Below are 57,671 nucleotides of genomic sequence, written 5' to 3'. Positions count from 1 at the left end.
ACTATTCCGTTGAAGAAGAAATTGAAAAATGGAAGTGGGCAGATATGATTATTATGCAAACACCTGTTTACTGGTTCAGCATTCCAGGGAAGTTTAAGCACTATATTGACGAAGTGTATATGGATAATATTTTCTTCAAAGGCTCCACGCGCTATGGACAAGGTGGTCAATTCACCGATAAACAATACATGTATTCTTTAACGTGGAACGCACCGGAGGCAATTTTTGACAATCCGAATGCGTTTTATGAAGGCAAAAGCCTTGATGAAGCGATTTTCCACCTTCATAAAATGAATCAATACATTGGTATGAGCCCACTGCCAACATTTTCGATTCATGACGTGGTGAAAAATCCAAACATGGATCATTTTAAGGCTAAATTAAAACATCATCTTGAGGAAGTATTTGAAATTTAATGTTTTTTAAGGAGTAAAAGAAGTCCTGTTCGACAAGCAGGGCTTCTTTTGTCGTCTTTGACAGAATGTAAAAAACGATAAAAGACTCTGTTTTATTTCATAAATAGAGATTTTGTTCTATGAAAGATTAGGACTATTGGTTGCAATTGTCGTTTTTAGTCGAAAAATGTAAAAAGTAAAGGTATAATTCATTATGAATCATTTACAGATTGTACAAAGGAGGATTTATGATGGGGGTACTTATCGCTATCTTATTTGCTGTGGCTATTATACTGTTGCTGTTATCATTTCGTAGAACGAGACAGTCGCATTCGCAAATGGAACAAAATTTAGAACAAATGACACTATCGTTTGGACGAGAGGTCAACGATCTGCAAGATCGTATTCGGGAAGTAGAGCTAGATTCAGCTATTACCGCACATCAATCAAAAGCATGGGACTTAGAGTCAGAAGAGCGAATTGTTCTTCGTGAAATGCTTGATATGAATCAGCGTGGGTATTCATATGAAAGTATCTCACGTAAGATCAAAACGTTCTCACCGGAGCAAGTGGAAGATCTTTTATCACCGTATGATAAAAAGAAGAAAGAGGAAAGGAGCTTTTTGACACAATGACTCCTAATACGTTACGCAGCTTTGCCGGTGGTCTCCTTGTAGCAGCAACGGCAATGAGTGCTGTCTATTTCTTTGGTCCGCAGTCCGAAGCTTCCAATAGTAAAAAGGAAGAAACAAAGGTTTTATCAGAGAGCGAAATGAAAGCAGAACTAGAGGAGAACGGGTTCGTGGTGCAAACACAGGCTGAATGGGATCAAAAGCTAGCAAGCACTCAAAAAGCGCCTGTACAAACCCAAACGCCTAAAACGGAAACAGCGCAAAAAGCGACGGCTTATCGAACGATTGTGAACGTTTCCTCAGGGATGACTGCTGTTGATGTTGGTACACAGCTTCAGCGGGCGAAAATTGTTCCGAGCGGCTTCAAGTTTTATAAAGAGGTGGAGCGTCGCGGCGTAGAAAACAAACTACGTCCTGGCACGTATGTCGTTCAAAGCGATATGACAACGGAAGAAATCATCGCCGTAATTTTTAAATAATTGTATACATAAACAAAGCCGCTTGGAGAGGTTCCAAGCGGCTTTGTTTACATATATCGTTTTTTCCGAAGAATCAGGGCCGTCAAGCTGGATAAAATAATAGAAATAACGAAAGTAAGCCAAAATGCATGCGGCGAGTCTGACATCGGTAATTTAACATTCATACCAAAGAAACTAAAAACAATGGTAGGGAATGAAAGCATGATGGTAATGGTTGTAAGAAACTTCATCGCAATATTTACGTTGTTGTTAATAACGGAAGCGAGGGTATTCATCATGCTGCTTAAGATCGTGCTGTACGTTTGAGCCATTTCAATGGCCTGCGTATTTTCAATAATTACGTCTTCTAATAAGTCACGGTCTTCTTCATAGATTTTCACATAGTTAAAGCGCATAAGCTTATCAAGTACCGTTTTATTCGCTTTAAGAGACGTCGTGAAATAGACCAAACTTTTTTCAATACCTAAAAATGCATACAGCTCTTTATTTTGCATCGCTTTATGAAGCTGTTTTTCCACTTTATCTGTTTCTTTGTTAATGTGTTTGAGATAACGTAAAAAGTAAGTAGAAATAATGTATAAAAGCTGAAGCGCGAAGCGGGTCTTTTTATTTGTATAAAATTGTTTCATCTTACTGTGCTTAAACACTTCTAAAATAGGCGTTTCTTTTAGCGTAACGGTAATAAAGTAGTCATCGGTAATAATCAGACCGATTGGGATGGTTTCATAAACCGTTGAACCAGCTTCATCTTGAGTAACATAAGGATAGTCAACGATAATTAAGACGTGATTATCTTCCTTTTCAATACGTGAACGTTCTTCATCATCAAGAGGGTCACGAAGGAAGTCGATGGGAACATTAACGGTTTCAAGTACTTCGTTAATTTCCTCGTTGGTTGGATTCACGAGGCTGATCCAGGAGCCATTTACTATTTGATTCATTTGTTCAAGCTTGCCATCGGCATTTGTTTTGTAAATTTCTAACATTCTATTACCTCCTCGAATTAAACAGAGGAAGCTAACGACTCAGTAAAAGAGTGCTGGTGAATAACAACTTGATGTCTTGTACTGATTACATGAACTTCCTCGATACATATGACCGGATCAGGCTCCGAGCTACGACTATTCAACCAATATCACTCCTTTCCGTGTTATAAATCATTATTAATCATATATGTAAGTATATGATGTTACAAGCGTTTTTTGTGCATTGAGCGCAATGAACCAAATATCAAGAAAATTCATATTTTTAACTGGTATAGACAACTATATATTGAGTTGTTACAATAAGTAAAAGAGTCGATGAAAGGATTTAGAGAATGAAAACGTTATTAAAAAATATAAAAGTGTATGCCGAAACAGAAGAAATAGAAAATGGATACCTTCTTATAGAAGAAGGTAAGATTAAGGAGTATGGTTCCTACGAAGCATGCCCCAAAGATGAAGCCGTTGATCAAACGCTCTCATTTCAAGGAGAGCATAGCGTTCTACCAGGGTTTATTGATGTTCACATTCATGGCGCTAACGGCGCAGATACGATGGACGGGGCGCCGGAAGCTCTTGAGAAGATGGCAGAAGCTCTTCCAAGAGAAGGGACCACAAGTTTTTTAGCTACAACGATGACGTCCTCTAGTCAGGCGATTGAGAAAGCGCTAGAAAATGTTTCAACGTACAAAAAACGTTCTCAACGAGGAAAGGCTGAGGTGGTAGGCGTTCATCTTGAAGGGCCATTTATTTCACCAAATCAAATCGGAGCACAGCATCCTGATCATGTGCAGAAACCTAGCGTATCACTATTTAAAAGATGGCAAGCTTTAGCAGAAGGGCATATTAAGCTTGTGACGCTAGCTCCTGAAGAAGAAGGCGGAATAGAGCTTGTAGAGTACCTCCATTCCGAGGGAGTTATGGCCTCCATTGGTCATTCGCATGCCACATATGAACAGGCGGTTGGGAGCTTCAAAGCTGGTGTGAAGCATGCGACACATTTATTTAATCAGATGCGAGCTTTTCATCATAGAGAGCCAGGTGTTGTAGGAGCTGTTTTACTTCACGATGACGTTAAAGCAGAACTGATTGTTGATGGCATCCACTCCCATCCAAAAAGCGTGCAGCTTGCTTTTCAAAATAAGGGATCTCAAGGCCTACTCCTTGTTACAGATGCGATGCGTGCGAAGTGCTTGCATGACGGAGTATACGATCTAGGTGGTCAAGATGTTATTGTTCAAAATCATAAAGCGACTTTAGCAGACGGTACGCTAGCAGGAAGTATTATTCGGCTGAGAGATGCGGCGAAAAACATGATGACGTTCACGCATTGCTCCGTAAAAGACATTGTTCAAATGGCAAGTGTCAATCCTGCCAAGCAGATCGGGGTTTATAATCAAAAGGGAAGTATTCGAGAAGGAAAAGATGCGGATTTAGTGGTTGTAGACGGAGAATTTAACATTGTCATGACGATTTGTCGTGGTGAAGTTGCGTATTCGAGCAATTAACAAGATGTTACTGGAGGCGATCAGATGAAAGTCATAGCGGTTCGTGATTACAAGGAAATGAGTCAAACGGCAGCAAAAACAATCATTAGATTAGTGAAGGAAAAGCCTGATGCTGTTTTAGGGTTAGCAACAGGTGGTACAGTTATTGGGGTATATGATGAGTTGATTTCAGATTACGCGAGAAACGAAACAGACTACGGGCACGCTCATTCTGTCAATTTAGATGAATATGTTGGCTTATCCTCTGATCATCCGCAAAGCTACCATTCCTACATGAATGAGCACCTGTTTCAGCACATTAATTTGCCCCCTGAACATTGTCATGTTCCACAAGGAGACGCCGAAGACCCCGCGCAAGAAGCGAAGCAGTATGATCAGTTAATTGCTGAGTTAGACGGAGTGGACCTTCAACTGCTCGGAATTGGTCGCAACGGCCATATTGGATTTAATGAGCCAGGAACGTCATTTAGCTCTCATACACATCTTGTGGAGTTAACTGCATCAACGAGAGAAGCGAATGCACGTTATTTTACAAGTATGAATGAGGTGCCTACACACGCTATTACAATGGGAATTGCGTCGATTCTAAAAAGTAAACGAATCGTTTTACTTGTGTCAGGAGAAGCAAAGGCAGCTATTTTAGCCGAGGTTCTACAGTCTGATGTGACGACGTCTATTCCGGCAACGGTTCTAAAAATGCATCCGGACGTGACGGTTATTGCCGATCAAGATGCGCTACAAGTAGTACGACAAAAAGGATTGATGGAATATGTTCACGATTAAAAAAGATTCACCCGTACCGATTTATTTTCAAATTGAAGAGGGGATTAAAGAAAGTATTCAAAAGGGAAGTCTAAAGCCAGGTCACCTTATGCCTTCAGAACGCGAGTTTTCTGAACGGTTTGAAGTAAGCCGCATGACGGTCAGGCAGGCTATTACAAATCTCGTTAACGGCGGCTATTTAGTGAGGCAGAGGGGCAAGGGGACCTTCGTCGCTAGTCCTAAATTTGATCGTTCTTTGCAGGGGTTGACAAGCTTCTCAGAGGATATGCGATCAAGAGGCATGACGCCTAGCTCTCGGCTTATTAGCTTTTCGATGATCAATGCCTCACAGCAATTAGCGGATCGTCTGATGATCGATGTGAATGAGGAGGTATATGAGATTAAGCGCGTCCGCTTAGCAGACGGTATACCGATGGCCTATGAGGTATTATATATGGCCGAAAGTCTTGCGCCAAGTCTTGAGAAAGATAAGTTGTTAAGCTCTTTATATGACTATGCGCAGCAAGATTTGCAGCTTCATATTGCAAAAGGGAAGCAGGTCATTGAGGCCACTAATGCGACGAAAGAAGAAGCAGACTTGCTAGAAATTAATGAGGGTGATTCACTTTTATTAATTGAGCGACAGGCCATTCTGAGCAACGATCGACCCTTCGAATTTGCTCGATCTCTCTACCGAGCAGATCGCTATAAATTTAGTATTGAAATTAACAGATAGGTACAAAACCCCATTTGAGCAGGGGACCGAAAATGGTAGGATCGGTACTTAATAAAAACTGAATAATTTGATAACTTTAAAATGAGCCAGATAATGGCAAAAAGAGCGTACGGACAAGCAATTGCTCTTTGACAAGCTTTCTTAAAACTTACATAAGGGGTTGGGAGAATGAAAGCAAAAAAAATGGTAGCAGCGGGTCTTCTGGCAAGCTTGGTACTATCAAGTGTGTCAGTCGGAAATCATGCAACAGCTAAGACGTCGGCTAAAAAGAAGCCTACAGAATCAGTGGAGCAACAGGCAGAAGCAGTAGTCGACAACATGTCCCTCGAAGAAAAGGTAGGGCAAATGCTTATGCCAGATTTTCGTAATTGGCAAAAGAAAGGCGATACGAAAATGAGCGGCTTCACCGTTATGAACGATGAAGTAGGAGACATTATTAAAAAATATCATTTAGGCGGCGTCATTTTATTCGCTGAAAACGTCGTGGATACCGAACAAACGGTCAGATTGACAGACGGACTCCAAAAAGCGAGTCCTGACATTCCGCTCTTGATTACCATTGACCAAGAGGGAGGAATTGTTACGAGGCTACAATCAGGGACAAACCTTCCAGGAAACATGGCATTAGGGGCGACTAGAAGCGAAAAAAATGCGTACACAACGGGGTCTATTATTGGAAAAGAGCTCAAATCACTGGGAGTTAACGTGAACTTCTCACCTTCTGTTGATGTGAACAATAATCCAGCAAATCCTGTCATTGGCGTTCGCTCGTTCAGCTCCAATCCAGAACTTGTGGCAAAGCTAGGTATTCAGACGATTAAAGGGCTTCAAAATGAAGGAATGGTCTCTAGCGTGAAGCATTTCCCAGGACATGGAGATACGGCAACAGATAGTCATTTTGGTCTTCCTGTTGTGGATCACGATTTAGATTATCTTCGTAAGAACGAACTATATCCGTTTAAAAAGGCCATTGATTCAGGTGTTGATATGGTTATGACGGCACACGTTCAGTTTCCTGCTGTTGATGATACAAAGGTAATTAGCAAAAAAGATGGGCAACCTATTATGCTACCAGCAACGCTCTCTCGAAAAGTATTAACAGGTTTATTACGTGAGGACCTTGGTTTCAAAGGTGTTGTTGTAACCGATGCGCTGAACATGAAGGCGATTGCAGATAATTTCGGACAAGAGCAAGCGGTTATTCGAGCAATTAACGCGGGAGTAGATATTGCTCTTATGCCAGCGCAGGTCAATTCGCTAGAAATGGAAAAGAATTTAGACACGGTCTACAATGCGGTCATTGATGCGGTTCATACAGGAGAAATTCCAATGAGCGAAATTGACGATTCAGCAGAGCGAATTATTGAATTAAAGATGAAAAAGGGCATTTACCAACCGGATCAACAAGCAACAGAGAAATCCCTAGATGAAAAAGTAAAAAATGCTTTGAGCGTCGTTGGAAACAAAAAGCATTTAAAAGCTGAAAAGAAAATGGCGGAAGAAGCCGTTACGGTGCTAAAAAACGATGATAAGCAGCTTCCTTTTAAAGTGAAAAAAGATCAAAATGTTGTGATTCTTGCTCCGTTTGCAGATCAAGTAGAAGCGATGAAATTAAAAATTAACGAGCTCGTGAAAAGTCATCGAATAAAGAAAGTGGATGTAACGGGAATAACGTTTGAGAACAAGGTCTTAACGGACGAGATGAAAAAAGCAATCGACGAAGCAGATTATGTGATTACCGGATCATACGTCGTTAAAAATGATCCTGCTGTAAATGATGGTGTGATTGTTGATAACGTAGACAGCTCGAAATGGGCAACATCGACCCCTCGTGCGATTATGAAGTATGCACAAGGAAAGGATAAAAAGTTTGTGCTGATGAGCTTACGTAATCCGTACGATGCGGCTAATTTTGAAGAAGCGAAATCAATCTTAGCGGTGTACGGATTTAAGGGCTATTCAAACGGTCGTTACAGACAGCCAAATATTCCAGCAGGTATTGAAGTCATTTTCGGAACAGCGAAGCCAAAAGGAAAACTTCCAGTCAATATTCCATCTGTTACACAGCCAGGAAAAATTCTATATCCATTCGGATATGGACTGAAAATAAAGTAAAATGAAAGACGTGGATGCGGGGCATCCACGTCTTTTTATTATTTGTACAGTAAGTATTGTTTCCGTGCTTTTTCAAACTGCTTTGTCTCTGCTTCCCATTTGTTCATGATGGATTTAACAGAAGCACCATTTTCAATGTCTTGTCGAACCCAGCTGTTTCCGATGAGCTTATCAAAAAACAAGTTGGAGTTAAATTGAAAATCGTTCGGATACAGATCGTGGATTGTTTTCACCACAGTCAATCCAGTTTCAACTGCTCTAAATTCCTTGCGATCTGTCACATAGATCTGCACGCCGTGTGTAAGCACACCGCTATGCTTTGAGAACGTTGGAATGAAAGAAGTAGCTCGGAACGTGACGCCAGGCAAATAAAGCGCGTTTAATTTTGCCGCAAGCTTTGTGCTATTGATATACGGAGCACCAATCGTTTCAAATGGTCGTGTCGTTCCACGTCCTTCTGATACGTTCGTTCCTTCAATTAACCCGAGGCCAGGATACACATAGGCCGTATCTAACGTTGGCATGTTAGGTGAAGGTGGCACAAAAAAGAGCTTTGTATCATCGTAATTCATACTTCGCTTCCAGCCCTTCATCTTCATCACGGTTAAATCAGCGTTAATGTCAAATTCTTTGTTAAAAAATGAAGCAAGCTCACCCATCGTCATGCCATGACGTAGTGGAATCGGATACAGTCCAACGAAGGAAGAATAAGCAGGATCTAGGACAGGGCCTTCTACAACATCACCTCCAAGTGGATTTGGACGATCTAATACGATGACGGGAATATGCTGTGCTTTTGCTCCTTGTAGAACATAAGCTAAAGTGGAAATATACGTATAAAAACGCGTTCCAACATCTTGGATATCAAATAATAATACGTCTACGTTTTGAAGCATTTCAGCAGTTGGTATTTTAGTTGCACCATATAAGCTGTAGACAGGAAGACCTGTTTCACTGTCGATGTAGGAAGAAATGTTCGCGCCAGCCTGTGCATCGCCACGAACACCGTGCTCAGGACCGTAAAGAGCGGTCAAATTTACGTCAGGATCCTTTGCAAGAAGATCGACAATACTTGATAGCTGATGATCGACGCCAGTAGGGTTTGTTACAAGACCGACCCGCTTCCCTTTTAATAAGTCTTTATGCTGATCAAGCAAGACTTCCACACCTAGCTTGACCTTAGGTGGCTTTCCGTGATCTTTTCGTTCAGAAGCTGTTGTGAAGTGGAGCGTAGAGAAGACAAAGAGAATTGCGATGAAACCTACTAACCATTTTTTCATGAGGGTTCCTCCTTTATTTATCTAATTTGACAGGCTCATACCTGTAAAATCCGAGGGTAAGCACATAGTGATAGCTTGGCCGAAAAAATGATGAAGGAGACTGAACGTGTTGATAACGCTTTCTACTTCTATTATAGAAAGAAATAAAAGGATAATATATCCAACATAAGAAGCCTTTTCAATTAAAATGGGCTAGGTATCTCCTCCTAGAAACACGTTAACTAGGGGAAGGAAGAGAGAAAGAGTGCCCTCAACAGGCAATTTCAGTGTAGTAGATAAGGGCTGTAACAATTTGTAATGAGTTCGTCATTTGAACAATCGAGCAACTTCTACTAAGATTAAAGAAAACGAAGTTCTTCCTCTGCGGACAGGTATGGATGGTTCTGCAGCGAACAATATAGAAGAAGTGAGAGAGAAAGAGGATGAGATGGATGGCAAATGAGCAAGAACGAATTATACAAAAAGCAACGGAGGTGTTTGGAATAGCGCCGACGTTGGAATCATTTTCAGATGAAGGTGATCGCTACAACATTCAAGTTGCTTCAGTAGAAAACCAGCTTCGCGACGATACAACATCATTTGTGACAATTGGAGGCTACGAGGCACCGACGGGATACACTGTCGGAGGAGTTCCGCTTCGAATTGAGCTTGTGGGGGCCTGTCAAACAACCTATGACATTTTCCCTGATATTTTAGCCCATTGCGTGTACCACAAAATGAAATCACACGTGTCCTGCTTCCCAGGAGCCCTTTATAAAGACATGATTACACCAATTGATCCTGACCTACATATGCAGCATGTATTATTAATTCCGCCTGTCTTATGGGAGGATTTTTCAACCATTGACGCGGATGACAAAAAAATTACGTGGCTTCAAGTTATTCCAATTTCAGAAAAAGAGCGAACACACGCCCTTCAACACGGAGTAGATTCTCTGCTTCGTCATTTTGAAGAAGCGCAGGTCAATATCTTTAATTTAGAACGAAAATCAGTCATGTAAACGAAAAAGCCTTATTTTCAGCTCTGCGCGAAAATAAGGCTTTTTTTGTGGTTAAAAAGGGATGAGGATAAAATTGGATGAGAAAAATCGCTTCGTTTAGGCTTGTTATGTTGACATTGTTAAAAATACATCTTAAATTAGTAGGTATGAAAATCTTAAACTTGAGCGTCACGAAGAGGTGTAAGAAATGAACAATTATCGATCGCCAGATGGTTTACCGACCGATTTGTGCATTTTTACGTTGGCTCCAAAGCCAGTGGCCTCGAAGCGAAAATCGTTGCCACAATTGGAGCTTCAAGTACTACTCATTCAGCGAAGCGAGGAAAGTAAGCTGTATCCAAATCAGTGGTCGTTCCCAGGAGGTTTTTCTAAAGAGAACGAAACGCTGTTTGAATCAGCACTTCGGCAGCTAAAAGAAGAAACAAGCATTGGAGACGATGTTCACTTGAAGCAGCTTGGGGCCTATTATACGCCGAACGAAAAAAATGGATGGATACCAACCATTGCTTACTATGCTTTAGTACCATATGTGAACTTTCGCACAATGGAGACGTCCACACAGGCTACAAAAGCAAAGCTTGTACCTGTCGAAGAGGCGATGCACCTTTCTTTAGCCTTTGATCATAACGATATTTTAAGAGATGCCGTCAAGCGCATTCGTTTTAACATGCTCACGACGATTTTGGCAAAAGAGTTTTTGGCAGATGAGTTTACAATCGCTGAGCTGATCAACGTCGTTCAAACGGTCGTTCCGGGCCTTGATATTGACAAGGCGAACTTTTTAAAAGGGATTACGTCTACGAAAAAACGTCAGGGCGTATTAGAGCCGATTTGCGATGCAAACGGTCAGCCAAAGAAATCAAATCAGTATTCACAGGCTCCTGCACAGCTGTACCGGTTTACAGGCTACGAGCCTTTTTCATCAATTTATAATGCGACATAGAAAAACGGCCTTTTCATCTAGAAAGGGCTAGGGGGAATTTAAGATGTATTCAATCGACGATAGCAAAGCGCTGCATACAGATCTGTACCAAATTAACATGGTGGAAACATATTGGGCAGATGGCATTCACGAAAAAAAATCAGTGTTTGATTTGTATTTTAGGAAACTTCCGTTTCAAAACGGCTATGCGGTGTTTGCTGGACTTGAAAAAATTGTCCGCTATCTAGAACAATTTCAGTTTTCAAAAAATGATATTGAGTATTTGCGAAATCTTGGCTATCAAGACGACTTTTTAGCCTACTTGGAGACGATTCGTTTTACAGGTACAGTTCACGCTATGCGCGAGGGTGAGATTGCCTTTGAAAACGAACCCATTATCCGTATTGAAGCAACGTTAGCAGAAGCTCAGCTAATTGAGACGGGGCTATTAAATATTGTGAACTACCAAACGCTGATCGCAACGAAGGCATCTCGTATTCGTCATCTGTCAAACGATGATGAACTGCTAGAATTTGGGACAAGACGTGCACACGAATTTGATGCAGCTCTGTGGGGCGCACGTGCAGCGTATATTGGGGGCTTCAACGCGACAAGTAATGTGCGAGCAGGGAAGCTTTTTAATATTCCTGTTGCGGGTACGCATGCTCATGCTATGATTCAAGCCTATCAAGACGAATATACGGCGTTTAAAGCATACGCAAAGCGTCATCGAGACTGTGTATTTTTAGTAGACACGTATGATACGCTACGCTCTGGTATTCCGAATGCGATTCGTGTGGCGAAGGAACTAGGTGACGACATTCGTTTCATTGGTATTCGCCTAGACAGCGGTGACCTAGCCTACCTCTCAAAGCAAGCGCGCGCTATGCTGGATGAAGCAGGATTTCACGAGGCAAAAATTGTGGTATCAAATGACTTGGATGAAGAAACCATTTTAAATCTCAAATCTCAGGGAGCGAAAATTGACGTATGGGGAGTTGGCACGAAGTTAATTACTGCTTACGACAATCCGGCCCTTGGAGCTGTGTATAAGCTAGTGGCGATCGAAGGACAAGAAGGGACGCTTGAAGATACGATTAAAATTTCCGCCAATCCGGAGAAGGTAACAACGCCAGGATTGAAGAAAGTATATCGCATCATTAATATGGCGAACCAAAAATCTGAGGGAGACTACATTGCGTTGGATCATGAGCATCCAGAAAATGAAACGAAGCTGAAAATGTTTCATCCTACGCATACGTTTGTGAGTAAGTTCGTGACGAACTTTTACGCAAAGGATTTGCATGTAAAAGTATTCGATAACGGGGTACTTACATATGAGTTGCCTTCTACACAGGATATCCAAGAATATGCAAAAGCAAGTTTGAATGATTTATGGGATGAATATAAGCGAACGTTAAATGCAGAGAGCTACCCTGTCGATTTAAGCGAGGCGTGCTGGAATCACAAAATGAGTAAAATTAGCGAAGAACAAGAGAAGGTCGCAGCAATGCAAGTAAGCTTATAGAAAATGAAAAGGTAATGGAACACGGCTACCATTACCTTTTTTGGTATATCACAGGTGACAACATAGAACAGAACACGAGCTGAAAAGTCTTTATTTGCCGTTTACATGATACGTTTGTTGAGGAAAAAGTGATATGATAATAATAAGGAACGAATACATATAGTTTTAAAAAAAGGGGTTTTTTTCAGAAAATAGAATTTATATTGAAAAATGAAGCGATTACATATGGAAATAAGTGAAAGGAAGCATGAAAAATAAGGAATATATTCCTAGTGATTTTTAATAAATGTGTCATTTATAGCATTTTTTACTAAGCGTAGTGATAGTATAATTAAGTCTGTTATAAAATGGGAACGTGGTGGTGATACGGATTGTTTCGTACAACAGAGAAGGAAAAGTTAAGACAGCAGGCGGATGCACTTGAACGTTTTGTAGGAAAGATTAATGAGGCGATAAATTCTATACAGGGAATTGACCGACAACATCAATCTCAGGTTGAAAAACTAGGGAGCGATTGGGAAAGTCAGTCTCGTGACAAATTTGAGCAAGTCAGCCAAGAAGCAATCCATCATAAATACAAAGGCATTGGGTTAGGAAACGAGCTTATTTATGCAATTTATGAAGAGGCACGGTTACTTCGGGAAAAAGCGGGAGAAATTGAACGACGGGAGATAGGAAATGGACAAAATAAATATTAATCCAGATCTGCTTGGGGAACTGGCGCTTAAAATACAAGGGCGTGAAAGACAAGCTCAGCACGTATTAGATATTCTTGAATGGAACTATGAGCTTTTACGCGCCATGTATCCTGAAGTCGAAGGTACACGTTCAGGTGAAATATATCAATCATTTAAAAAAGAGCTCCTGCAATATTTGGCTAAATTTCAGTCTTCTTTCTCGATTGTAAAAACAACTGAACGTGAATTTAGGGAACTGGATCAATAATTGTCTGTTAAAGAAGTCCATCTAAAGGCGCTGCAACGCCAAAAGGAAGGGCTTTTTTTTGAAAAAAGATTTATTACTAAATGGAACCCGACCATAAGACGAACGCTTTCTTGAAAAGGTTACACTTTTTCAAGAAAAAAATGTAGAAACGCAAAAAAATAGGCAAATAACGTCTTTTCATTCAACTAAAAGAAGCAGCGGACGTTGTCCACTGCTTTCTTTATTACATCTTGCTTTTGATTTCCTTGTTTAAGCGTTCCTCAGCGTTCGTACTGAAAAGAACATTCATGAGGAAGTAGAAATGGTTTGCTTGTTGATTTGCCTCTTGAACGGCCTTTTTAAAGCCTACAGCGTCTTTTGTTGGATCATTCGCTAGAATGGTTCTCCAATATTCCTGGTTTGCCTCGTACCATTTAAGAATGGTTTGATCCGTCGCGTTTTGCGGAGAGGGAAGAACATTCTTCGGATCAACAGCTGCTTTTAAAAAGTTGTAGGATTGTTGGAATTTCTCCGACGTATAGTTTTCGGATGAAATCGCCTCATTAAATTTTCTAAACACCGTATCCATTACAGCAATTTGCTTCGCTCCTGCTTTTTGGGTATTAGAAGACTCTTCCCAGGTCAGGTAGGTTTGATTTGGATCAACCTTTGTTGTAACAAATTCGTAAAGAGCATCGTCATCTTCTTCTGTGTAAGCATCCATTTTCTCACCGGTTGCGATATTCACAACCGAGTCACCGAAATTCAACACTTTTTCTTCTCCATTAGGCGCCGTGACGCGGCGAATAGGCTGATCCTTAAATTCAACGATTTTATATGGATTACGATGTGCCTCTAGTTCCTCGGTTGTCGTCGGAACAGCGGCAGTTGCTTGATCAACAGTTATTGGTTTCTTTTCCGAACCGTCCTTTATTGAGATCCCACCAGTCTTCTTAACACCTAACTTCTTCGCCCACTTATCTAATTCTGAAACATTTAAATACTGAAGGAGATCTAATAAATCTTCTGGCTTCAAAATGTCATCCTTGCGTTTAGTTGGATCGAGCGAAAATTTCGGTTTTTTATTGAAGTTTTTATTTTTCGTCACCATATTTAACGATACGGTTCCTTCTTCACCATCTGAAGATGCGTAATAAGAAACCTTCGTATTCTTTTTCGCTGGGAATCCATCCTCGTTGTACGTGACTGCATAGGTAAAATGAATATTTGTTTTCGGGTCAACGTTTCGATTATCCTTTGGAGGAACAAGAACAGCGTTAAACGTATGACCGACAATATCGCCGTCTTTTTTATTTGCGGTAATCGTAAAGGTTTTTAGATCTACATCCTCTTTTAAGAGTTTGTTTAGTTTTTCTTTCACTTGCTGCTTATTAAAAGAATCGTTGCTTTTTTCTGCAACATCGTCAATTACGTTTAGAGCAAGATTCTGCAGTTCCTTTTCAGATAATGAAACGGTAATGTCCCCGTTATCTTGTTCCTTAAACGCAGGCGCCTTTTTCTTCACAATCATTTTTCCTACTTCTTTTCCAACATATTTCTTAAAGCTCTCGCTTCGTAGATAGGTAATAATTGCAGGGTCAATCCCGTCAACAGAGGGCTTTTTGATATCGACCTCAATAAGCTTGCTCGCAAACTTTCTCGGAACATCCATAATTGTGCCAAAGTTTCTGCCAATATCGTCAGTCGAAATATACAGCTTGTGTTTTTTTTGATCCATTAAAACAGGAAGAGACGTCTTAAATGAAAGGGGACCTAATTTGGAACCAAGGGTAAGGTCTGTTTGTGATTTTTTTGCCTTTTGATCAATTAACGAATGGGTGGAAACTTTTGCGTTGTTCAGTATGTCGATACCCTCTATCTCCGTTTTATTTGATTTATCTGGAACGATATTCAGTTTGATCGTTGAGTTTGATTCATATTGATCGGGTGACTCCACGTTTAAAAAGGAGGTGACAAACTGCTCCTTTGGAGATCCTCCGCATGCACTTAACGCAAGTACACTGCCGCCTAAAATTATTCCCAATGCTAGCTTCTTAAACGGTTTTTTCATATCATCACTCTTTCTCTGTTCATTTAAAAAGCCCCAATCTCTTAAAGAGCATTGAGGCTTTTTGGTTAAGTATGTTTATTGCATTTGGCCCATCATTGCTTCGATTTGTTCAGGTGTAATCGTTTCTTCTTTAGAAGGATCGATTTTGAACGTTTGTTTTTTACCGAAGTTGCTGTTTTTCGTTTTGCTCGTCAGTTCAAACTTCATATTGCCTTTAGGATCTAATAAGTCACCTTTTAACGTTACGTTTTGTGTTGTTGGGTAACCATCTTTATTGTACGCAATATCAAACTTCACGTTAATCTTTGCAAGTTCTTTCGACTTGTCTTCTGGATCTAGAATCGTTGCTTTTACGTTGATAACGTGAGATTTTAGATCATCTCCATCTACATTTGCAGTTACCGTTGATTTTTCTAGTTTGATTGATTCAAACGCTTTGTTAAGCTGCTTATCTAAATCTTCTTGAGAAAGTCCTTGTTTGCTGAGGTCTTCACCAGATTTTTTCTCAACTAGTTTCACCACGTTTTTTACGTATTGAATTAAATCTTTTTTCGTCACCGTTACCGTGATGTTTCCGTCACTGTCTTTAGTAAACTCAGATTCCTTTTTGTTCTTTAGAACGTTATCAAACTCTTTTACAGCGTCTTTTTGGAACTCTGGGCTTTGAATATATGCAGAAAGCTCTGTTGGTAATCCATCGATGGATTGAGCAGTTTGCTGATCGTCTAAGTCTACTTCTAATAGTTTGCCAGCGAGCTCAGGTGGGATCGGAATGAACTGACTTAAGTTTTTGACAAGGCTGTCTGTACCTACGTACAACTTGTTTTGTTTTTCATCTAATAACATTGGAATGTCACCTTCAAGACTTGCACCACCCATGTTTACTTTCAGATGAAGATTTGTTTCGGATTTTTTTTGTGTATCATCCACGACGCTCGTTGCAGAAATTTTTGAGTTGTTAACGACATCAGCCATTTGTTGCAGCTGCGGATCAGTCATGTCTCCGTCTACTTTCATCGCTAAACTCATATCTGTTTTATATTGATGAGGCGTTTTTACTTGGGAAAATGATTGTGTGAAAGACTCTTTCGGGGAAGTATCGCTTCCGCAAGCTGCCAAAGATAATGTTAGTGCTCCTGCCACGACGCTAGTGGCGATTTTTTTAGTTAATTTCAATAAAATCCACTCCTCTTCCTGTGTTCAACTTGTTGTTAACATACAAAGTTGTTAAAAACTGACTTTCCCAATATAGCATATTTGTAAACATTTTCAAGGTAAAGATGAGAAATTAAGGCATTAGACTAAATAAATAAATATTTCTTCCTAAAAATAAACAGCACTGTTTGTTTTCTTATGGGACTTTTTTCTCGTAAATGGAAAAACTGGGGCTTATTCAGCTAAACGTTTTTCCATATTTTTTGAGAAAACGAGGTTCGTTGCAATAATGAGACGGTTCGTCTGATCATGTGCCTTTTGATAAATCGCGGTTATTTTCTTTGAATTAGGATTTTGTTCATAAGCGTTCATAAGCTCTTTCCAATACGGTTTTGTGTCGTTGAACACTGTCAGCAACGATTCGTCTGTTGCTGTTTGTGGGACGGGAGGGATCCACTCGGTGCTAGACGCTTTTTCTAAATAAGCAAGTGCGCCCTTAAATTCATTGTTTTGAGCGGATCCTGGCTTTAAAACATCCATAACATGAACCATGTAATAGAGGTGCTTAGCCATAGCCTGCTCTAAATTTGACGATTCTGCCCAAGGCTTATAATCATCCGCAGCAATATCTTTGGTAATAAATTGCTCATAGCGCTTATCTAAATCATTTGAAGTGGGCGTCAGTGGTTTTTCAGTCTGAATATTGACGATGTTATCCCCATAATTCACTTTCTGTTCTTTCCCGTCTTTTTTAATCGTACGCACGGGGTGGGTAGAAATGCGAACAATCCCGTACTGATCAGTGAATTTTTGAAAATTTTTCGGTTGTGATACTGTCGTGTAATGCTTGGTCATTTCCTCGTTTGAAGAAGCTTTCTCGGAAGGGGATGAGCATGCAGTCATAGTTAGTAACGAGCCGACAAATAAAATGCGAGCAGTCTTGGCGAAAAAAATAGTTAATCTCCCCCTTCTATCATAAATAACGTCTTTTACGTAATCTATTATACTTGAAAAGTGAGGTGTAGAGTAGCGGTAAGACGAAAGAAAGGGGACAGTCAAACGCGTGTGTACCAATGTCATTCTCTAGTCACATGTACAAAGACAAGAAAACACGATATAATGAAACAAACCTTATAAAGAAAGTATGTGATGTTTTTGTTTGAAAGAAGGAGAGGGGTATCCCTTGTGATCCCTGGTTTGTTCTTTTTCTTAACGCTTGTCCTCTTTGGAATTATTCAGGCGAATGTACATATTGAATCAGGTGTAATAAAAAAAATCTGGGTGATTGTGATGACCCTATTGCCGATTGTTGGCTTCATTACAGCGATTAAAGGAGAAAGACGATCCTTTAAGCCATGGTTGATCATTGGAAACTTAGTACTCATTTTAATTGTTTCCGTTATGGGTGTTATGGCCATTATTTCATAACTAGTGTAGAAGGACCTTAGAGCGCTTGCTTAGGGTCTTTTTTATGTGCAGCGTTTAGCCTTACTGTGCTTTCACATTTTCCTCCGGAACTAAAATGTCAATCTCCAATTCGGACAAAGCTACTAGAAATTTCTCCCTATCTTGACGCTTCATCATATTGAGGGCGACATTAAATGTAGGAAAACCTGTACGATGGTTGATGTTTGCGATCCGCTTTGTCGTTTTTGGAGCGATACGGTAGTATTTTTCTTCGTCTACTAGAATAATGCCGAACATCGGAACATTGGAAACTTCGTATGGAAGGAGACCTTCTACATCACTCATTTTAAAAGTGAATGGTTCCGACGGAGAAGTGAATATTGTCAGTTCTTCTTCTGTCATAATTAAAAAGGGTTTAGTGGAAAGAATAATTTTTCCCCACTTTGCTAGTACCCACAGAAGTAAAAGAAACATGACAATTCCTAAGATGAGGTATCCTGTTATGCCGTCTGAATACGTTAGTTCATCGACGATCATGAATCCAAACAGCGCCTCTGCTGCTAAGACAATGATTCCTAGCAGAACCACTTTCCATTTTGATCGGTAAAAGATAAATTCCCTCATTTATACATATCCCTCCATTTCATGTAACATCACGACGCTTATGATTTTCCCCCATCTCCCGTCTTAAAACATAATAAAAGGAATTTTTAGTAATTTTTGTTATTTGTGATGTTATTCAAGAAGAACGGATATGATGCATAAAAGTGCGAAAAAGTTTCTTCGAAGGGATGGGTCATGTTAAGAATTGTTAAGATTTTTCCTCACCTTTTATTAAGAACTGCTATGTAAACTGATAGCAATTAGTAGAAGAATGAAAAGAGGAGAACATATTGATGAAAGCTCTTCAGTTTTTTGGAGAATATATAAAACATCCACGCGTTGTAGGGGCGGTTATACCGAGCTCGAGAGCGTTAGCGAAACAGATGATACGAACTATTCCTTTTCAAGATGTGCAGTGTATTATAGAATATGGACCAGGAACAGGTGTATTCACAGAAGAGATTATTCGTCGAAAGGAAAGTCGGACGATTTTTCTCGTGATTGAAACGAATCCCCAATTTTATGACCTATTAAAAGAAAAGTATCAAAATATAAAAAATGTCCATATTATTCACGGATCGGCTGAGCACGTGAATGAGTACGTGGAAAAATACGAGATAGAAGCAGTCGACTATATTGTTTCTGGTTTACCGTTTACGAGTCTTCCTGTCAGCGTATCCGAAGCGATTCTAGCAGCTACGGTTTCGGTGCTTGGAAACAGAGGAAACTTTATTACCTTTCAATATTCCAAGGTAAAGCAACAATATTTTAAGGCATATTTCCACGCTCTTTCTTGTAAAAGAGTCTGGCTAAACGTACCGCCTGCATACGTCTTTACCTGTCATAACGGTTTGAAATCAATGAGAAAGAGTGAAGAAAGATGTCAGAAAAACGTATTTTAGTGGTTGATGATGAAGAAGATATTAGACGACTTGTATCCGTCTATTTAAAAAATGAAGGCTATGAAGTTATTCAAGCCTCACATGCACTTCAAGCAATTGAAATAGTAGAAAATCGTCCGATCGATTTAATTGTATTAGACGTGATGATGCCAGGGATGGATGGGATCGAGGCATGTTTGAAAATTCGGGAAAACCATCAAATGCCGATTATTTTTTTGTCAGCTAAGTCACAGGATATGGACAAAATTCAAGGTCTTGCGAGTGGAGCAGAGGATTACGTCACAAAGCCATTTAATCCGCTAGAGCTGATTGCGCGGATCAAATCACAGCTCCGTCGCTATTATATGCAGCCAGACACTCGGGTGTCGTCTCATATTCTTGAAAAAGGAGAGCTAAAGGTTAATCCAAAAACAAATGAGGTGTTTGTGGGAAGTCGTGAAGTCCGCCTCACACCAAAAGAGTTTCAAGTGTTAACGCTCCTGTTGCGTCATCCGGGACAAGTATTCAGCATTGAGCGTATTTATGAAGCAGTATGGGAAGAGCCTTTTTACAAAGCTGATAATACGGTAATGGTTCACATAACAAAGATTCGTAATAAAATTGAAGAAAACCCTAAAAAACCAATCTACATTCAGACGGTATGGGGGACAGGGTACAAAGCATGAGCGACCTTAACGTGAAAAAGAGGGTAAGAGGACCATTCGTGAAGCTGAACATTAAGCTGATCTTAATATTTATTCTGTGTTTTGTAGTGGCGTCCGTTACCTTTTTCGTGATCATTAGCTACTTTCAAGATATTTGGTCCTTTCAGGAAGAACAAAAGAAAGGTGAGAAAGTTGAATATGTATTACATCAAACAAGACAGGTAGCGGAGAAAACGAATCTTAATTTAGGTGATCGTAACGCCATTATGGGAATGCTGTCAGACACTAAAAAACAACATCCAACGCTTAGTCTTCTAGTAGCAGACGGGAACGGAGATGTTAAATTTCACACGGAGCGTCCAAGAATTCATGAAAAAAATATTAAGAAACTCATTCAAGAAAAAATGGATTTTAATGGACAAACTCAGCGGGCGGGTGGTCATCAATATTCGTATTTCATCTCCCCGGTCTCTTTTAACGGGGAGATGGGATATCTAGTTATCGATAGCCCACCGTCAAAATGGGAAATGAATCCTATTAAATACAATCGTCAGGTGTACACGGCTCTTGGAATTAGCGTCATCCTATTTCTCGTACTCTTTTTCTTACTGATGAGGCCGATTACGAATTATATTAAGCAAATTGAGCGGGGAATTGGTCGGATTGTAAAAAAAGATTGGACGTATACGATTCCGGTGAAGGGGAAAAACGAACTTTCCTCTCTAGCAACAAACATCAACTGGATGACACAGCAGCTCAGAGAAAGGTTTGAGCATGAACGGAAAGTCGAGCAATCAAAGAATGAGCTCATTACCAACTTGTCACACGACTTACGGACCCCTCTTACATCGATTATTGGCTATCTACAGCTAGTAAAAGACGACCGGTATAAATCGAAGGTAGAGCTAGATGAATACGTAGACACAACGTACAGGCTATCTCAAAAATTAAAGCAGCTGCTCGATGAATTGTTTGAATATACGAAGCTATCACTGCCAGACGTAGAAATGCATGTGCAAGAAATCGATTTAGTCGGACTGCTTCATCAGCTTGTAGGCGAATATGAGCCTATTTTTGAAATGAAGGGGTATCAAGTTCATCTTCATCTGCCAGCAAACTCTGTTCCGCTTCATATAGATGTAGAAAAAATGGTGAGAGTATACGATAACCTTCTTTCAAACGCAGAGAAATATAGCCAAGGAAAAGACATTGAGGTAAAGGTACATGAAACAAAACAAGAAGTCATTACAAGCATTTCAAACATTACTCATCACATCAGTAAAGAGAATGTAAAACAGCTCTTTGATCGCTTTTACCGAGGAGATGAAGCAAGATCAAGTAAGGTTGCAGGTTCAGGACTAGGACTTTCCATTTCAAAGCGCATTGTTGAACTACATAAAGGTAGGATTTGGGCGGAGAGCAATGGAGATCGACTGACTGTTTATGTGGCGCTTCCACGAGATTTATCTTCTGCTGAAATAACCAATGACCAAATACACCACTAACATAAAGGTGGTGTATTTTTTTGTGCATATGTAGTAATGTAATTTTTGGGTAATATTACCATATAGAGGGGCGTATCGAGATCGTTTACAAACACTTTTGAGTTCTTAGATAAGGAGGGAAAAAATGAATACCATTATTTACTTAGTCAGGCACGGAGATTCGCCAAAGGAAGGAAACGAGCGAACGAGGGAGCTAACTGAAAAGGGATATCGAGATGCAGAACGGGTAGCGGAAGTTTTAAAGGAAGAAAACGTTGATGTCGTCGCTTCAAGTCCATATAGACGCTCTGTACTAACGGTCGAAAAAGTAGCAAAAAAGCTTCATAAAGAAGTCGTAATTATAGAAGGGCTGAAGGAACGGATCTTTTCTCCAGAAGGCACTCGCTTATCAGACAAAGAATTAGCGCCTCTCCTCGAACGATCCTTTTTAGATCCGAACTTTTCATTAAAAGGCGGTGAATCCAACAACGAATGTCAAAAGCGCGCAGTGAAGGTAGTGAAGGGCTTAATTAACATCTATGAAGGCAAGAAAATAGTCATCGGATCGCACGGAGCGGTTATGACCTTAATCATGAATCACTTTGATCCTAGATGTGACCTCCAGTTCTTAAACAACACGACAAAGCCTGATATTTATAAGCTGACGCTTCACCACGATGAGTTGATGGATGTGGAGAGGTTGTGGGAGTCAGTTTAGAGGGGTTTATCCTTTAATGCGGTGATTGATACGTTATTAGTTTGTAAGTTTTTCAGAAATGAGAGTAGAATGACCATTTTTAGTAGGAATTAATTTGGTAAAATAACAGTAATAAAAAGATTAAGGAGTGAAAATGATGCCCACTTATAATAAATTAGTTCGTGATCGCATTCCAGAAATTATTTCTAATACAGGTAAAAGCTATCGTACAACCATTTTGTCTCAAGAGGAGTATGTACAGGCACTACAAGCAAAAGCATCCGAAGAGTTGGCTGAATACCTTGCAAGTCCAAATGATGAAGAAGGGGTAGAAGAGCTGGCGGATCTACTGGAAATTATCCATTCACTAGCAGAAGCTCATGGCGCAACGGTTCAACAGTTAGAAGAAGTTCGTCAAAGAAAAGCGGAAAAGCGCGGTGGGTTCAAAGAACGTATTTTCTTAGTTGATGTTGAAGATGAGTAATGTCCAACTTATTACTTCTCAAGTTGGACGAGATGTACTACGAGAAATTGAACGCTCTAAAAGCATTTACATTCTTACTTCCTTCATTATGGATTCAGGCGTTCGCCTTTTAGAAAAATCTCTTTATGAAGCAGCTAATCGTGGTGCTGAAATTAAAATGTTGTGTGGTGACTATTTGTTTATCACACAGCCAAAAGCGCTTCAAAGGTTAGTCGCTATACATCCAAGAATTGAAGCTCGGTTATGGCAAAGTAAAGGAAAGTCGTTTCACCCAAAGGCGTACTTGTTCGAGTCACATGAAGAAGGTGTTTGTATTATCGGTTCTTCTAATTTATCTGCATCCGCTTTAATAGACGGCGTAGAGTGGAATGTAAAAGTGAAAGAGGGCGTGAATGACAGTACGTTGTCTGTGGCGACCGAACAATTTCTTCATTTGTTTTACCATGAACAAACGTTATCGGTAAATTATGAGACGACTTCACTTTATGGAGAGCAATATGAGAAATTTCATCAGCGTACACCTTCCCTACCATATAGTTGGTCAGAGCGAGAGGAACAGGAGCTCATGCTTCCGACTACTGAAGAGACCTCCAGTGAAGCAGGATTAGTGCTGGATGAGCCTTTATCTTATGGAGAAATCCAGCCCCGGTTTGCGCAGCTAGAAGCTCTGTCTGCGTTAGAGGATACGTACGAAGAAGGTTATAGCAAAGCAATGGTTGTGATGGCAACTGGTCTTGGAAAGACGTATTTAGCAGGATTTTACGCAAAAAAATTCAAGAAGGTTTTATTCATCGCTCATCTAGAAGAAATACTTGGACAGGCACAAACATCCTTTAAAATAATTATGCCCAATCGATCATCGGGTCTTTTCTATGGAAAGGAAAAAGTGCAGGATGTGGATTTTGTGTTTGCCTCCATTTATACACTTAGTCGTGATAAACATCTGCACACCTTTCATCAGGATGAGTTTGACCTTATTGTCGTCGATGAGTTTCACCATGCGGCGGCAGCTACCTATCAAAAAGTCCTTCATTATTTTAAGCCTAAGTTCTTACTTGGAATTACAGCTACGCCAGATCGAATGGATCAAAAAGATATTTATAGCATTTGTGAAGGGAACGTTGCTTATCAGATGCATTTAATGGAGGCTGTGCAACGAGAGTGGCTGTCCCCGTTTTGTTATTACGGTGTTTATGATGAGACAGATTACTCTTCTATTACATGGCTTGGTACAAAATATGATCATGAAGAATTGCTAGCTGTTCAGCTGAAAGAAGAGGTTGCAGAGAAAATATATAACGCTTGGAATCAGCGTAAACAAACAAGGACAATTGGTTTTTGTTCTTCGATTGAACAAGCAGATTTTCTGGCCACCTATTTTACAAAACGAGGAGATAGATCCATAGGTCTTCACTCAAGAACGCAAGGAATGACAAGGGGAGAGGCTATTAGACAGCTTGATGATCAGCAGATTAGCGTCATCTTCACAGTGAATTTGTTTAATGAAGGAGTGGATATACCTTCTGTTGATACTTTACTATTCGTCCGACCGACCGAATCTCTGACTGTTTTTACCCAGCAGGTGGGACGAGGCCTTCGTTTACATAGTGAGAAAAAACACTGCACGATTATTGATCTTATCGGGAACTATCGGCACGCGGATACGAAACTGCAGCTTTTTGATACGGGATCAACTGAAAAGAACGGTAAACCATCTTTTTTGCCGACGTTGCCGGAATCTTGCGAGCTGCATCTTGATACGCAAGTTATTAACTTATTTACAGAGTTTCAGAAAAAAAGACAGCCACGTAAGGAAAAACTTCATCTAGCTTTTTTGAATCTTAAGCGGGATTTAGGAAGAAGACCTAGCTATTGGGAGCTTCATTTAAATGGTGCTGAATCAGCCCAAGCTTACTATCAAGAGTTTAAGTCGTATATTGGCTTTCTCTCGTGGGCTAATGAACTAACAATGGAAGAAGAAGAAACGTTTAAAAAGCATAAATCACTTATTGAAGAAGTTGAACGCACTGGCATGACGAAGAGCTATAAAATGGTTGTGCTGCAATACATGCTAACAAAAGGAGCGAGGCAATGGTACAAATCCATTTCTTCTGCTGATGCAGCATCTTTCTTCCATCACTATTTAACAGAGAAAGACTACAGAAAAAACATTGATTTCTCCGACCGCTCATCAAAAAAACTTTGGGAATTTGATGAAAAAAAGGTAGCTAAATTAATCGCTACGATGCCCATGACAAAGTGGAGTGGAAGTTCAAAGGGAATGATTACGTTTGAAGATGATCTATTCACTTTTCATATTAAAGTAGACGAGCAAGAAGAGGTGCTTTTATATGAATGGATAAAACAAATCGTGGAGTACCGATTGAATAGCTACTTTGAACGTAAGGGGAATAGGTAACAGAGCGATTAAAAAATGCTACCCCCTCCGCCAAAAGAACGAGAAAACCCTCCACCTTAAGCCGTTTTTCAGCCGTGGTGTTTTGGCGTATAGTGAACCTATAGAAGAGATAGGAGGCGGTTTGGCGTGAATTATGTGCAGTTTCGTGTGGCAAGGCCTACAGATCAGCTTGAGCGGGTGATTGAGTTTTATGAGCGGGGCTTGGGATTGAAGCGTGTGGGTGAATTTTGGGATCACGATGGTTATGATGGGGTAATGTACGGGCTTCCGAACGTTGATTATCACCTAGAGTTTACGCAGCATCAATCAGGCAGCCCGTGTCCAGCGCCATCAAGAGATAATCTTTTGGTGTTTTACATGCCTAACAGAGAAGAAATGGAGTTCGTAACGGACCGATTACATAGGCTTGGCTATTACGAGGTGGAGCCGGAGAATCCATACTGGGCAGCAAAGGGTCGTACATTTGAGGACCCAGATAAATGGCGGATTGTGCTTATGAATACGTCTGGACTCGGTTAAATGGAAATAAGAAAAGAGCGGATGGAACATTCCGCTCTTTTTGGCGTTGTAGAGGGTGTTACTCAGCTACACCGTCTTTAAAGTTTTTATCCCAATATTTGTCTCCCTGATGCTCGAAGTCTTGGGTTGTTTTTTTCAATACATCAATAATGGTTCGTTTCATTTCATTTGATAGGTCACGGTATAATTTTTCAAGTTCTCCGTCTGGGCTGATGCCTGCGATCGCATTGGCTGCCACAAGTAGACGATGCTCTTCAGACTTCTTATCAAGCTCATCGAAAACGTGCTGTGCAAATTTTGCCACGTCTTTGTGTTCTGCTTTTACGCGTTTTTGTAGTTCTTCCAATGTTTTATTCATCATGTTCAATCTCCCCATTACTCTTAAAGTTCTCCCTCTTAAGACGTCACTATATCGTCCTATTCTTAAAAATAGATTAAAAATTTCCCCTTTTTTTAAAAAACTTATTTGTAATCGTTACCATGTTTGATCCGTTATTTTTCCAACTGAAATGAAACGTATAAAAGTAGAATTTGGATCACTTATTTATGTTTTTGTAACAAAAATGTAATATTTGTCTTAATAATTATCGGTAGCCTACATTTTGCTGAAATTTTAACAAGTTCGTGTCGCATTTCTTGTAACAATCGTTGTAATTATTAACAAATAAATGTTTACACTTTATCAGGCAAGTTTATTGACATGTACGTCGGGGAATCGCCTACTAGACTTACTCTTATTGCTTCTTCAAAGGTGGATACGTAAGACTAAGAATCAACTCAATTCTAAAATATGTATTTAGAAGCTGAGAACTTTATCCAGACAGGGAGAAGCAATGAGCTACTGAATTACACATAGGACAACAAAAACTAAAAGGGAAAAGGTGATGGACATGTCAGAGAATACGAAAACACAGTCATCAGAGGAAACGGAATTACAAACCAATGATCAAACAGTCGCAAAAGAAAAAGGCAGTAGTAATTATGTGGTGAACTTAACACTTCTTGGAGGCGTTGTAGGAGCGGGAATCGGTTTAATGTCTAATCCAGGAATGGGTAAAAAGCTTTCACAGAGTGTCGGAAAATCGGAAGTAATGAAGTTAGCTGGTAAGGAATTAAAGAAAACGATGCAGGAGCTGATCGCAGGTCAGGCCGCAGACTCCTTCAAAAAAACGGCGGTTGATTATATAACGAAAAAAGTAGAAGGCGTACAGCAAGGAAAAGAGGAAGCACCAAAGCAAACGGCGTCAGCTTCTTCAGATGAGTCTTATGAAAAGCTCCAAGAAGAAAACAAACAGCTGAATGATCAGCTAAAACGACTAGAAGAAAAGTTAAACAAGGTGCTTGATAGTAAATAAGAAGCTTGAGACACAGGAGGTAGTCAATGAGTACTGATCCTGCGAAAGAAATGATCGGAAAAGCTGGCAAGAAGATTTGGGAAAAAACGCCTGAAACAGTGAAGGAAAAAGTAAAAGAGGAAGTAAAAGAGCACGCCATTGATACGGTAGAAAGTAACATTCAAAAAAAAGCAAAAAAGCCTATTAAAAAACTAGAAGAAAAAGCGGAAGAAAATGAAGAGAACATTCGCGAGAAAGCAGGCGAAGCGAAGGAAAAGCTTCAAGGCGCGCTGCTTGACGTGAAGGAGAAGCTAGGTGGTTCTCGCGATGAAGACGGAAAGTCGGAAGATAAAACAAAGAAAAATAAGCTAAAAAGTGCCCGCGATTTAAAAGGCGTGAGCGACATTAAAACATCTCAAGGAATTAAGGGACCAGGTCAGGTCAAGTCCCTGAACGATACGGGGACACTACGAAGTTAAAAATGTAAGTGAGAGGAGACGATAGAAATGGCTATTCAAAAAAGTACAGATGGTTCAAGTCTGGCGGAGGTAATTGACCGTATTTTAGATAAGGGAATTGTGATCGATGTGTTTGCGAAGGTTTCTGTGGTTGGAATTGAGATTTTAACGGTTGAAGCACGTGTCGTAATTGCCAGTGTGGATACGTGGTTACGTTATGCAGAGGCTGTAGGACTCCTGAGCGACAATGTAGAAGAGAATGGACTTCCACAGCAATCAAATGAACGAAATGCGAAATTTAGTATTTAATCGCACATGTTTTGTTGATCGAGGTGAAAACAGCAGATGAAAAAGATTATGGACAATATTACAGATTTCTTTAAGGACTACATCGCACCCCCACATAAAATTGTTTCCGTTGAACTGAACGAGGACAAGGGGTGGAAGGCGACGGTCGAAGTGATTGAGGAAAAAGAATATATGAAAAAATACGCAAAAGATGAAATGGTCGGAATTTATGAGGTACTACTAGATTCAAATAAAGAGGTCATTTCTTTTAAACGAATTCATATCCGTGCGCGCGCTTCAATGGATATCGTCGGCTAGAATGCAGTCGTCGGGGAGGTTAACATGCCAGAGCTGAAAGAAAATCAAAAATCAACAGAGATCGTACAGGATTCACAAACGAAGGAGCTGCTGTCGCGCTCGCTCCGCTACATGAACGCGGGCTATTGCATTCACTTTACAGGGCCTACCGGCGTGGGGAAAACAGCCCTCGCACTGGCTCTTGCAAAAAGACGCAGTCGTCCAATCATGGTGATTCATGGAAATCACGAGCTTAATAATCGGGATTTGCTTGGTGACTTTAGCGGTTTTACAAGCAAAAAGCTCGTTGATAATTATGTGCGCTCTGTTTATAAAAAAGAGGAAAACGTAACGGAAACATGGCAGGATGGACGATTACTAGAAGCGGCTAAAAAAGGGTACACGCTCATTTACGATGAGTTTACAAGATCAAATCCAGAGACTAACAACTTGTTTCTATCGATCTTAGAGGAAGGTGTTATTCCTTTATACGGAACAAAAAAGCTTGCTCCCTTTGAGCGTGTGCACCCTGAATTCTCCGTCATTTTTACGAGTAATCCGGAGGAGTATGCAGGAGTATACCGAACACAGGATGCATTGCTTGATCGAGTGATCACAATTTCTGTGGATTATAAAACGCCTGCAAAAGAAGCCGTCATTCTCTCAGGTAAACTTGGCATTAAAAAGCAAGATGCCAAGGTCGTTACATCGCTTCTTGCTGAACTACGAAAGAGTTGTCCAGATCGTCATAGTTTGAGTCTGCGCTCCGCCGTGATGATTGCGCAAATTGCTAGAGACGAAAAGATTCCGATGAAAGGAACAAATGAAGAATTTCAGCAACTGTGCTTAGACGTTTTACAGCATAAGCTTGGATTGTGCTTGAAGGATACTCATGACAACCCACAGGAGGAAGCAAAAAATCAAATCATAAACGTATGCAAGAAATTGTGAGGATAAAGGAGAGAAAATCATGAGCCGAGAAGAAATGGGCATCTACGTATTTGGAGCCATTCAAGAGAAGGAAGATAAAGCGTTTCAATCCATCAAATTTGAGGGTGAAGAACGTAACGTGTATACATTGCACTATAAAGACGCTGCATTTGTCGTAGCGCAGGTACCACTTAAAATATACCAGCCGAACCGAGAAAACTTATTTATGCACCAGCATGTGATCTCAGATGTGATGGCTAATAGTGAAGGAGTCATTCCAGTAAGCTTCGGAAACGTCTTTCAATCAGAAGAGGACGTGACGGTTCTTCTTGAAAATCTATATCCACAGTTTGAAAAAATCTTTCCTGAAATCAAAGGGAAAATCGAAGTGGGACTAAAGGTCGTCGCTAACAAGGAATTTCTAGATGAAAAAGTGAAAAATCACCCAGACGTTCAGAAGGTGGCAGGAACGGTTCAAAGTAAAACAAAAGAAGCTGGTTATTACGACCGAATTAAGCTTGGAGAAGTAACGCAAAAGCTCTTTCAAAATCTGCAGCAAATGATGATTGATGATATGTATGCTCCGCTAAAAGAGCTAGCGGAAGCGGCAAAGACGAACGATCCCATTGGCGAAAAAATGCTTTTAAATGCGTCGTTTCTTATTGATCGTGATAAGGAAGGTGCCTTTGATGAGATGGTAAATGAGATTTATGAAAAGTGGGAAGGAAAGCTTGAGTTTAAATATAGCGGTCCGTGGCCTGCATACAACTTCGTTAATATTCGCCTAAACGTAGAAGCGAGCTGATCGTGAATGATACACAAGCTAATTACAGCCCCTCTTAATGTGGTCATCAAAGTCGGACAGAAAATTAAAGAAGAAGTGGACCAGCAACTTTATGATCTGCCAACGATTCAAAAAAAGCTTGTGCAGCTTCAGATGATGTACGAGTTAGATGAAATTCCTGAGGAGGCTTTCAAAGAACAGGAAGCTGAACTACTTTTACGCTATGAAGAAGCAAAAAGGAGAGAGCTTGAAGAATGGGAAAACATGGCCAAGCGGAAGGGATGACGAAATGATTTATTTATACGGTTTAATACCGACAGCGGAAGCAGTAAAGTCACCTCTTTCTTCATTAAAAGGTCTAGATGATGAAGAACATGTCTATACCATCCCTATCAATGATGTGACAGCGGTCGTTTGTCTGCTGAACTCGGACAAGTATTCAGAAGAAATACTTCAGCAGAAAATGGAAAATGATATGGATTGGTTAAAGGAAAAAGCGTTCCATCATCACGAAACGCTAGCAGCGCTCTACAGCGGTTATACGGTAATTCCGCTTAAGTTTGGCACCATTTACAACAGCGAAGAAAGCTTAAAGGAAACGATCGCACCGAAAAATAATGTGGTGATTCATACGTTTGAGACGCTCAAGCGCCATGAGGAATGGAACATGAAGGTATATTGTGATGATCAGAAGCTCATGCAGCACGTCACAGATCATGATGAGGTAGTGGAACAGAAGCGTCAGGAAATCGAGAGTCTACCAAAAGGCAGACAATACTTTGAGAAGAAAAAGCTTGATAAATTTATTTCACAGCAGCTTGAAGAAGAGAAATATCGGTTGTGTAAAAGCGTTCACGATCAGCTTCTACAGTATGCAACGAACGAAGCTGTTAAAAAGAATTGGGGAAAAGATATGACCGGTCTTCAAGAAAGTATGGTGTGGAACAGTGCATTCATGCTTCCAAAAGAGGCGATTGAAGAATTTCTAGAGGAGATTAAGAAATCAGAACCAGCTCTGCTTGAAAAAGGTCTTCGCGTCGAGGTATCAGGTCCATGGCCACCTTATCATTTCTCAAACATTTCATAAAAACGGAGGATGTAGACCTATGTCACTGCGAGAAGATGTTGAAAACAAAGAAATCGCCCTGATTGATATTTTAGACGTTGTCTTAGACAAAGGAGTAGCAATTAGAGGTGATTTGTTAATCTCCATTGCGGGCATTGATCTCGTCTATTTAGATTTACGGGTCCTCATCTCGTCAGTAGAAACGTTAATTCAATCAAGTGAAAAAGGGAAGAAGGAGCTAACTTCTGATCAATTTGACGAACAAAGGAGAGAGCTATTGAATGGAACAACCGATGCATCCAAGTGGAAAGATTAACATTGGACGTGATAATGCCGAGCAAGGACTTGCACAGCTTGTTCTGACCGTTATTGAATTACTTCGACAAATTATTGAACGTCATGCAATGAGACGAGTAGAGGGCGGCACGTTAACGGACCAGCAAATTGAAGATCTTGGCGTTGCACTGATGAATTTAGAGGAAAAAATGGATGAACTGCAAACGATTTTTGGTCTTAGTAAGGAAGATCTGAATATCGATCTTGGCCCTTTAGGAAATTTGCTGTAAGGGATGGTTTAAAAGGAGGATACACATTATGGTCGCACAGCAGTCGACACAATCAAGTACGATCGTTGATGTGCTAGAGAAAGTATTAGATAAAGGTGTTGTAATTGCCGGAGATATTCGCGTCGGGATCGCTGATATTGAACTATTAACCATTAAAATTCGGCTGATTGTGGCGTCAGTGGATAAAGCAAAGGAAATCGGAATGGACTGGTGGGAGACCGATCCTTATCTCAGTTCAAAAGCATCCGAACATAATAAAGCACTAGAAGCTGAGAATGAGCAATTAAAGCTACGATTAGATGCGCTAGAAGAAAAGATGGAAACGAAGCAAGTAGCACATAACGAAAAGTAGGCGAACGGATCATAATAAAATTCGATTGTTACGGGAGGAAAAAACATGGGAGAACAAGAGAATCAGGTGCAAACAGAAAATAAGGTAGGAAGAAAAGGGATTATTGTACGAGCTGTCGTTGGAGGGCTAGTAGGAGCGAGTGCCGGCTATTTATCAAAAGCAGAAAATCGAGAAAAAATGCTTGAGGGAGTGGATCGTGAAGCGGCCAAACTGTTAGCTGATAGCATTGGAACCGTTGTGAAAGGGCGCTTTTCTGGATATAAGGATTCCGGAAAAGACCGAACGTTAAAGCTTGTAGATAGTATTAAAAACTCTGCACAAGGATTCTTACCAGCAAAGCAAGAGGAAGACAACCGTGACAGTAAAAGCTATGACGAACTGCAGGAAGAAAACGAAGCGCTACAGGAGCGTTTAGAAAGTCTAGAAGAAAAAATTGAGATGCTACTAGAACAACAGGCAGCGGATGTGGAGGACGAGGACGAAGAAGATGAGGAAGATGAAAACGAGCAAGAAGAGCTAGATGAAGAAAATGAAGACGAAGAAAATGACGAAGACGATGATGATGATGAAGAGGAAGAACAGGATGTAGAAGAAGAGAAAGAAGAAGAACAAGAGAAAAAGAAGAAAAAAAGCAGCGGTAAAACCAAAAAGGCATCATCAAAAAAATCATCAAAAACAAAAAAAACAGCGAAAGAGGATGAAGAAACCGAGCTAGCGAGTGACGATGATACGTCTTCATAACGAAAAAAGACAAGAAAGGAGTGCAAAGGACGAATGAGTTCTGAGGTGACAAAAGATAGCATTTTAGAGTTTTTTGTAACGGCTTCAAACAGACATGACTTTGCTCTAGATATTACACTGAACCTAAAGGGAGCGATTGTCTCAGGTACAACGATCTCTGCTAGGGAGTATTTTGAACAGCTAAGCGAAAGCTTCACGAGCGATAGCGACGTATCAGAAACGCTCAGTGAGCAACTATCAAGCGCAGGAGAGGCTGCGGATGCAGATGACGTTGGAGAAGCACATTTTATTCATTTAAAGGACGCGCGCATTTACTGCGGTGACAGCAAGCCTACGCCATCGAAGGGGAAAATATTATGGCGAGGAAAGCTCAGTGAGATTGATGGCTTTTGTCTAGGAAAAATATCGGAAACGAAAAAAACAACCTCTAAGAAATCCTCGTAGTGAAAAACGACCAGATAAAGGGAATCATTCCTATTATCCGGTCGTTTTTCATGTCACAAATCAAACACACATTATTCACATATTTTTCAAATATATAGTTCTTTGTACCTATGTTTTTCGACGTGAATGGGAGTAGATTATAGGTATATAGAAGTTATATCCAGTGCTTCCAAAAAAGTGAGTTCATGGTGCAAACACACTGTTTATTCGTCTCATTAATTTGTGAAATGTTGAGCAAATTAATAAATGAACAACTTGTGAAGTATTGAACAAAGATTTCTATCATGACAAATGAAGTGTAAGAGGGGGACGTACAGATGAGTGATTTATTTTTAGCGCGGCTACAGTTTGGATCAACGACTATTTTCCATTTTCTTTTCGTACCGCTGTCGATTGGTCTTGTGTTTTTAGTAGCCATCATGGAAACACTCTACGTCGTAAAAAAACAAGAGATCTACAAAAGAATGGCAAAGTTTTGGGGGCACTTATTTTTAATTAATTTTGCAGTGGGTGTCGTAACAGGAATTATTCAAGAGTTTCAATTTGGCATGAACTGGTCCGAGTATTCACGATTTGTCGGTGATGTGTTTGGTGCACCGCTTGCAATTGAAGCTCTCCTTGCCTTTTTTATGGAGTCCACGTTCATTGGATTATGGATTTTTGGTTGGGATCGCTTATCGAAAAAAGTTCATCTATTATGTATTTGGCTCGTATCCATCGGTACGATGCTATCGGCGCTTTGGATTTTAGCAGCGAATTCGTTCATGCAAGAACCCGTTGGTTTTATCGTGAAAAATGGTCGTGCTGAAATGAATGATTTTCTAGCACTGCTCACCAATCCACAGCTATTAGTAGAATTTCCACACGTTATTTTCGGTGCATTCGCTACAGGTGCTTTTTTCATCGGTGGAGTGAGCGCCTATAAATTATTAAAAAAACAAGAAGTTGCGTTTTTTCGTCAATCTTTTCAGATCGCGATGGTTATTGGAATAATCTCAGGACTTGGTCTTGCATTTAGCGGTCATTCACAAGCAAAGCATTTAATGGAGTCACAGCCTATGAAAATGGCAGCGAGCGAAGCGCTTTGGGAAGACAGCGGAGATCCCGCATCATGGACAGTATTTGCACTTATTCATTCAAACAAAAAGCAAAATTCATTTGAAATTAGCGTGCCGTATGCACTTAGTTATTTAGCCTATGAAAAATTTGAAGGAAAAGTTTCGGGGATGAAAACACTTCAAAAAGAATATGAGCAAAAATACGGAAAAGGAAATTATATTCCGCCTGTAAAAACAACTTTTTGGAGCTTTCGAATTATGGTGGGGGCAGGTCTCCTTATGATAGCCGTTTCAGCTGTAGGGCTACTGCTTAGCTACTGGCGCAAACTTGAAAGCAGCAAGTGGTTTTTACGAATCGCCGTTGCGCTCATTTCCTTCCCGTTTTTGGCAAATACCGCAGGATGGATTATGACTGAAATTGGCCGTCAGCCATGGACCGTTTTTGGATTTATGACAACAGCAGCATCCGTTTCACCGAATGTCTCGACAGGTAGCCTTCTTTTTTCACTTATCGCATTTACGACCATTTACGCAATTTTAGCCGTCGTTTTAGTCTATCTGTTCGTTCGCGAAATTAAAAAAGGTGCGAGTAACGAATCACCGACCGATCCACCTGTAACCATTGATCCGTTTGATAAGGAGGCGTACTTGTGATGGGACTTAGTGAATTATGGTTTGTTCTTGTAGCGGTCTTATTTATTGGTTTTTTCTTTCTAGAAGGATTTGATTTTGGCGTAGGAATGGCGACACGTTTTGTGGCTAGAAATGACTTGGAACGACGTATGATGATTAATACAATTGGCCCGTTCTGGGATGCAAATGAAGTGTGGCTTTTGACAGGTGGTGGTGCTATCTTTGCTGCATTTCCACACTGGTATGCCACCATGTTCAGCGGCTATTATATTCCTCTTGTCTTCGTGTTACTTGCTTTAATTGGAAGAGGCGTTGCCTTTGAATTTCGCGGAAAAGTACAGCATGCTTCTTGGGCCAAATCATGGGATTGGGTAGTGTTCCTTGGAAGCTTGCTGCCACCATTTTTATTTGGGGTACTGTTTACGAGTATGTTAAGAGGAATGCCAATCGATGAGAACATGAATATTCACGCGAGCTTTTCAGATTATGTGAACGTGTACTCCGTCGTTGGTGGCGTGACGATTACCTTACTTTGCTTTCTTCACGGACTTTTATTTTTAACACTAAAAACGGTTGGTGAATTGCAGGCAAGAGCTCGTTATATGGCAAAAACCGTTGTTTATGTGGTGATTGCATCGCTCGCTGTGTTTACTTGTTTGTCATATGTTGAGACGGATCTGTTCACGGTTCGTCCGGGGGTGACTATTCCAATCGTCGCAGCTATTGTGGTGTGCTATGGACTTGGGATCGTATTCTTGAAAAAGCATCGTGATGGATGGTCCTTCATCATGTCAGGTCTTGGAATTGCGCTAACTGTGACGACCATTTTTACAGCGCTGTTCCCACGCGTCATGATCAGTTCGCTAGGAAGTGCTTATAATTTGACCGTATACAACGCTTCATCCGGTCACTATTCCTTGAAGGTTATGACGATCGTAGCGGTCACACTACTTCCATTTGTTCTTGGTTATCAAATATGGAGCTACTACGTATTTCGAAAACGTGTAGATGGAAAAGGTATGATCTACTAATGGGTAAACTACTATTTCAATTCAACGGTATAAAACGAATCCTATTTGTGCTATTTCTCATGACGATCACACAAGGGGCATTCATTCTCCTGCAGGCCAAATGGCTTGCAGGAGCCATTTCTAGTCTGTTTGCTGGCAAAACGGTTTGGGATGTGCGGATGGAAATCGTCTTGTTCTTCGGTGCATTTGTGACACGGCATGCTCTTACACTGATACGTCAGCGTGTTGTGTATCGCTATGCGAAACGCACAACAACAGACCTCAAAGAGAGTGTATTAACAAAGCTGTTCGAATTAGGACCACGCTTTACGAAAAAAGAAGGAACAGGGAATGCCGTAACGCTTGTTATGGAGGGAGTTCCGCAAGTTCAGAGTTATTTAGAGCTGTTTTTGCCGAAGTTTATGAATATGATGGTGCTCCCGCTTATGATTGGGCTGTTCATTTTTACAACGGACCGGACATCAGCTGTCATTTTAGCGGTGACGCTTCCTATCCTGCTTCTTTTTATGGTATTGCTAGGGCTTGCAGCAAAAAAGAAAGCGGATCGCCAGTGGTCGTCTTATCGCCTGCTCTCAAATCATTTTGTTGATTCACTTCGAGGGTTAGAGACACTAACCTTTCTTGGTCTTTCGAAGTCTCACGAACAGCAAATCGCGGCGGTGAGCGATCGCTATAAAAAAGCAACGATGAGTACGCTTCGAATTGCCTTTTTGTCGTCATTTGCGCTCGATTTTTTCTCGATGCTAGCGGTTGCTACCGTCGCCGTTTTTCTAGGGCTTGGTCTTATTAATGGTCATCTTGAACTATATCCTGCACTGCTCACGCTTATTTTAGCACCAGAGTTTTTCCTGCCGGTTCGTGAGGTAGGAACCGATTATCATGCCACGCTAAACGGTCAAGAAGCAGGGATGACGATGATGAACATTTTACAACAGCCTGGATTTGTAAAAGAAAACGCAGTAAAGAGAGTGTGGTCAGATCATTCAAGCATGGAGCTTCGTCATATGACGGTTCAGCACGAAGAATCAGTCGCGCCGTCTCTTCAGGATTTGACCCTAACACTAAAAGGTAAGAAAACGATCGGAATTATTGGTGAGAGCGGTTCCGGTAAGTCGACGTTGATCGAGCTGCTAGGTGGGTTCTTACAGGCGAGAAGTGGAAAGATCGTGATAAACGGAACGGAGCTAACGCATCTTCAGCAGGACGGATGGCAGCAGCAGCTTCTTTACATCCCGCAGCACCCTTATGTGTTTAATGACACGCTTTTGAATAATCTGCGCTTTTATACACCAGATGCAAAGATAGAAGAGGTTGAAAGAGCGGTGCAGGCCGTGGGGCTAGATAAAGTAGTCCGGGAGCTTCCGAACGGTTTGCACGAGAAGATAGGCGAAGGGGGAAGAGCGCTTAGCGGAGGACAAAGTCAGCGTGTCGCATTAGCTCGTGCTTTTTTAGAAAATCGCCCTGTTCTTTTACTAGATGAGCCGACCGCTCACCTAGATATTGAAACAGAGTATGAGCTAAAAGAAAAAATGCTGCCTCTTTTTCAAGATAAACTGGTGCTTCTAGCAACGCATCGCCTACATTGGATGCGACAGATGGATGAAATTATCGTGCTTCACAAAGGCAAGGTAGTAGAGGTTGGCTGTCATGATGAACTCATAAAAAAACGAGGTTTTTATTATGATCTCGTTCAGGCGCAAATGGAGGCGGTATGATGAAGGAGAAAGGTTGGGTTATTCCTTATATTAAAGAACAAAAGCATTTATTCGGATTTGTGCTCATTCTTAGTGTGGTCGCAATGGCTGCCACAGCAGCACTTTTATTTACATCAGGCTATCTCATTTCGAAATCGGCTACGAGACCTGAAAATATTCTCCTCGTATACGTTCCAATTGTAGCGGTTCGGACGTTTGGGATTTTACGATCGGTGTCTCGGTACGTAGAGCGGCTAGCGAGCCATGGGCTTATTTTAAGCATTGTATCTCGTATGCGTCCGCGCCTGTATCGCCTGCTTGCGCCGCATGCGTTGAAACGGCGAGTGAAAACCGGTGAGATGCTTGGCGTGCTAGCAAATGATATTGAACATATACAAAATATGTATGTGAAAACTATTTTTCCGTCTCTTGCCGCGCTATTTTTATATATGATTTGCATTATGCTGCTCGGCCTTTTTTCCTGGCCTTTTGCTGGATTGATGGCGATATACGGACTGATTCTCGTTCTTGTGCTGCCGATCTTCTCCTTGTTAGTCGTAAAAGCAAAGCAGGTTCGAATGAAAGAAGGTCGTCACGGGTTGTACGAACGGTTAACAGACGGCATCTTAGGAATTAGCGACTGGACGTTCAGCGGTCGTCAAGCATCATTTGTGTCATCGATTCAAGCAGAAGACCGAATGTTAACGGAATTAGAAAATAGTCAGACACGCTTTGTTCGTTCACGAACGTTTTTCGCACAGCTGACGGTAGGTGTTCTTGTTGTCACCATGCTCTTGTGGACGGGGATGCAGGCCGAAACGGGTGAACTGTCAAAAACGCTTATTGCGGCCTTTATTTTAGTTATTTTTCCGTTAGCGGAAGCCTTTTTACCGTTATCCGATGCGATGAGCGACGTTCCGACTTATCAAAATTCGATCCATCGTTTGAGTCAATTGCCAGAAGCTGAGGAACAAGTCAGCAAAACAATCATAAATACAGAAGACGGCGTCCATCTTCAAATGCAGAACGTTTCATTTGGGTATGAAGATCGCCTTACTGTAAATGATGTTTCTTTTGAATTGCCAAGCGGAAAAAAACTAGCACTCATCGGTCCAAGCGGTGCGGGAAAATCGACGATCGTGAAGCTACTTTTAGGAGCTGAGCGGCCAATGGCCGGTAGCGTCCTACTGAACGATGTTCCTACTCATCACGTAGATGAAATTGCTCGGTACATTGGGGTACTCAATCAACAGCCATATTTATTTGATACGAGTATAGTAAACAACATTCGTCTCGGAAATCCAAAAGCAAGTGATGAAGAAGTATATGAAGCAGGAAAACAGGTAGGTCTGCATGATTATATTGCATCGTTGCCTGACGGATATCACACCTCTATGCTCGAAACGGGCCTGCGATTTTCAGGAGGAGAGCGGCAGCGAATCGCCTTAGCGCGCCTTTTACTACAGAAAACGCCCGTGGTTATACTAGATGAACCGACAGTTGGGCTAGATGCTCGCACAGAAAAGGAGCTGCTTCGCACCATTTTTAACGTGTTGCAAGGGAAGACGGTCGTATGGATTACGCATCACTTAGCGGGCATGAATGTGATGGATGAGATTCTTTTTTTAGAAGAAGGAGCAATAAAAATGAGAGGAGATCATCAAGCGCTATTACGTGAAGAGCGCTACCGTCATTTGTATGAGCTTGATGCACCGTTTGCGGTAGAGACGGACAACGTAGTGAAAAAGATCGTAATCTAAGTGATTATGATCTTTTTGGCGTAGGGAATATGTGCAAAAGGATAAGCCATTGGAATGGTTTATGCCTAGATTGGGACAGTTGCCTGAGGACAAGCTTGCAACAGCAACATATACATATAAAGCAATTATTTTTTAAAAGAAGTGGTGATGAAATGTCCAATCACTTTTCGATTCAATGGGTTCAAATGAAAAGCCGAGAAATTGGCTGGCTTAGTATAAAAGATCAAACGCAAGGAAGTCTTTTGTTTCGGACAAATAATGGTGCTGAGCAGTGGAAAGCCATTACGCCTAGTGGAATACAGATAAAATCAACCTTTCCGTTCGGTAAACACATTGCTTGGATTTATGGAATGAATGAAAAGGCGGTTGTATTGCATACAACGAATGGAGGTGAGCGTTGGGAGCAATATGAAGTGCCCATCAGTGAAGAGTGGGAAAAGCAAGGAAGCGTTAAGGTGAGAATGGAGTTTATAAATGCAACGCACGGCTGGCTGCTAGTGACAGGGAAAGGTGAGAATCAGCAATCTCTGTATCACACAGAAAATAGCGGCAAAAGCTGGCGGCCGCTTCGCTCAACTAGCTTACCGAGCAACATTTCCGGTATGAAGTTTGTTAGCAAGAAAAATGGCTGGATTACCCTTCACGATGAGTTAGCCCGAAATCTCGTATATCGGACGATGGATGGAGGGGTATCGTGGCAACAGGTTCGGTTTTTTACTTTAGATCGTCCAGGTATGTATTATGCCCGGAAGCCGCTTTTTATCGATAATTTGCTGATCATTCCTATCGAAGAAAGCATAGGCGGAATTTACCGGATTATGATTTACTCCTCTCCTGATTTAGGACGTACATGGAAGGTATCTCGTATGATTCCAAGCAAGCAGGGGGTTTCACTGTCCTTTTCTTCTCTTCATTGCGGCTGGATTGTAGACGGTGAAATGGGCGTGCTATATCGTTCCAAACAGCGCATGCAGAAGTGGGATTTGTGGGAATATGATGAAAAATTAAAGGGAGCAAGAGGATTGCATTTTTATAGCGTAACGGAAGGTTGGGCATGTACAAACAAAGCGTTACTTTACACGAAAAATGGAGGAAAAACGTGGAGAACTAAAAAGCTGCCCATTATGTAACAGCTGAAGACATATACCCTAAAATGAAGCGGACAAGCGTACTACGCTTGTCCGCTTTGTGATGTGAGAAAAAATTGACACTGCTCGTTAAATGAAGACAAAGAGGAAGCGTGAACACCGACATAGCCATCTGGTCGAATAAGCAGATAAGACCCCGGCTCTGCATAGCGATGAAGCGCTCGTTTATCATCATATAAGTGTGACACGCCTTTTTTTGAAGGACCGCCTTTGGTGATGACAGACACGTGACCGGGATAGCGATGAGAGAGATGCTGAATTTCACCAAGTTCTTGGTCAGTAATAGCATCACGATATAACAGCGTAAGAAAGCCATACTTCTGAAGTAAATCATACAGCCGAACACTAGAACCATTCGGATGTAGCAGTCGCATATCAGGAAGTCGATCTCCTGGCTGTATGCTAGTTCGTGACAAATGCGGGTCTTGAAGTGTCTTGTAGCATCGTTTGTAGGAAAAGGAAAGATTCATGAGTCGAGCAAGAATCTGCTCTTGTGCGACTGACGTACCAATCACTCTTTTTCCTACATTATTTCGCGCTTGTCGAGCAAATTTGTGTTGAAGAGTCGCAGCGCGTAGCCCCATCGTAGTTGAACGCAGAATCGTCCGAGCAATCGGTCGTCGTTCCTTTTCATAGGAATTTAGCAATGACAACGGTGAATGTCCTTTTAAAACCGACGCAAGTTTCCAAGAAAGGTTTGCTGCATCTTGAATACCTGTATTCATTCCTTGTCCACCAAGTGGGCTGTGAACATGAGCGGCGTCACCTAGAAAAAAGACGTTTCCTTTTCTATAAGAAGAAACAAGTTTTTCAGCGGTGCCGAACTGTGAGAGCCACGTAGATTCTTGAATGGTAATATTCCACGGGAAAATTCGATTCACGCTTTGCTGAAATTCATCAAGGGTGAGCGGAAGTTGATGGGATCGCTGCTGCTGAGTCGAATCTATGGTAATAAGTCGTGTTACGTCATTCCCAAGAGGAAGGCAAAAGCCAACTCCGCTATCGGTTAAAAAAGCATTTAAATAGCCGTCATGCGGGACGTTAGTTGCTTTTACATCACCTAAAAAATACGTCACATGATGGGCAGAGCCTTTAAATGGAACGCGCAATTTCTCCCGAACAGAGCTGTGAGCACCGTCACAGGCAAGGACGTAACGTGCTTGAATCGAAAAGAATGAATCCTTGTGTTGGAGAGTAACCACTGATTCTTGCTCGTTCTGTTCAAGATGAAAAAAGGACGTGTTTCGCTGAACCGTGACGCCTTGTTCTGATAGATAGGTTTCTAAAATGCTTTCAGTTTCTGCCTGTGACAGAACGAAAATGTACGGATACGGTGTATGAAGGGAGCCGAACTCTACTGTGGCAGGTGACTGATGACCAAAATGGATTCGTGCACCTGCTGCAGGATAGCCCCGGTCAATAAAGCGTTCTGATACGCCCAATAAATGAAGCATCTCAAGCGTTCGTGGCTGAATACCAAATGCCTTGGAGTAAGGGGAACGCTCCGTTAGCTGATCAACAATCATACAGGAAACCCCTTGTTTGGTTAATAAGTTGGCTGCCGTTAACCCAACAGGTCCTGCGCCGATAATGAGGACATCGATTTGTGTCATGGTCATCATATCCTTTCCGTTAGTCGATATAGCTTATTGTACACCTTTTTAGTGTAAATACATGCGTTCTGTAAAAGAAACAGCATGTTCACACATGCACAAAATATGCCTAGAATGGTATGATAGTCAATGAAATCAAGTAGTAAAAAATGAATTAGAAAAGGAACGCGTATATGAAACTAAAATTTTTATTAACAAAAGCATTTCTTATTAGCTTACTATCCATTATTGCCTTTGGATCGATTGCCTATTTCGTAAAGCGAGATGACATTGTGGCATTTGATCGACCCATTATCTCCTTTGTGCAAGGATTGGAAAATCCCGCTCTCACGCCAATAATGAAGTTCTTCACGTGGCTAGGCTCCACTACAACGGTCATTGTTCTTTCGCTTCTCATTATTATTCTATTTTACACGGTGCTCCGCCACCGCTTTGAATTAATTTTATTTGTGTGGGTAATGGCAGGCTCAACGATTCTTAACCAAGTATTAAAAGCATTATTTCACCGCGAACGACCAACATTTCATCGATTAATTGAAGAGCTAGGCTACAGCTTTCCAAGTGGTCATTCAATGGGTGCCCTCTCCTTATATGGAGTCGTATCGTTTCTACTATGGCGTCATATTTCAACGAAGTTCGGGCGAGGATTGTTAGTAGCGTTCAGTACCATTTTTATTTTAGCCATTGGCATTAGCCGTATTTATCTAGGTGTTCATTATCCAAGCGACGTGCTAGCTGCTTATTTTGCCAGCGCCTTTTGGCTCATTATTTCAATCTCGTATTTCCAGCGCTATATGAAGCGTAGAAGCAATCGTACGATTAATCACCAATCATCATTCTAGTATGAAAGGGGAAGAAGTACGTGATTACGTTTTTACAAAAGTATCGAAAGGAAATCAATCTTTTAACTAAAGAGGAGATTGCTGACTTATCTCCCTCTACTATTCCAGACTATTGGATAAGCGTGTTTCAAGCAGACGCGTTTTCTGAAAGGAAATCCCGTTTATTAGCTGCTTGGAACAACGTGGTGGCAGAGGAAATGTCGATCACGATTTCTTATCTAACTGATTATCTTGTAGAAATTGAAATGGTTGAATGGAATGGATTTTACTCCATTATTTATGGTGTTCAAAATCCAATGAATGAGGTTCTCTACTACGAGGGAAGAAATCCGCTTGATTCTTTCAACAACGATGAGCTTAAGCGCTATTGGAGCCAAACTCCAGCTTCTATTATCCGTTTTTATAGCGAGCTTCATAATGGGTTTTACTATTATGCAAGCGAGTCCATGGGACTTGTACCTGTCGAAGAAATTTGTTATCTAGATGACTATGAGTGGGGAATAGTAGATGATTTGGAGAAGCCACTAGCTATTCGATTCTCTTCCTCGTTTGGTTTCTTTGCAAATGGAATGGGTGATCATGTTGTAATAGATTACAGTCAGATTCATCAAAAGTGGGCAACACTATGGTTCCACGATGATCAGCCAACCTACGGGATTGAATTTTGGGATGTGATCGATGAATGGACAACAATTGGATTTCAAGTGTAAGAGCGATGGCTGCCAAAGCCATCGCTTTTTCTTTGCTAGAATTAAAATATCCATATTATAGAATGATAGGAATATAATAGATTTTTGAATTTTCTGTCATCTTGTGACGTTTATCATAGTGGGAGAAAAGTAAATAAGTAAAAGTTAATGGATTTTTTTGGTTTTAATTCCTTATGTTAGTGGTATATGTAGACATATATTCTCATTTTTAGAATATTTACCGAGAACCTTTGACCTCGGGCAAAAAAGTTTTTACAATTAGTGTAAATCCATACAAGGGAGAGATGTTCAATGTCAGGAATTATTCGCGTAACACCAGCTGAACTTCGTGAAATGTCAACTCGTTACAATTCAGAAAGTGGTCATGTTCAAGAATTAATTAGTCGTCTTGATGGAATGAAAAGCCAACTTCAAGATATGTGGGAAGGTGCTTCAAGTGATGCGTTCGCAGCACAATACGAAGAATTAAAACCTTCTTTCGTACAAATGCAAAATTTATTAGCTGATATTGCGAAGCAATTAGGCGACTCTGCTAACGTTCTTGAAGATACTGACAACCAAATTGCGAGCCAAATTCGCGGTTAATTACGTCATCTAACAATCTAATGAAATGTCAAAGGAGCGCCAAATTCTTAGCTGATGAAGGCGCTCCTTCTATGTTTTGAGGTGAGAATATGTATATAGAAGTGACGATCGATTTAAAAAACTACACGGGAGAACGCCTAGATTTACGTCTCTCTAACTATCATTCTATTAAAAAGATGATTGATATTGTATGGCAAGCAAACCGCATTGCCCGTCTGCCTCGTCAAGGATACTGGGTTCGAATTCCAAACAAACAGATGGTGCTATCGGGAAACGAGAAGTTAGCCGATTGTGGGATTACGACAGGAGACTGCATTGAAATTCTGTGAAGGAGTCTGCGAGAATGTCAGAGAAAAAACCAACTTATCTAGAACAGCAAATAGATGCTGAAATTATAAAAGAAAAAGGCACCTACACCTTCACATTTCAACGAGAGAAAATTCGACTTGATCAAGCGATTGAGGTGGAATTGCTGAAGGAAATGGACCCTCTTTTTAAAAGAGAGATTGTGACAAATGAGAACGAGCTCCGTGTGATCGTACATACCCAAGAGCAGGACAAGCCGTTTCAAGCCCTAAAGGGTCGCTTAGACTTACAAAGGTGGATGTTTGGTCATCAGCTTGTTGAAAAGGTACGTGATCATGCGTATACGCGCTTGCATTTGGTCGTCTGTCCAGAAAACATTGTATTTAATAAAGGAATGGAGCCATTTTTTCTTCATTACGGAGTGAAAGAGAGTCTACCACCGTATGAAAAAAACGAGGAACGCTTGTTTAATGAGCTGAAAGCAACCGTTGCAGCAGCGGTGGATACGAAGTATTCATTCTTTCAATATTTGACACAGCATAAAACGCTTCAGCTTTCAGAGGATACGAAGCGAATTATTGAATGTGATACTACGACGTCTCTTTTACACGTTTTAGAAGAGCGCATTGATCAAATTGATCGACATGAGCGTTCGCTCGTTCGAATGCCGAAAAAGAAGTGGAACTGGCTACGTTACAGTACGATTGGATTAAGCGTGCTGCTCATTCCAGCTGTCGCATACATCATGTACGCTCTCTTTTTTCAACAACCAAAACAAGAGGCATTTATGGATGCAAACAAGGCATTTATCCAAGAAAACTATAGCGCGGTGGCCGACGCTCTAGAAGCATATGATGTGGATGAGATGCCGATGCTCATTAAATACGAACTTTCACGCTCCTACGTCATGAATAAAAATCTTCCACAAGAAGCAACGGCAAATATTTTAAACGCCATTACGCTTCAGTCGGACGAGGATTACTTAAATTACTGGATTTACATTGGGCGCGGAGAAGGAAAAGCAGCGCTTGATATAGCGCGTACCATTGATGAGCGAGATCTCATTATTATGGCGCTTAATACGTATACAAGTGAATTGAAGTCTGATAATGACCTGGCAGTAGATGAGCGTCAGCAAAAGCTAGACGAAGTGAAGCAAGAGCTTACAGAGTTCAAAGATGAGATTAAAAAGGAAGAAGAGGAAGCAGCTAAGCAAGCAGAAGAGGAAAATGAATCATCCTCACCTAGCACGCCGGCGCAAACGGCACCTGCGAAGCCAAGTACTACTCAGCCTTCTAAACCAGCTCAAAATCAACCTGCGGGGCAGAAGCCAGCGACAGAAAAGCCTGCTACAGGTGCAAATAATCCATCATAAGCAGGAGGTGAATGAGAATGATGCTATGGATTTTTCATAATGAAGCGTACCAGCAGTTAGCAATCGACCCGACGACTTTTCGATTAGCGACCATCGGGCCGAGCTATGATGATACGATAACGGTTTCTTCTTTTTCTTTCGAAAAGGGAGAAATAACCATTACTAAGAACGATGATACAGGAGGGCTATCTCTTTCACAAGGGGATAAAGTAGTAGGAGAGCTTGTCGCCTATGAGCCTCTTCGCCTATCTGAAGGTGATCAGCTTATTACCCTTGTAGTGACACCCTCACCGGTAAACAAAGGAACTTATTACATCGGAAAGCATCCTGAGCTTTTTTTATCGGGCGAACACGGAACAATTGTTCAAACAGAAAGTCTGATTCACGAAGGACAGGACGTGAAGCTACTCCGTTTAGGAACGTCATGGACATTGTTCCCTGGTCGATCACCGGTGTACGTAAACGGAAACGTGGTTCACGAAGAGCACTCCTTACAAGCGGGTGACCTAATCTTTTGGTCGGCTATGACGCTACGTTTGATCGAAGACGACCTGCTCGAAGTTATTAGCTGGAGAGACTTTGAAACAACGCTGTCGATGACTGAGCGGCCAATATCAGAAATGAAAAAGAAATATCCGTTTTATCGTCGTACACCTCGTATGATGTACGACCTACCCGATGACAAGGTGCAGCTGTCGTTTCCCATTCAAGATAACGATGACGGAGGAAGAAGCTTATGGCTCACGATTTTACCACCGCTTGTGATGATGGTGGTAATGGGAGTAGTGGCCATTATTCAGCCGCGCGGACTGTTTATGATTGTTTCGGTTATGATGTTTACGACAACGTTAGTCGTATCAACGGTTCAATATTTCAAGGATAAAAAGATGCGCAGAGAAAAAAAAGAACGACGAACGCGCATTTACTCCAAATACTTGGAAAATAAGCGTGAAGAGCTTTATCACGTATCAGAATCTCAGCGTGACATTTTGCACTATCACTTTCCAACGTTCGATCGAATGAAATACTTAACGCAGCAAATTTCCGATCGTATTTGGGAGCGCACCGTTGAGCACGAGGATTTCTTAGAAGTTCGTTTAGGGGTAGGAAGCGTTCCAGCAAGCTATACGATTTCCATGAATAACGCAGATATGTCGAATCGCGAAATGGACGAGCTGATGGAGCAGTCACAGGAGCTTGAGAAAATATATCGCGAGGTTCAAAATGCTCCGGTTACAGCTCATCTTGGGCACGGTGCAATGGGGATTATCGGAAAGAAAACGACGGTGAAAAAGGAACTACAGCAGATGATCGGGCAGTTAGCCTTCGCTCATAGCTATCATGATGTGCGCTTTGTGCTGATTTTTGATGAAGCGGATTACAGCGAGTGGGAATGGCTCAAATGGCTTCCACACTTTCAGCTCCCTCATACATATGCAAAGGGCTTCATCTACAATGAGCAATCACGCGATCAGCTCCTTTCATCGATTTATGAGCTCATTCGCGAGCGAGATTTAAGTGAAGAAAAGGAAAAACGTGTATTTCTTCCTCATTTTGTCTTCATCATTGCGAATCAATCACTAATCGCTGATCACGTTATTTTAGAATACTTAGAGGGTGAACATCCTCATCTTGGCTTCTCTACCATCTTTGCAACAGAAGCGAAGGAGAGCTTAACAGAGCACATTCATACGTTAATTCGCTATGTGAATGAGGAAAAGGGCGAGATTTTAATTCAGCGTAAAAAGGCGGTTACGATTCCTTTTGCTCTCGATCAGCATCGTACAGAAGACAACGAGCCGTATGCACGTATGCTTCGTACCCTTATTCACCAAGTGGGAATGACCAATTCCATTCCGAACAGCGTGTCATTTTTGGAATTGTTTAAGGCAAAAGAAGTGGACGAACTCGATATTTCAGGCAACTGGCAAACGAGAGAATCGGCTAAGTCACTTGCTGTTCCCATCGGTTTAAAAGGGAAAGAGGATTTAGTTGAGCTGAACCTTCATGAAAAGGCACATGGACCGCATGGACTTTTAGCAGGGACAACGGGATCAGGGAAGAGTGAATTTTTACAAACGTATATTTTATCGCTAGCCGTACATTTCCACCCTCATGAAGTGGCTTTTCTCCTCATTGACTACAAGGGTGGGGGAATGGCACAGCCGTTTAAAAATATGCCTCATTTACTTGGAACGATTACAAATATTGAGGGAAGCCAGAACTTTAGCGCCCGGGCACTCGCTTCGATTCGAAGTGAGCTTAAGCGCAGGCAGCGCCTCTTTGATCGCTATGAAGTAAATCATATTAATGATTACACGGATCTTTATAAGCATCAGCAGGCTGAAGAGCCACTTCCTCATCTGTTTTTAATTTCCGATGAATTTGCGGAGTTAAAAAGCGAGGAGCCAGAGTTTATTCATGAGCTTGTCAGTGCGGCGCGTATTGGGCGAAGCTTAGGGGTTCATTTAATTTTAGCGACGCAAAAGCCGGGTGGGGTTATTGATGATCAAATCTGGAGTAATGCGCGCTTTAAAGTCGCCCTTAAGGTTCAGGATGCAACAGACAGTAAAGAAATTATAAAAAATGCGGATGCCGCCTCTATTACCGTTACGGGTCGTGGTTACCTGCAGGTCGGAAACAATGAAGTATACGAGCTGTTTCAGTCCGCGTGGAGCGGAGCACCGTACATGGAGGACAGCTTCGATACGGAGGACGAGGTAGCGATCGTTACCGATTTAGGACTAATCCCGCTATCGGATGTGTCTGCACAGCCGACGAAAAAGAAGCAGGTTCAATCTGAAATTGAGGTTATTGTTGATCGAATTGAAGAGGTGCAGCATGAGCTTGGGATTAGAAAGCTAAACAGTCCGTGGCTTCCACCGCTTGAAGAACGTCTTTACCGATCACAGTATGAATCTGATCAGGAAGATGAGTTCCCGATTGGCTTAGTGGATGAACCAGAAAAGCAAAGTCAAGAGTCTTATAGCTATCGGATGATGGACGGTGGTAATATTGGGATTTTTGGATCATCCGGTTACGGAAAATCCTTTACTGCGATGTCACTCCTGATGAGTTTCGCAGAGCGCTACACGCCTGAGGAGCTTCACTACTATATCTTTGACTTTGGAAATGGGACGCTTTTACCACTTCGCCAGCTTCCACATACCGCTGACTATTTCCTAATGGATCAGGAGCGTAAAATTGAGAAATTTGTGGGGATTTTGAAGCAGGAAATGGCAAGACGTAAGCAGCTCTTCCAAAAGCGTGAGGTAAGTAATATTAAAATGTACAATACGCTAAGCGATGAAGAGCTATCGATCATTTTTATTACGATCGACAATTTTGACTTGGTCAAAGATGAGATGTCTGACTTGGAGATGCAGTTTACGCAGTTTGTACGTGACGGTCAGTCGCTCGGAATCTATATGATTTTTACAGCGACCCGCATTAACTCTGTCCGTCAATCACTCATGAATAACTTAAAAACAAAGGTTGTTCATTACCTTATGGATAGCTCAGAGTCTTATTCAGTTTTAGGAAGAGTGCCATATAAACTAGAAGCAATACCAGGCCGAGCAATTATCAAAACAGATAACGCCTTTTTTGCTCAAATGTTCTTACCGGCTGATGGAGAAAATGACTTTGACATTTCAGAGCGTATCAAACAAGACGTACAAGCACTAAAAGTGAAATATTGCGAACAGGAAATGCCAGATCCAGTGCCAATGCTGTCTGCTGAGCTTCATTTAGATGAACTACTAGAGCATCGCAGAACTGTACATGATATTGGGGTTGTGCCACTTGGCCTCGATGAAGAAACCGTTCGTCCGGTTCACATGAGCTTTAAGAAAAATAAACATTTCTTAATCATGGGACCAGGGTTTAAAGGAAAAACCAATGCCGTGAAGTTGTTTCTAACAACCGCTATGTCACAAGGAATTCACCATATTGGGTTATTTGATTCCATTGACCGAGGCTTGACCGCTTACGCAGGAGAAGAGCAAATTCAGTATGTCGAAACAAAAGAGCAAATCGTGGCTTGGCTTGATGCCACAGAAGCAACGTTACAAGAGCGTGAACAGCAGTACTTGGATGCCGTTCATCAGGGTACGGTACAAAACCTATCCTATACGCCCATTCTTCTTGTGATTGATGGGTTTGGACGATTCCAAAAAACCATTGATGCTCTTCTGCAAGAACGTATTACAAAGCTAATGAAAAACTATGGTCACTTAGGATTTAATTTAGTGGCAGCGGGTGTTCCAACGGATTTCTCAAAGGGCTTCGATGCATTAACAACGGAGCTCAAGCAGGTATCTCAAGCACTGCTGCTAATGAAAAAATCCGAACAAACTCTCTTTACGCTGTCGTATGATCGCAGAGAGCCAGATATTAATCCTGGATTTGGATATTTCGTTGAAAATGGTAAAGCAACGCGCATTCAAATCCCATTATGCACTGTTGAAAGGAAGATCTTAACATGAGTGAGAAGCAAAGGTACGGCGTTAAGCTCGTATTAGCCATCGTTTTAATACTGGCGCTTCCGGCTCTGTTTTTCCAATATGTTGGTGACAACCCGCTAAAAGTATCTGATACGGCTTCAGGTCAGATTGCAGTGGTAAACGAGGACCGAGGTGTTGGAGGAACGGATGGGGGAAAAGAGGTTGATTTCGGAGCGAAAGTAGCTCCGATTTTACAAAAAGATTCACAATACGAGTGGAAAAACGTGACCCGCTCGGTTGCGAATCAAGGATTAAAAAGCGGACAATACGAGGCGGTTGTCTACATTCCGTCAAATTACTCAAGCAGTGCTCTTACGTATACGGATAATCGTCCTGAAAAGGCAAGTCTTCAGTATCGTGTCCAAAGCCGTCTCACGTCTGTTGATAAGCAGAAGGTCGTGCGTGAGCTAGAAGCGGCGTCATCAAAAGCGAGTAATGAAATTACATCTCGCTACTGGAACTACGTCGCGCAAGAAATGGATGATGTGCGCGGAAAGTTTGACAACATTTTAGATAAGGAAATCAAGTTCCAAAAGACGATGCTTGCGTTTTACAAGCCAGGGTCGAAGGATTTAGCAGGAGAGCTTGATAACCAAAAGAAAACGCTCGAACAGATTCAAGAAAGTGTAAAAAATGCGGAAAAAGGATCAGCGACTCGAAAAGAAGACGTTCAGCAAATTGAAGCGAACCTAGAAAGCTTTGTACAATATGTCGATCAATACAAGGCTTATCAAGAAGCGCAGGATTCTTTATTGCAGCAAGCACAGGCAGCAAGTCTGCAAAGCTTGCAAACAAGCATTCAGCATGTAGGTGAGAATCAAGAAGGCATTCAAGCGCTATTCCAAGATCAAACAAGTCAAGTGTCGAGTAGCATTTCATCATTAGAGCAACAGCTACAGGCACAGTCACAGATGGCAGAGGAGTTACAAGTAGCACAGGCAGACAAGTCTGCTACACAGGAAAGCGATTTGAAGACGTTTAATAACGATTTATTAGATCAGTATCGCCAGCAAGAAGCAATTACAGCGTTTAACGAGCTAGAGGAAAAGCTTATGCCGCTTCGAAAGGAGCTACAAGTACCAACTCCTGAAAAGCCAGACCCTGAAGTTCCAGGAGACGGGGGCACAACACCACCAGGAGACGGGGGTACAACACCACCAGGAGACGGGGATACAACACCACCAGGAGACGGGGGTACAACGCCACCCGGAGATGGAGGTACAACGCCACCCGGAGATGGAAGTACAACGCCACCCGGAGACGGAGGCACAACGCCACCCGGAGACGGAGGCACAACGCCACCAGGAGATGGGGGTACAACGCCACCAGACAACGGGCCGTCATTTGAGGCTGAACGTGCAGAGTTAACGGCTCTTGCAGCAAAGGTATCCGAAACGAAAAAGAAGCTTGAAGAAATGACGGGTGAAAAAACACCAGAAGTAACGGAAGCGATTGAATCCTTAACGGATGTTGCCGCTCGCATTGAGGCAGTAGAGAAAAAATTAGCCGAACAAGCATCAGCACCATCAGCACCATCAGCACCATCTGATTCATCTGAGCTACAGCAAAAGTACGATGACTTGCAGAAGCGATTTGCAGAAGTACAGAAGCAGCTGTTAGAGCTACAGCAACAGCAAAACAACGGTGATTTACAGAAGCTGCAAAAAGCCTATGATGAATTATCAGCAAACTACAAAGATCTGAATGAACGATACGAAGCTTTAAAAGCTTTTGTAGATGATATGACAAAACTACCTGATGAACGCAAGGAAGATGTGGCGACCATTGTCGCGTTAATTAAGCAAAAAGAAGAGCGCATTCAGTCGTCTTACCTTCTATCAGACGAGCGCAAACAGCGACTTCAAGAGGAATTTAGTCCAGTCATTCAAACGTCCGATATTAAAGCGTTGATTGATTATAATGACTACCTTTCAAAATACGAGCAGGCGTTAAATCAAGTAAGTCGCACTGATACAAAGAGCGTTCTGTTAAATAGCGATGGAACGAATGAACGTGTTGGAAGCATTGTGTACGGAACAGGGAATACGGAGGAACTTGGAAATAGTTTGAAGGAAAACGTTGATGCTTCTAAAGATCAATCGACAAACTTAAATGATGTGGTGGCAAACTTTGTGGAGCAATATCAACAAACTATTGCCCAAGAACAAAGTACGATGATCACAGATTTAACACAGGTTCAAGATCGTGCGAACACGATGACTGAAATCCTTCAGCAGACCAATGATCCAAAGCAAGAAGCAGATCCGAACGTAGGGGGACTTGTTTCATTGCAACGAAGCATGGGCCAAGAGCTTCAAGGTATGAATTCGTTAATTGAATCTCTCGGGGAGCGTCAGGATAAAGTCGTGACCTATACCGGAGATCTTCAAAAACGAGTCAATGACGTTCAAGCAAAAGCGGATGAACTAAATACGAAATGGGCAAAAAATGTAGACTCCACAAAGCTTGTGCATGGGGATGTTTATAAAATTTTAAGCAACACGTCCATTAACGGTCAGCCAAATAACTACGTGTATAACTATCTAGCAAATCCTGTTCAAATAAAAGGAGATGTACCGGCAGAGAAGATTAAAGAAGTGCCACCGGTTGTTATTATGGTCATTATCTTGATTAGTAGCTTACTAATTGGATATTTCAGCCATTATTATCGAAAAGCGCCTCTTTTAGTACGAGCAGCGTTATTTGGTCTATTAAACTTAATTGTTGGATTAATGATCAGCATTTTTAGTTTAAACATTTATACCTTATCCGATGACCGTTCCATTCAGTGGTCGGTATATACGATTCTATTGCTTGTCGCAACCTCCCTCATTGTCCAGCTTGCGTTCCTTGCAAGTAACTTTGTTGGATGGATTGTTACAGTCATACTCATTTTATTCTTTATTACGCCGCTATTAACATTGTCTATGCCGAACTTCGGGTATGAAGATCCGGTATCAAAAGTGTATATGTCGATTCAATATGACACGCACACATTATTTACATCAGCGGTTATTGCATTGGTTGGCCTTATTGTCATTTTAGCTGCCCTACCAGCCGTTGTTCGTTTTATGAAATCGAACAACCACCGAGTGGAGAGTGATGAGACTTATGACGCCTAACAAACAGATACGAGGGACCTTCATTTTGATGGTCCTTCTCTTTTTACCTATTCATACGGTCTATGCGGCTGACGATATTGACCGCCTTAAGCCCAATGAATACAAGAAAAACGACCTTGAATATGATCCAAATTCACTTCGTCAAGGAGATGAAATTCAAAATCTCCCCGAAGAGTTTCAAGGGCTTGATTTTAAGCGCACAAAGAAAAAAGAAGAAAATGAACTAAATGCGCAGCTGTTTAAAGATACAGGAAAAAAGAAAACAACGCTTGCTTCACAGGTAAAAGAGCTTCATTTGTTTTCCGCTCCACCTGTATCTGTTCGAGGAGGGGCGGAAAGTGTTGCTTCCTCAAAGGTATCCTCCACGCTCAAATGGACGTTAGGCGGCGTGCTGTTCATTAGTATCATTCTATTGTTCGCTTTGCTTCTACCAAGAATATTACGGACATCAGAGAAATAGAAACTCTTTAGAACAACCAAAAATGGCCTATGTTTTTTGGTAGGATAAAGATAGATAAAGAGACAGAGGTCCATAAAACCTTTCCTATTATAGTTACTAATGAAAGTTAAATGGGTATTTATTCCTCTTTTTGAGGTTGATTTGTAAAAAACACTTGAAAAAAGAGAGAATCTTCCTATTTAGGTTATGGTGTGAACATTTTATACTATAAAATATGGAAATTATGTATAGCACGGAGGTGTTACAAATGGGTGTTGCACATGAACTAGAGGCAATATCACAGTCGATTTCAGCAAAAGTAGCCGAAATCAATGAAAAAATTCAGCGTCTTGAAACGGCGAAAAAAGATATTTTAGAAGAAAAAACAATTTCGATGAATGAGCTCAAGCTTGTGACTAATCCAGAGCTTGGCGAGAGCTGGACAGGTGAACGCGCGACGAAATTTGATAAAGATCGATCAAGTGCTAAAAAAGAACTAAATCGCATTTTAACAGACGATTACGAGGAGTATATAAGCTCTATTGATAGTAAAATCAGTTTGCTTGAACTTGAACGAAGTGCTCTCAACAAGCTAAGCTTCCTAGCGCATGAAACGAGTGTGCTAGCTGAAAAAGGATCTGCGATGATGGATAAAATTCAGCATGAAGGACATGCAGCAGTTGAAAGTATCCAAAATCAAGGAGAAAAGCTCATGTCAGAAGTAGCGAGCAAAATTAGTTTTATTAAAGGGAGTCTGTGACGATGTCAACGATAATTAAATTGGACTACAAAGCGGTGACAAGTGAGATTAAGAGCGTTGCATCAGCTAAGGACAGCATTTCGTTCCCCGAATTCAGCGCTGACGAAATTGGTAAAAACGTATTAGACATTACGACGAAGTGGAAAGAACAAGAAGTGGCGATCTCAAATCTTGTCACACAATACATTCAAGTATTAACGAAGAATTTAGAAGACACGCAAAAAAACGTAGATTTGTTAAAAGAACAGGATGAATCAATGGTTCGTAACTAATGGTAAAGCAACAAATGACACCATTTAACTAGTAAGCATACTCGATGGATAGAGAGGAAGGCTTGATTAGTGCAAAATGCTATTTATGAAGCGAGCACGCTCTCCGCTGCGGCGAAAGAGCGTGTAGCCGCTTATACCAGTTTAAAAGACCAAATCAAACGATTAAAAACATCTTTTCAAGGAATCACTAGCCTAGAAAATGATTTTAAAGGAAAAGGTGCGAATAACATTAAAGCGTTTTATAAAGCGCACATTGAAATTGCCGATCAGTGGCTGAATTTAATTGAAACGCACATTGCGTTCTTTAAAACGGTTCATACAAAGATGGCAGAAGCCCATTTAGCAGGGGAAACGTTTGTTGCGGTGCCGTTTTTAGAACAAAACTTAGATGCGAGCACAAAGCAGGCGAAAAAGATGGTAGCGGATCAGAAGGATGCGCTACAGGGCATTTTTCATCAAATCGACGATATTCTCTCACTGAGCGTATTTTCGAGTGAACAATACGATAAGCATATTGATGACTCCGATACAAAACGACTGCACACCATTGAAGCCGTAGACGAACTTGACCAAGATCTTGTTGGTGATTATGATAAAATGAAGCAGTTCTACGATGTGGTGAACAAAAACATCCAAGCGTTAATCAACGCCACGAAACAAAACGGCAGCGCCTCACCGATGTTTTTTAACTCCAAGTCTTACCATGCGAGCGAAGCCTATCAGCTCACAAAAGGGGCAGACGCTGAGGCTGTGGCGTATGTGAAGGAAAAGAAAGCCGAGCGGAAAGCGCACGCTGACCGTGTTAAAGCCAAAAAAGAAGCAGCCCTTGAGAAGAGGCGGTTAGCGGAAGAGGCGAAAAGAAGAGAAGAGTTAGGGTTCTTAGCGCCGTTTGCGGATGCATGGGATGATGTATCAGGTGGTGTGCAGCATGCGGCCCACGCTACAAAGGATACTTGGGACGCAGGTGTGGACAAAGTGAAGAAAGGCACCGAATACGTGGTCGAAACGGCTGAAAAGAGTTGGGACGGATTTTCGGACGGAGCAGGCGATGCGATTGGTGATACGTGGCATGATGCTGTACAGCTTGTGACCCATCCGATTGAAACCGGGAAAAACATCGCAAAAGGTGCTAAAGCGGTCTGGGACGATCCAACAGGAGTCGCAAAAAGCATCGGACAAAGCATCGCGAAGTCATGGAACGAACAAATCGTCCACGGTGATGCCGAAAGTAGAGCGCATGCGCTTTCTTACATCGCCACGAGTGTTGCGATTGGGGTACTGGGTACAAAAGGTGTGGACAAAGTATCCAAAGTATCGAAGCTAGAAAAATTAAGTAAGTTATCTAAGGCTACAAAAAGTCATACGGAAGCGATTGCAAATCGAACGCAAACAAAACTGGATGCACTTTTAAGGAATCCAAACAGCTTAGAAGATCGACTGATAGGAGAAGGCTATTGGACGGCCAGTCGTCAAGGGGATGATTTGCCGAGTAACAGAAACGAAACCCCACCTGCAAACAACCGCCGATCGGTCGAACCACCTAAAACGCGTACAGTCGTGGAGAAGGTTTCAAAAGCGCAGCTAGAGAGTATGAAAAATAAAAAAGGTGCTCAGTATAAGGTTGATGGGAATCGAAAGATTGAGCGGGTTGAGAGTACTAAGGGTACGGGTAAAGTCGATTTGACTAAAACAACTAACCCTGAAGATTTCTTAGATGAAGTAATGAAGCGACAAGGGCTAGATGAATTACCGGGAAGATTCAAAGAAAAGTGGGTTGATGGTGATTATAAATACGAGATAAGAGCTCACGAAGCTGAAACTCAGTATGGAAAATCGGGAAGTATTTATAGAGTGGGAAGACAGAAGCCTGGTAACGGAACAGAATATATGGATTCCAATGGGAAATGGCACCATGAAAGTACATTAAAGGAAACACATAAAGATGGGCGGCCGAACCCTTTATTTAATGAAGAGGCTGCAAAAGATACGCATATTCAGTTAAATAGATGAGGAAGTGACAATATTGAGTGAACAAAGGGTTTTTATGAATGAAAATGAAGTACTTCAAGTAATAACACGAATCAATGAATATGCTTCTCAAGAGCTATGGATGGATTTTGATGTTGCTTTATCAAATGGATGGGATTTGACAATTATAGGCCGGTTGGATAATACAATAAAAAAGGTTAATATTGAGATTAATTTTGAGCAAGTGCACTTTGTTTCTCTACCTTTTGGCTGGAAAACAGATACATCATATCCCGTAATTAGATTAGCTACTGAGGAAGAAATAGAGAATTTAACAGATAAATTTGAAGTGGATAAAGGTAATTATATTTTTAAGTTCATTGCTGAGGGTTTCAATAGTGAAAAATATTACTTTGTTGGAGCGAAACAAATCTCCTGTCGATTACTTGATAAGCAGACTAATGAGTTAAAATAAAATATCAAGTTTAATCTGGAAGATTTATTGAGCAATAAGAACATGGATAGCGAGAAAAGAACGAAAATTGGGCTAGACCTTTTGAATGGAAAGGACAGTATAAATATGGAATAACTAACAAACTGACGAGAATGACAAAGCTCATGGTGATAAACAAGGAAATAATAGTTTTTTAATTGTATACAGTTAAAGATATCCTTGAATTTGAATTAATAACTCATGAAGGCTAGACTATAAAGGAGTGCTATTTTGACAATTAAGCAATAAGAGCTAGAATAAGCGAGATGACATTTTACTTACATGGGACCACTTATGGATGTCAGAGGGACGAAACACACGAGATTAAACAAGCTAAAGTGTTTAAACGTTACACTTGCCATGTAGTAAAACAGATGTCATACTGTCAATACTAAAATAACTTATAAAACTTGCAAATATTTATAAACTTAAAGCACTTGATTGCCT

At 41.2% G+C, this 57,671-nt stretch carries 59 protein-coding genes (1 of these 59 running past the window's edge); 51 read left to right on the top strand and 8 right to left on the bottom strand.

All coding sequences use genetic code 11. The annotated features are described in order from the left end of the window. The 3 genes from AMD01_RS18895 to AMD01_RS18885 form a co-directional block, all read left to right on the top strand. Positions 1–416 carry the 3' portion of an NAD(P)H-dependent oxidoreductase gene (locus AMD01_RS18895; RefSeq protein WP_053403011.1) on the top strand. 136 nt of this gene lie to the left of the window's left edge, so only the last 416 of its 552 coding nucleotides appear in the window; the start codon falls outside the window, past its left edge; it ends in the stop codon at positions 414–416. A 227-nt stretch (positions 417–643) separates the two neighbouring features. Continuing rightward, the gene (locus tag AMD01_RS18890; protein WP_245638982.1) at positions 644–1,030 is read left to right on the top strand and encodes a hypothetical protein; all 387 of its coding nucleotides are present in this window, start codon (positions 644–646) and stop codon (positions 1,028–1,030) included. Beyond that, positions 1,027–1,506: a hypothetical protein gene (locus AMD01_RS18885; protein ID WP_053403009.1), complete on the top strand. Its 480-nt coding sequence runs from the start codon at positions 1,027–1,029 to the stop codon at positions 1,504–1,506. The genes AMD01_RS18890 and AMD01_RS18885 overlap by 4 nt, the downstream gene beginning before the upstream one ends. A gap of 47 nt (positions 1,507–1,553) precedes the next feature. Here the strand turns inward: AMD01_RS18885 and AMD01_RS18880 are convergent, their stop codons facing one another. Further along, positions 1,554–2,492, bottom strand: coding sequence for a magnesium transporter CorA family protein (locus AMD01_RS18880; protein WP_053403008.1), 939 nt, complete (start codon positions 2,490–2,492; stop codon positions 1,554–1,556). Positions 2,493–2,824: 332 nt separating this feature from the next. Between AMD01_RS18880 and nagA the strand changes: the two genes are divergently transcribed. The 4 genes from nagA (at position 2,825) to AMD01_RS18860 (ending at position 7,610) form a co-directional block, all read left to right on the top strand. Then, positions 2,825–3,997, top strand: coding sequence for an N-acetylglucosamine-6-phosphate deacetylase (gene nagA / locus AMD01_RS18875; RefSeq protein WP_053403007.1), 1,173 nt, complete (start codon positions 2,825–2,827; stop codon positions 3,995–3,997). Between the two features lie 24 nt (positions 3,998–4,021). After that, positions 4,022–4,780: a glucosamine-6-phosphate deaminase gene (gene nagB / locus AMD01_RS18870; protein WP_053403006.1), complete on the top strand. Its 759-nt coding sequence runs from the start codon at positions 4,022–4,024 to the stop codon at positions 4,778–4,780. Beyond that, a complete protein-coding gene (locus tag AMD01_RS18865) occupies positions 4,767–5,495 on the top strand; it encodes a GntR family transcriptional regulator (RefSeq protein WP_053403005.1) in 729 nt (242 codons plus the stop codon). The genes nagB and AMD01_RS18865 overlap by 14 nt, the downstream gene beginning before the upstream one ends. A gap of 168 nt (positions 5,496–5,663) precedes the next feature. Further along, complete coding sequence (locus AMD01_RS18860) at positions 5,664–7,610, top strand: glycoside hydrolase family 3 protein (RefSeq protein WP_053403004.1); 1,947 nt, start codon at positions 5,664–5,666, stop codon at positions 7,608–7,610. Positions 7,611–7,648: 38 nt separating this feature from the next. Here the strand turns inward: AMD01_RS18860 and AMD01_RS18855 are convergent, their stop codons facing one another. Beyond that, a complete protein-coding gene (locus tag AMD01_RS18855) occupies positions 7,649–8,890 on the bottom strand; it encodes an exo-beta-N-acetylmuramidase NamZ family protein (protein ID WP_053403003.1) in 1,242 nt (413 codons plus the stop codon). A gap of 310 nt (positions 8,891–9,200) precedes the next feature. Here AMD01_RS18855 and AMD01_RS24970 point away from each other — a divergent pair, with 310 nt between their 5' ends. From AMD01_RS24970 to AMD01_RS18830, 6 genes are all read left to right on the top strand, one after another. After that, positions 9,201–9,332, top strand: a complete 132-nt coding sequence (locus tag AMD01_RS24970; RefSeq protein ID WP_281176901.1) for a hypothetical protein — start codon at positions 9,201–9,203, stop codon at positions 9,330–9,332. Continuing rightward, positions 9,322–9,891: a suppressor of fused domain protein gene (locus AMD01_RS18850; protein ID WP_245638981.1), complete on the top strand. Its 570-nt coding sequence runs from the start codon at positions 9,322–9,324 to the stop codon at positions 9,889–9,891. The genes AMD01_RS24970 and AMD01_RS18850 overlap by 11 nt, the downstream gene beginning before the upstream one ends. Before the next feature lie 187 nt (positions 9,892–10,078). Next, positions 10,079–10,834, top strand: a complete 756-nt coding sequence (locus AMD01_RS18845; RefSeq protein WP_053403001.1) for an NUDIX hydrolase — start codon at positions 10,079–10,081, stop codon at positions 10,832–10,834. A gap of 43 nt (positions 10,835–10,877) precedes the next feature. Then, positions 10,878–12,341 (top strand): nicotinate phosphoribosyltransferase, encoded by a 1,464-nt coding sequence (locus tag AMD01_RS18840; protein ID WP_053403000.1) that lies wholly within the window; start codon positions 10,878–10,880, stop codon positions 12,339–12,341. Between the two features lie 371 nt (positions 12,342–12,712). Next, the gene (locus AMD01_RS18835) at positions 12,713–13,039 is read left to right on the top strand and encodes a WXG100 family type VII secretion target (protein WP_053402999.1); all 327 of its coding nucleotides are present in this window, start codon (positions 12,713–12,715) and stop codon (positions 13,037–13,039) included. Beyond that, the gene (locus AMD01_RS18830) at positions 13,020–13,286 is read left to right on the top strand and encodes a hypothetical protein (RefSeq protein ID WP_053402998.1); all 267 of its coding nucleotides are present in this window, start codon (positions 13,020–13,022) and stop codon (positions 13,284–13,286) included. The genes AMD01_RS18835 and AMD01_RS18830 overlap by 20 nt, the downstream gene beginning before the upstream one ends. 223 nt (positions 13,287–13,509) lie before the next feature. On the opposite strand, the gene AMD01_RS18825 is transcribed toward AMD01_RS18830, so the two are convergent. The 3 genes from AMD01_RS18825 to AMD01_RS18815 form a co-directional block, all read right to left on the bottom strand. Further along, positions 13,510–15,336, bottom strand: a complete 1,827-nt coding sequence (locus tag AMD01_RS18825; protein ID WP_053402997.1) for a hypothetical protein — start codon at positions 15,334–15,336, stop codon at positions 13,510–13,512. A 75-nt stretch (positions 15,337–15,411) separates the two neighbouring features. Then, positions 15,412–16,512, bottom strand: coding sequence for a hypothetical protein (locus AMD01_RS18820; protein WP_053402996.1), 1,101 nt, complete (start codon positions 16,510–16,512; stop codon positions 15,412–15,414). A 213-nt stretch (positions 16,513–16,725) separates the two neighbouring features. Further along, on the bottom strand, positions 16,726–17,346 hold the full coding sequence (locus AMD01_RS18815) for a hypothetical protein (protein ID WP_053402995.1): 621 nt from the start codon (positions 17,344–17,346) through the stop codon (positions 16,726–16,728). A 330-nt stretch (positions 17,347–17,676) separates the two neighbouring features. Between AMD01_RS18815 and AMD01_RS18810 the strand changes: the two genes are divergently transcribed. Continuing rightward, positions 17,677–17,919 (top strand): hypothetical protein, encoded by a 243-nt coding sequence (locus AMD01_RS18810; RefSeq protein ID WP_245638980.1) that lies wholly within the window; start codon positions 17,677–17,679, stop codon positions 17,917–17,919. Between the two features lie 60 nt (positions 17,920–17,979). Here AMD01_RS18810 and AMD01_RS18805 read toward each other — a convergent pair whose 3' ends face one another. Further along, positions 17,980–18,522 (bottom strand): STM3941 family protein, encoded by a 543-nt coding sequence (locus AMD01_RS18805; RefSeq protein WP_053402994.1) that lies wholly within the window; start codon positions 18,520–18,522, stop codon positions 17,980–17,982. 272 nt (positions 18,523–18,794) lie between these two features. On the opposite strand from AMD01_RS18805, the gene AMD01_RS18800 reads away from it, so the two are divergent. The 7 genes from AMD01_RS18800 (at position 18,795) to AMD01_RS18770 (ending at position 25,650) form a co-directional block, all read left to right on the top strand. Beyond that, the gene (locus tag AMD01_RS18800; RefSeq protein ID WP_053402993.1) at positions 18,795–19,403 is read left to right on the top strand and encodes a class I SAM-dependent methyltransferase; all 609 of its coding nucleotides are present in this window, start codon (positions 18,795–18,797) and stop codon (positions 19,401–19,403) included. Further along, positions 19,382–20,068, top strand: a complete 687-nt coding sequence (locus AMD01_RS18795) for a response regulator transcription factor (protein ID WP_053402992.1) — start codon at positions 19,382–19,384, stop codon at positions 20,066–20,068. Before AMD01_RS18800 ends, AMD01_RS18795 begins: the two co-directional genes overlap by 22 nt. A 38-nt stretch (positions 20,069–20,106) precedes the next feature. Continuing rightward, positions 20,107–21,552 carry a sensor histidine kinase gene (locus AMD01_RS18790; RefSeq protein ID WP_053402991.1) on the top strand — a complete coding sequence of 482 codons (1,446 nt, stop codon included), beginning with the start codon at positions 20,107–20,109 and terminating at the stop codon, positions 21,550–21,552. A 124-nt stretch (positions 21,553–21,676) separates the two neighbouring features. Beyond that, positions 21,677–22,249, top strand: a complete 573-nt coding sequence (locus AMD01_RS18785; RefSeq protein WP_053402990.1) for a histidine phosphatase family protein — start codon at positions 21,677–21,679, stop codon at positions 22,247–22,249. 136 nt (positions 22,250–22,385) lie between these two features. Then, entirely contained in the window at positions 22,386–22,712 is a 327-nt protein-coding gene (locus tag AMD01_RS18780; protein ID WP_053402989.1) for a nucleoside triphosphate pyrophosphohydrolase, read from the top strand. Beyond that, complete coding sequence (locus tag AMD01_RS18775; protein ID WP_053403014.1) at positions 22,705–25,131, top strand: DEAD/DEAH box helicase family protein; 2,427 nt, start codon at positions 22,705–22,707, stop codon at positions 25,129–25,131. Before AMD01_RS18780 ends, AMD01_RS18775 begins: the two co-directional genes overlap by 8 nt. Positions 25,132–25,257: 126 nt before the next feature. After that, positions 25,258–25,650, top strand: coding sequence for a VOC family protein (locus AMD01_RS18770; RefSeq protein ID WP_053402988.1), 393 nt, complete (start codon positions 25,258–25,260; stop codon positions 25,648–25,650). A 58-nt stretch (positions 25,651–25,708) separates the two neighbouring features. Here AMD01_RS18770 and AMD01_RS18765 read toward each other — a convergent pair whose 3' ends face one another. Continuing rightward, positions 25,709–26,011 carry a hypothetical protein gene (locus AMD01_RS18765; RefSeq protein ID WP_053402987.1) on the bottom strand — a complete coding sequence of 101 codons (303 nt, stop codon included), beginning with the start codon at positions 26,009–26,011 and terminating at the stop codon, positions 25,709–25,711. A 523-nt stretch (positions 26,012–26,534) separates the two neighbouring features. On the opposite strand from AMD01_RS18765, the gene gvpT (AMD01_RS18760) reads away from it, so the two are divergent. The 18 genes from gvpT (AMD01_RS18760) to AMD01_RS18675 all read left to right on the top strand — a co-directional run bounded on the left by gvpT (AMD01_RS18760) (position 26,535) and on the right by AMD01_RS18675 (position 40,216). Then, the gene (gene gvpT / locus AMD01_RS18760) at positions 26,535–27,005 is read left to right on the top strand and encodes a GvpT/GvpP family gas vesicle accessory protein (RefSeq protein ID WP_053402986.1); all 471 of its coding nucleotides are present in this window, start codon (positions 26,535–26,537) and stop codon (positions 27,003–27,005) included. Positions 27,006–27,031: 26 nt separating this feature from the next. After that, positions 27,032–27,463: a gas vesicle protein GvpQ gene (gene gvpQ, locus AMD01_RS18755; protein WP_053402985.1), complete on the top strand. Its 432-nt coding sequence runs from the start codon at positions 27,032–27,034 to the stop codon at positions 27,461–27,463. 27 nt (positions 27,464–27,490) lie between these two features. Continuing rightward, positions 27,491–27,751: a gas vesicle protein GvpJ gene (gene gvpJ, locus AMD01_RS18750; protein ID WP_053402984.1), complete on the top strand. Its 261-nt coding sequence runs from the start codon at positions 27,491–27,493 to the stop codon at positions 27,749–27,751. 36 nt (positions 27,752–27,787) lie between these two features. Beyond that, positions 27,788–28,048: a gas vesicle protein GvpO gene (gene gvpO / locus AMD01_RS18745; RefSeq protein WP_053402983.1), complete on the top strand. Its 261-nt coding sequence runs from the start codon at positions 27,788–27,790 to the stop codon at positions 28,046–28,048. A gap of 24 nt (positions 28,049–28,072) precedes the next feature. Beyond that, complete coding sequence (gene gvpN / locus AMD01_RS18740) at positions 28,073–28,978, top strand: gas vesicle protein GvpN (protein ID WP_053402982.1); 906 nt, start codon at positions 28,073–28,075, stop codon at positions 28,976–28,978. A 19-nt stretch (positions 28,979–28,997) separates the two neighbouring features. Next, the gene (locus AMD01_RS18735; protein WP_053402981.1) at positions 28,998–29,762 is read left to right on the top strand and encodes a GvpL/GvpF family gas vesicle protein; all 765 of its coding nucleotides are present in this window, start codon (positions 28,998–29,000) and stop codon (positions 29,760–29,762) included. Between the two features lie 6 nt (positions 29,763–29,768). Next, positions 29,769–30,026, top strand: coding sequence for a gas vesicle protein GvpG (locus AMD01_RS18730; RefSeq protein WP_053402980.1), 258 nt, complete (start codon positions 29,769–29,771; stop codon positions 30,024–30,026). Continuing rightward, a complete protein-coding gene (locus AMD01_RS18725; RefSeq protein WP_083446621.1) occupies positions 29,965–30,828 on the top strand; it encodes a GvpL/GvpF family gas vesicle protein in 864 nt (287 codons plus the stop codon). The genes AMD01_RS18730 and AMD01_RS18725 overlap by 62 nt, the downstream gene beginning before the upstream one ends. A 19-nt stretch (positions 30,829–30,847) precedes the next feature. Further along, on the top strand, positions 30,848–31,123 hold the full coding sequence (locus tag AMD01_RS18720) for a gas vesicle protein (protein ID WP_053402978.1): 276 nt from the start codon (positions 30,848–30,850) through the stop codon (positions 31,121–31,123). After that, positions 31,089–31,373, top strand: coding sequence for a gas vesicle protein K (locus tag AMD01_RS18715; protein ID WP_053402977.1), 285 nt, complete (start codon positions 31,089–31,091; stop codon positions 31,371–31,373). The genes AMD01_RS18720 and AMD01_RS18715 overlap by 35 nt, the downstream gene beginning before the upstream one ends. Before the next feature lie 28 nt (positions 31,374–31,401). Continuing rightward, on the top strand, positions 31,402–31,725 hold the full coding sequence (locus AMD01_RS18710) for a gas vesicle protein (RefSeq protein WP_053402976.1): 324 nt from the start codon (positions 31,402–31,404) through the stop codon (positions 31,723–31,725). A gap of 45 nt (positions 31,726–31,770) precedes the next feature. Beyond that, positions 31,771–32,466: a GvpT/GvpP family gas vesicle accessory protein gene (gvpT, locus tag AMD01_RS18705; protein ID WP_053402975.1), complete on the top strand. Its 696-nt coding sequence runs from the start codon at positions 31,771–31,773 to the stop codon at positions 32,464–32,466. A gap of 33 nt (positions 32,467–32,499) precedes the next feature. Beyond that, a complete protein-coding gene (gvpU, locus tag AMD01_RS18700; RefSeq protein ID WP_053402974.1) occupies positions 32,500–32,910 on the top strand; it encodes a gas vesicle accessory protein GvpU in 411 nt (136 codons plus the stop codon). Positions 32,911–33,227: 317 nt separating this feature from the next. Then, positions 33,228–34,622 carry a cytochrome ubiquinol oxidase subunit I gene (locus tag AMD01_RS18695; RefSeq protein ID WP_053402973.1) on the top strand — a complete coding sequence of 465 codons (1,395 nt, stop codon included), beginning with the start codon at positions 33,228–33,230 and terminating at the stop codon, positions 34,620–34,622. Beyond that, entirely contained in the window at positions 34,622–35,632 is a 1,011-nt protein-coding gene (gene cydB / locus AMD01_RS18690; RefSeq protein WP_053402972.1) for a cytochrome d ubiquinol oxidase subunit II, read from the top strand. The genes AMD01_RS18695 and cydB overlap by 1 nt, the downstream gene beginning before the upstream one ends. Continuing rightward, the gene (gene cydD / locus AMD01_RS18685; protein WP_053402971.1) at positions 35,632–37,347 is read left to right on the top strand and encodes a thiol reductant ABC exporter subunit CydD; all 1,716 of its coding nucleotides are present in this window, start codon (positions 35,632–35,634) and stop codon (positions 37,345–37,347) included. Before cydB ends, cydD begins: the two co-directional genes overlap by 1 nt. After that, positions 37,347–39,086, top strand: a complete 1,740-nt coding sequence (gene cydC / locus AMD01_RS18680; protein WP_053402970.1) for a thiol reductant ABC exporter subunit CydC — start codon at positions 37,347–37,349, stop codon at positions 39,084–39,086. The genes cydD and cydC overlap by 1 nt, the downstream gene beginning before the upstream one ends. A gap of 152 nt (positions 39,087–39,238) precedes the next feature. Continuing rightward, a complete protein-coding gene (locus AMD01_RS18675; RefSeq protein WP_053402969.1) occupies positions 39,239–40,216 on the top strand; it encodes a WD40/YVTN/BNR-like repeat-containing protein in 978 nt (325 codons plus the stop codon). Positions 40,217–40,257: 41 nt separating this feature from the next. On the opposite strand, the gene AMD01_RS18670 is transcribed toward AMD01_RS18675, so the two are convergent. After that, a complete protein-coding gene (locus AMD01_RS18670) occupies positions 40,258–41,856 on the bottom strand; it encodes an FAD-dependent monooxygenase (RefSeq protein ID WP_083446619.1) in 1,599 nt (532 codons plus the stop codon). A gap of 164 nt (positions 41,857–42,020) precedes the next feature. Here AMD01_RS18670 and AMD01_RS18665 point away from each other — a divergent pair, with 164 nt between their 5' ends. The 12 genes from AMD01_RS18665 (at position 42,021) to AMD01_RS18610 (ending at position 57,206) form a co-directional block, all read left to right on the top strand. Further along, entirely contained in the window at positions 42,021–42,689 is a 669-nt protein-coding gene (locus tag AMD01_RS18665) for a phosphatase PAP2 family protein (RefSeq protein WP_053402967.1), read from the top strand. Between the two features lie 20 nt (positions 42,690–42,709). Next, the gene (locus tag AMD01_RS18660) at positions 42,710–43,399 is read left to right on the top strand and encodes a hypothetical protein (RefSeq protein WP_053402966.1); all 690 of its coding nucleotides are present in this window, start codon (positions 42,710–42,712) and stop codon (positions 43,397–43,399) included. 291 nt (positions 43,400–43,690) lie between these two features. Beyond that, positions 43,691–43,984, top strand: coding sequence for a WXG100 family type VII secretion target (locus AMD01_RS18655; RefSeq protein ID WP_053402965.1), 294 nt, complete (start codon positions 43,691–43,693; stop codon positions 43,982–43,984). Positions 43,985–44,073: 89 nt separating this feature from the next. Further along, positions 44,074–44,313, top strand: a complete 240-nt coding sequence (gene yukD, locus AMD01_RS18650) for an ESX secretion system protein YukD (RefSeq protein WP_053402964.1) — start codon at positions 44,074–44,076, stop codon at positions 44,311–44,313. A 14-nt stretch (positions 44,314–44,327) separates the two neighbouring features. Then, on the top strand, positions 44,328–45,665 hold the full coding sequence (gene essB / locus AMD01_RS18645; RefSeq protein WP_053402963.1) for a type VII secretion protein EssB: 1,338 nt from the start codon (positions 44,328–44,330) through the stop codon (positions 45,663–45,665). Between the two features lie 11 nt (positions 45,666–45,676). Beyond that, entirely contained in the window at positions 45,677–50,152 is a 4,476-nt protein-coding gene (essC, locus tag AMD01_RS18640; RefSeq protein WP_425415152.1) for a type VII secretion protein EssC, read from the top strand. Further along, positions 50,149–53,292, top strand: a complete 3,144-nt coding sequence (gene esaA, locus AMD01_RS18635; RefSeq protein ID WP_053402961.1) for a type VII secretion protein EsaA — start codon at positions 50,149–50,151, stop codon at positions 53,290–53,292. Before essC ends, esaA begins: the two co-directional genes overlap by 4 nt. Next, positions 53,282–53,752, top strand: coding sequence for a type VII secretion protein EssA (gene essA / locus AMD01_RS18630; RefSeq protein WP_053402960.1), 471 nt, complete (start codon positions 53,282–53,284; stop codon positions 53,750–53,752). The genes esaA and essA overlap by 11 nt, the downstream gene beginning before the upstream one ends. A gap of 247 nt (positions 53,753–53,999) precedes the next feature. After that, entirely contained in the window at positions 54,000–54,491 is a 492-nt protein-coding gene (locus AMD01_RS18625) for a YwqH-like family protein (RefSeq protein WP_053402959.1), read from the top strand. A gap of 2 nt (positions 54,492–54,493) precedes the next feature. Beyond that, entirely contained in the window at positions 54,494–54,763 is a 270-nt protein-coding gene (locus AMD01_RS18620; protein ID WP_053402958.1) for a DUF5344 family protein, read from the top strand. A gap of 69 nt (positions 54,764–54,832) precedes the next feature. Next, positions 54,833–56,773, top strand: a complete 1,941-nt coding sequence (locus tag AMD01_RS18615; RefSeq protein ID WP_053402957.1) for a T7SS effector LXG polymorphic toxin — start codon at positions 54,833–54,835, stop codon at positions 56,771–56,773. Positions 56,774–56,807: 34 nt separating this feature from the next. After that, complete coding sequence (locus AMD01_RS18610) at positions 56,808–57,206, top strand: hypothetical protein (protein WP_169775991.1); 399 nt, start codon at positions 56,808–56,810, stop codon at positions 57,204–57,206. Positions 57,207–57,671: the final 465 nt, after the last annotated feature.

Source organism: Priestia koreensis, assembly GCF_001274935.1.
In the GTDB taxonomy this organism is placed as follows: Bacteria; Bacillota; Bacilli; order Bacillales; family Bacillaceae_H; genus Bacillus_AG; species Bacillus_AG koreensis.
Note: the sequence above shows the minus strand (reverse complement) of the source record. Positions and strands in the feature narration are given on the sequence as shown.

Bases quoted from the DNA above. Each gene is read 5' to 3' on its own strand.
- AMD01_RS18890 (WP_245638982.1), top strand. From the start codon at position 644: ATGATGGGGGTACTTATCGCTATCTTATTTGCTGTGGCTATTATACTG.
- AMD01_RS18885 (WP_053403009.1), top strand. From the start codon at position 1,027: ATGACTCCTAATACGTTACGCAGCTTTGCCGGTGGTCTCCTTGTAGCA.
- AMD01_RS18880 (WP_053403008.1), bottom strand. From the start codon at position 2,492: ATGTTAGAAATTTACAAAACAAATGCCGATGGCAAGCTTGAACAAATG.
- nagA (WP_053403007.1), top strand. From the start codon at position 2,825: ATGAAAACGTTATTAAAAAATATAAAAGTGTATGCCGAAACAGAAGAA.
- nagB (WP_053403006.1), top strand. From the start codon at position 4,022: ATGAAAGTCATAGCGGTTCGTGATTACAAGGAAATGAGTCAAACGGCA.
- AMD01_RS18865 (WP_053403005.1), top strand. From the start codon at position 4,767: ATGTTCACGATTAAAAAAGATTCACCCGTACCGATTTATTTTCAAATT.
- AMD01_RS18860 (WP_053403004.1), top strand. From the start codon at position 5,664: ATGAAAGCAAAAAAAATGGTAGCAGCGGGTCTTCTGGCAAGCTTGGTA.
- AMD01_RS18855 (WP_053403003.1), bottom strand. From the start codon at position 8,890: ATGAAAAAATGGTTAGTAGGTTTCATCGCAATTCTCTTTGTCTTCTCT.
- AMD01_RS18850 (WP_245638981.1), top strand. From the start codon at position 9,322: ATGGCAAATGAGCAAGAACGAATTATACAAAAAGCAACGGAGGTGTTT.
- AMD01_RS18845 (WP_053403001.1), top strand. From the start codon at position 10,079: ATGAACAATTATCGATCGCCAGATGGTTTACCGACCGATTTGTGCATT.
- AMD01_RS18840 (WP_053403000.1), top strand. From the start codon at position 10,878: ATGTATTCAATCGACGATAGCAAAGCGCTGCATACAGATCTGTACCAA.
- AMD01_RS18830 (WP_053402998.1), top strand. From the start codon at position 13,020: ATGGACAAAATAAATATTAATCCAGATCTGCTTGGGGAACTGGCGCTT.
- AMD01_RS18825 (WP_053402997.1), bottom strand. From the start codon at position 15,336: ATGAAAAAACCGTTTAAGAAGCTAGCATTGGGAATAATTTTAGGCGGC.
- AMD01_RS18815 (WP_053402995.1), bottom strand. From the start codon at position 17,346: ATGACCAAGCATTACACGACAGTATCACAACCGAAAAATTTTCAAAAA.
- AMD01_RS18805 (WP_053402994.1), bottom strand. From the start codon at position 18,522: ATGAGGGAATTTATCTTTTACCGATCAAAATGGAAAGTGGTTCTGCTA.
- AMD01_RS18800 (WP_053402993.1), top strand. From the start codon at position 18,795: ATGAAAGCTCTTCAGTTTTTTGGAGAATATATAAAACATCCACGCGTT.
- AMD01_RS18795 (WP_053402992.1), top strand. From the start codon at position 19,382: ATGTCAGAAAAACGTATTTTAGTGGTTGATGATGAAGAAGATATTAGA.
- AMD01_RS18785 (WP_053402990.1), top strand. From the start codon at position 21,677: ATGAATACCATTATTTACTTAGTCAGGCACGGAGATTCGCCAAAGGAA.
- AMD01_RS18780 (WP_053402989.1), top strand. From the start codon at position 22,386: ATGCCCACTTATAATAAATTAGTTCGTGATCGCATTCCAGAAATTATT.
- AMD01_RS18775 (WP_053403014.1), top strand. From the start codon at position 22,705: ATGAGTAATGTCCAACTTATTACTTCTCAAGTTGGACGAGATGTACTA.
- AMD01_RS18765 (WP_053402987.1), bottom strand. From the start codon at position 26,011: ATGATGAATAAAACATTGGAAGAACTACAAAAACGCGTAAAAGCAGAA.
- gvpT (WP_053402986.1), top strand. From the start codon at position 26,535: ATGGACATGTCAGAGAATACGAAAACACAGTCATCAGAGGAAACGGAA.
- gvpQ (WP_053402985.1), top strand. From the start codon at position 27,032: ATGAGTACTGATCCTGCGAAAGAAATGATCGGAAAAGCTGGCAAGAAG.
- gvpJ (WP_053402984.1), top strand. From the start codon at position 27,491: ATGGCTATTCAAAAAAGTACAGATGGTTCAAGTCTGGCGGAGGTAATT.
- gvpO (WP_053402983.1), top strand. From the start codon at position 27,788: ATGAAAAAGATTATGGACAATATTACAGATTTCTTTAAGGACTACATC.
- gvpN (WP_053402982.1), top strand. From the start codon at position 28,073: ATGCCAGAGCTGAAAGAAAATCAAAAATCAACAGAGATCGTACAGGAT.
- AMD01_RS18735 (WP_053402981.1), top strand. From the start codon at position 28,998: ATGAGCCGAGAAGAAATGGGCATCTACGTATTTGGAGCCATTCAAGAG.
- AMD01_RS18730 (WP_053402980.1), top strand. From the start codon at position 29,769: ATGATACACAAGCTAATTACAGCCCCTCTTAATGTGGTCATCAAAGTC.
- AMD01_RS18725 (WP_083446621.1), top strand. From the start codon at position 29,965: ATGAAGAAGCAAAAAGGAGAGAGCTTGAAGAATGGGAAAACATGGCCA.
- AMD01_RS18720 (WP_053402978.1), top strand. From the start codon at position 30,848: ATGTCACTGCGAGAAGATGTTGAAAACAAAGAAATCGCCCTGATTGAT.
- AMD01_RS18715 (WP_053402977.1), top strand. From the start codon at position 31,089: ATGGAACAACCGATGCATCCAAGTGGAAAGATTAACATTGGACGTGAT.
- AMD01_RS18710 (WP_053402976.1), top strand. From the start codon at position 31,402: ATGGTCGCACAGCAGTCGACACAATCAAGTACGATCGTTGATGTGCTA.
- gvpT (WP_053402975.1), top strand. From the start codon at position 31,771: ATGGGAGAACAAGAGAATCAGGTGCAAACAGAAAATAAGGTAGGAAGA.
- gvpU (WP_053402974.1), top strand. From the start codon at position 32,500: ATGAGTTCTGAGGTGACAAAAGATAGCATTTTAGAGTTTTTTGTAACG.
- AMD01_RS18695 (WP_053402973.1), top strand. From the start codon at position 33,228: ATGAGTGATTTATTTTTAGCGCGGCTACAGTTTGGATCAACGACTATT.
- cydB (WP_053402972.1), top strand. From the start codon at position 34,622: ATGGGACTTAGTGAATTATGGTTTGTTCTTGTAGCGGTCTTATTTATT.
- cydD (WP_053402971.1), top strand. From the start codon at position 35,632: ATGGGTAAACTACTATTTCAATTCAACGGTATAAAACGAATCCTATTT.
- cydC (WP_053402970.1), top strand. From the start codon at position 37,347: ATGAAGGAGAAAGGTTGGGTTATTCCTTATATTAAAGAACAAAAGCAT.
- AMD01_RS18675 (WP_053402969.1), top strand. From the start codon at position 39,239: ATGTCCAATCACTTTTCGATTCAATGGGTTCAAATGAAAAGCCGAGAA.
- AMD01_RS18670 (WP_083446619.1), bottom strand. From the start codon at position 41,856: ATGATGACCATGACACAAATCGATGTCCTCATTATCGGCGCAGGACCT.
- AMD01_RS18665 (WP_053402967.1), top strand. From the start codon at position 42,021: ATGAAACTAAAATTTTTATTAACAAAAGCATTTCTTATTAGCTTACTA.
- AMD01_RS18655 (WP_053402965.1), top strand. From the start codon at position 43,691: ATGTCAGGAATTATTCGCGTAACACCAGCTGAACTTCGTGAAATGTCA.
- yukD (WP_053402964.1), top strand. From the start codon at position 44,074: ATGTATATAGAAGTGACGATCGATTTAAAAAACTACACGGGAGAACGC.
- essB (WP_053402963.1), top strand. From the start codon at position 44,328: ATGTCAGAGAAAAAACCAACTTATCTAGAACAGCAAATAGATGCTGAA.
- essC (WP_425415152.1), top strand. From the start codon at position 45,677: ATGAGAATGATGCTATGGATTTTTCATAATGAAGCGTACCAGCAGTTA.
- esaA (WP_053402961.1), top strand. From the start codon at position 50,149: ATGAGTGAGAAGCAAAGGTACGGCGTTAAGCTCGTATTAGCCATCGTT.
- essA (WP_053402960.1), top strand. From the start codon at position 53,282: ATGACGCCTAACAAACAGATACGAGGGACCTTCATTTTGATGGTCCTT.
- AMD01_RS18625 (WP_053402959.1), top strand. From the start codon at position 54,000: ATGGGTGTTGCACATGAACTAGAGGCAATATCACAGTCGATTTCAGCA.
- AMD01_RS18620 (WP_053402958.1), top strand. From the start codon at position 54,494: ATGTCAACGATAATTAAATTGGACTACAAAGCGGTGACAAGTGAGATT.
- AMD01_RS18610 (WP_169775991.1), top strand. From the start codon at position 56,808: ATGAATGAAAATGAAGTACTTCAAGTAATAACACGAATCAATGAATAT.